At 72.8% G+C, this 57,671-nt stretch carries 49 protein-coding genes (1 of these 49 running past the window's edge); 23 read left to right on the top strand and 26 right to left on the bottom strand.

Annotation, left to right across the window (positions count from 1 at the left end; genetic code table 11):
* From ACH5A8_RS31760 to ACH5A8_RS31690, 15 genes are all read left to right on the top strand, one after another.
* Window positions 1–591, top strand: the 3' portion of a protein-coding gene (locus tag ACH5A8_RS31760) for an MlaE family ABC transporter permease (protein WP_399007453.1). It extends 216 nt beyond the left edge of the window; only the last 591 of its 807 coding nucleotides appear in the window; the start codon falls outside the window, past its left edge; the stop codon is at window positions 589–591.
* Between the two features lies 1 nt (window position 592).
* On the top strand, window positions 593–1,846 hold the full coding sequence (locus ACH5A8_RS31755) for an MCE family protein (RefSeq protein ID WP_399007452.1): 1,254 nt from the start codon (window positions 593–595) through the stop codon (window positions 1,844–1,846).
* Window positions 1,843–2,922, top strand: a complete 1,080-nt coding sequence (locus ACH5A8_RS31750) for an MCE family protein (RefSeq protein ID WP_399007451.1) — start codon at window positions 1,843–1,845, stop codon at window positions 2,920–2,922. Before ACH5A8_RS31755 ends, ACH5A8_RS31750 begins: the two co-directional genes overlap by 4 nt.
* Entirely contained in the window at window positions 2,919–4,016 is a 1,098-nt protein-coding gene (locus ACH5A8_RS31745; RefSeq protein ID WP_399007450.1) for an MCE family protein, read from the top strand. The genes ACH5A8_RS31750 and ACH5A8_RS31745 overlap by 4 nt, the downstream gene beginning before the upstream one ends.
* Entirely contained in the window at window positions 4,013–5,059 is a 1,047-nt protein-coding gene (locus tag ACH5A8_RS31740) for an MCE family protein (protein WP_399007449.1), read from the top strand. Before ACH5A8_RS31745 ends, ACH5A8_RS31740 begins: the two co-directional genes overlap by 4 nt.
* A 140-nt stretch (window positions 5,060–5,199) precedes the next feature.
* Window positions 5,200–6,444, top strand: coding sequence for an MCE family protein (locus ACH5A8_RS31735; RefSeq protein WP_399007544.1), 1,245 nt, complete (start codon window positions 5,200–5,202; stop codon window positions 6,442–6,444).
* A complete protein-coding gene (locus ACH5A8_RS31730; protein WP_399007448.1) occupies window positions 6,441–7,727 on the top strand; it encodes an MCE family protein in 1,287 nt (428 codons plus the stop codon). Before ACH5A8_RS31735 ends, ACH5A8_RS31730 begins: the two co-directional genes overlap by 4 nt.
* Window positions 7,724–8,242, top strand: a complete 519-nt coding sequence (locus ACH5A8_RS31725) for a hypothetical protein (RefSeq protein ID WP_399007447.1) — start codon at window positions 7,724–7,726, stop codon at window positions 8,240–8,242. The genes ACH5A8_RS31730 and ACH5A8_RS31725 overlap by 4 nt, the downstream gene beginning before the upstream one ends.
* 239 nt (window positions 8,243–8,481) lie before the next feature.
* On the top strand, window positions 8,482–9,183 hold the full coding sequence (locus tag ACH5A8_RS31720) for a hypothetical protein (RefSeq protein ID WP_399007543.1): 702 nt from the start codon (window positions 8,482–8,484) through the stop codon (window positions 9,181–9,183).
* Window positions 9,184–9,209: 26 nt separating this feature from the next.
* Entirely contained in the window at window positions 9,210–9,752 is a 543-nt protein-coding gene (locus tag ACH5A8_RS31715; RefSeq protein ID WP_399007446.1) for a nuclear transport factor 2 family protein, read from the top strand.
* Window positions 9,753–9,799: 47 nt separating this feature from the next.
* Complete coding sequence (locus ACH5A8_RS31710) at window positions 9,800–10,636, top strand: hypothetical protein (RefSeq protein WP_399007445.1); 837 nt, start codon at window positions 9,800–9,802, stop codon at window positions 10,634–10,636.
* Between the two features lie 76 nt (window positions 10,637–10,712).
* Window positions 10,713–11,972: a lytic murein transglycosylase gene (locus ACH5A8_RS31705; protein WP_399007444.1), complete on the top strand. Its 1,260-nt coding sequence runs from the start codon at window positions 10,713–10,715 to the stop codon at window positions 11,970–11,972.
* Between the two features lie 164 nt (window positions 11,973–12,136).
* On the top strand, window positions 12,137–12,400 hold the full coding sequence (locus ACH5A8_RS31700) for a hypothetical protein (protein ID WP_399007443.1): 264 nt from the start codon (window positions 12,137–12,139) through the stop codon (window positions 12,398–12,400).
* Window positions 12,401–12,619: 219 nt separating this feature from the next.
* Window positions 12,620–13,156: a cysteine hydrolase family protein gene (locus ACH5A8_RS31695; protein WP_399007442.1), complete on the top strand. Its 537-nt coding sequence runs from the start codon at window positions 12,620–12,622 to the stop codon at window positions 13,154–13,156.
* A 314-nt stretch (window positions 13,157–13,470) separates the two neighbouring features.
* Window positions 13,471–14,130: a phosphatase PAP2 family protein gene (locus ACH5A8_RS31690; RefSeq protein WP_399007441.1), complete on the top strand. Its 660-nt coding sequence runs from the start codon at window positions 13,471–13,473 to the stop codon at window positions 14,128–14,130.
* Window positions 14,131–14,162: 32 nt separating this feature from the next.
* Here the strand turns inward: ACH5A8_RS31690 and ACH5A8_RS31685 are convergent, their stop codons facing one another.
* The 21 genes from ACH5A8_RS31685 to ACH5A8_RS31585 all read right to left on the bottom strand — a co-directional run bounded on the left by ACH5A8_RS31685 (window position 14,163) and on the right by ACH5A8_RS31585 (window position 41,810).
* Entirely contained in the window at window positions 14,163–15,536 is a 1,374-nt protein-coding gene (locus ACH5A8_RS31685) for a glutamate-1-semialdehyde 2,1-aminomutase (RefSeq protein ID WP_399007440.1), read from the bottom strand.
* Window positions 15,537–15,542: 6 nt separating this feature from the next.
* Window positions 15,543–16,094 carry a dTDP-4-dehydrorhamnose 3,5-epimerase gene (gene rfbC / locus ACH5A8_RS31680; RefSeq protein WP_399007439.1) on the bottom strand — a complete coding sequence of 184 codons (552 nt, stop codon included), beginning with the start codon at window positions 16,092–16,094 and terminating at the stop codon, window positions 15,543–15,545.
* Window positions 16,091–17,329 (bottom strand): polysaccharide pyruvyl transferase family protein, encoded by a 1,239-nt coding sequence (locus tag ACH5A8_RS31675; RefSeq protein ID WP_399007438.1) that lies wholly within the window; start codon window positions 17,327–17,329, stop codon window positions 16,091–16,093. Before ACH5A8_RS31675 ends, rfbC begins: the two co-directional genes overlap by 4 nt.
* The gene (locus ACH5A8_RS31670) at window positions 17,326–18,273 is read right to left on the bottom strand and encodes a glycosyltransferase family 2 protein (RefSeq protein WP_399007437.1); all 948 of its coding nucleotides are present in this window, start codon (window positions 18,271–18,273) and stop codon (window positions 17,326–17,328) included. The genes ACH5A8_RS31675 and ACH5A8_RS31670 overlap by 4 nt, the downstream gene beginning before the upstream one ends.
* Window positions 18,270–19,580 carry a hypothetical protein gene (locus ACH5A8_RS31665; protein WP_399007436.1) on the bottom strand — a complete coding sequence of 437 codons (1,311 nt, stop codon included), beginning with the start codon at window positions 19,578–19,580 and terminating at the stop codon, window positions 18,270–18,272. The genes ACH5A8_RS31670 and ACH5A8_RS31665 overlap by 4 nt, the downstream gene beginning before the upstream one ends.
* Window positions 19,581–19,585: 5 nt before the next feature.
* Window positions 19,586–20,869 (bottom strand): DUF4910 domain-containing protein, encoded by a 1,284-nt coding sequence (locus ACH5A8_RS31660; RefSeq protein ID WP_399007435.1) that lies wholly within the window; start codon window positions 20,867–20,869, stop codon window positions 19,586–19,588.
* Window positions 20,857–21,921: an NAD-dependent epimerase/dehydratase family protein gene (locus ACH5A8_RS31655; RefSeq protein ID WP_399007434.1), complete on the bottom strand. Its 1,065-nt coding sequence runs from the start codon at window positions 21,919–21,921 to the stop codon at window positions 20,857–20,859. Before ACH5A8_RS31655 ends, ACH5A8_RS31660 begins: the two co-directional genes overlap by 13 nt.
* 3 nt (window positions 21,922–21,924) lie before the next feature.
* On the bottom strand, window positions 21,925–22,572 hold the full coding sequence (locus ACH5A8_RS31650) for a PIG-L deacetylase family protein (RefSeq protein ID WP_399007433.1): 648 nt from the start codon (window positions 22,570–22,572) through the stop codon (window positions 21,925–21,927).
* Complete coding sequence (locus tag ACH5A8_RS31645; protein ID WP_399007432.1) at window positions 22,569–23,378, bottom strand: glucose-1-phosphate cytidylyltransferase; 810 nt, start codon at window positions 23,376–23,378, stop codon at window positions 22,569–22,571. Before ACH5A8_RS31645 ends, ACH5A8_RS31650 begins: the two co-directional genes overlap by 4 nt.
* A 13-nt stretch (window positions 23,379–23,391) precedes the next feature.
* Window positions 23,392–24,627, bottom strand: coding sequence for a class I SAM-dependent methyltransferase (locus ACH5A8_RS31640; protein ID WP_399007431.1), 1,236 nt, complete (start codon window positions 24,625–24,627; stop codon window positions 23,392–23,394).
* A complete protein-coding gene (locus ACH5A8_RS31635; RefSeq protein WP_399007542.1) occupies window positions 24,624–25,898 on the bottom strand; it encodes a glycosyltransferase in 1,275 nt (424 codons plus the stop codon). The genes ACH5A8_RS31640 and ACH5A8_RS31635 overlap by 4 nt, the downstream gene beginning before the upstream one ends.
* Window positions 25,899–25,900: 2 nt before the next feature.
* Window positions 25,901–27,136, bottom strand: a complete 1,236-nt coding sequence (locus tag ACH5A8_RS31630) for an O-antigen ligase domain-containing protein (RefSeq protein ID WP_399007430.1) — start codon at window positions 27,134–27,136, stop codon at window positions 25,901–25,903.
* Window position 27,137: 1 nt separating this feature from the next.
* Complete coding sequence (locus tag ACH5A8_RS31625) at window positions 27,138–28,658, bottom strand: right-handed parallel beta-helix repeat-containing protein (protein ID WP_399007429.1); 1,521 nt, start codon at window positions 28,656–28,658, stop codon at window positions 27,138–27,140.
* A gap of 8 nt (window positions 28,659–28,666) precedes the next feature.
* Window positions 28,667–30,625, bottom strand: a complete 1,959-nt coding sequence (locus ACH5A8_RS31620; RefSeq protein ID WP_399007428.1) for an alginate lyase family protein — start codon at window positions 30,623–30,625, stop codon at window positions 28,667–28,669.
* A complete protein-coding gene (locus ACH5A8_RS31615) occupies window positions 30,622–32,805 on the bottom strand; it encodes a bi-domain-containing oxidoreductase (RefSeq protein WP_399007427.1) in 2,184 nt (727 codons plus the stop codon). Before ACH5A8_RS31615 ends, ACH5A8_RS31620 begins: the two co-directional genes overlap by 4 nt.
* A gap of 17 nt (window positions 32,806–32,822) precedes the next feature.
* Window positions 32,823–34,757 carry an asparagine synthase (glutamine-hydrolyzing) gene (gene asnB / locus ACH5A8_RS31610; RefSeq protein WP_399007426.1) on the bottom strand — a complete coding sequence of 645 codons (1,935 nt, stop codon included), beginning with the start codon at window positions 34,755–34,757 and terminating at the stop codon, window positions 32,823–32,825.
* Between the two features lie 3 nt (window positions 34,758–34,760).
* A complete protein-coding gene (locus tag ACH5A8_RS31605) occupies window positions 34,761–36,281 on the bottom strand; it encodes a Wzz/FepE/Etk N-terminal domain-containing protein (protein WP_399007425.1) in 1,521 nt (506 codons plus the stop codon).
* Window positions 36,278–37,678, bottom strand: a complete 1,401-nt coding sequence (locus ACH5A8_RS31600; RefSeq protein WP_399007424.1) for a Wzz/FepE/Etk N-terminal domain-containing protein — start codon at window positions 37,676–37,678, stop codon at window positions 36,278–36,280. Before ACH5A8_RS31600 ends, ACH5A8_RS31605 begins: the two co-directional genes overlap by 4 nt.
* Window positions 37,675–38,952, bottom strand: a complete 1,278-nt coding sequence (locus ACH5A8_RS31595) for a glycosyltransferase family 4 protein (RefSeq protein ID WP_399007423.1) — start codon at window positions 38,950–38,952, stop codon at window positions 37,675–37,677. The genes ACH5A8_RS31600 and ACH5A8_RS31595 overlap by 4 nt, the downstream gene beginning before the upstream one ends.
* Complete coding sequence (locus ACH5A8_RS31590) at window positions 38,942–40,258, bottom strand: nucleotide sugar dehydrogenase (protein WP_399007422.1); 1,317 nt, start codon at window positions 40,256–40,258, stop codon at window positions 38,942–38,944. Before ACH5A8_RS31590 ends, ACH5A8_RS31595 begins: the two co-directional genes overlap by 11 nt.
* A 73-nt stretch (window positions 40,259–40,331) precedes the next feature.
* Window positions 40,332–41,810, bottom strand: a complete 1,479-nt coding sequence (locus ACH5A8_RS31585; RefSeq protein ID WP_399007421.1) for a sugar transferase — start codon at window positions 41,808–41,810, stop codon at window positions 40,332–40,334.
* A gap of 589 nt (window positions 41,811–42,399) precedes the next feature.
* Between ACH5A8_RS31585 and ACH5A8_RS31580 the strand changes: the two genes are divergently transcribed.
* The 3 genes from ACH5A8_RS31580 to ACH5A8_RS31570 all read left to right on the top strand — a co-directional run bounded on the left by ACH5A8_RS31580 (window position 42,400) and on the right by ACH5A8_RS31570 (window position 46,690).
* Window positions 42,400–42,930 (top strand): GNAT family N-acetyltransferase, encoded by a 531-nt coding sequence (locus ACH5A8_RS31580; RefSeq protein WP_399007420.1) that lies wholly within the window; start codon window positions 42,400–42,402, stop codon window positions 42,928–42,930.
* A gap of 306 nt (window positions 42,931–43,236) precedes the next feature.
* The gene (locus ACH5A8_RS31575) at window positions 43,237–44,070 is read left to right on the top strand and encodes an RNA polymerase sigma factor SigF (RefSeq protein ID WP_399007419.1); all 834 of its coding nucleotides are present in this window, start codon (window positions 43,237–43,239) and stop codon (window positions 44,068–44,070) included.
* Between the two features lie 370 nt (window positions 44,071–44,440).
* Window positions 44,441–46,690, top strand: coding sequence for a SpoIIE family protein phosphatase (locus ACH5A8_RS31570; protein ID WP_399007418.1), 2,250 nt, complete (start codon window positions 44,441–44,443; stop codon window positions 46,688–46,690).
* A gap of 211 nt (window positions 46,691–46,901) precedes the next feature.
* Here ACH5A8_RS31570 and ACH5A8_RS31565 read toward each other — a convergent pair whose 3' ends face one another.
* The 4 genes from ACH5A8_RS31565 to ACH5A8_RS31550 all read right to left on the bottom strand — a co-directional run bounded on the left by ACH5A8_RS31565 (window position 46,902) and on the right by ACH5A8_RS31550 (window position 49,832).
* Complete coding sequence (locus ACH5A8_RS31565) at window positions 46,902–47,231, bottom strand: STAS domain-containing protein (protein ID WP_399007541.1); 330 nt, start codon at window positions 47,229–47,231, stop codon at window positions 46,902–46,904.
* Complete coding sequence (locus ACH5A8_RS31560; protein ID WP_399007417.1) at window positions 47,231–48,568, bottom strand: PP2C family protein-serine/threonine phosphatase; 1,338 nt, start codon at window positions 48,566–48,568, stop codon at window positions 47,231–47,233. Before ACH5A8_RS31560 ends, ACH5A8_RS31565 begins: the two co-directional genes overlap by 1 nt.
* Window positions 48,568–49,371 (bottom strand): alpha/beta fold hydrolase, encoded by an 804-nt coding sequence (locus ACH5A8_RS31555; protein ID WP_399007416.1) that lies wholly within the window; start codon window positions 49,369–49,371, stop codon window positions 48,568–48,570. Before ACH5A8_RS31555 ends, ACH5A8_RS31560 begins: the two co-directional genes overlap by 1 nt.
* A 101-nt stretch (window positions 49,372–49,472) precedes the next feature.
* Entirely contained in the window at window positions 49,473–49,832 is a 360-nt protein-coding gene (locus tag ACH5A8_RS31550) for an STAS domain-containing protein (protein WP_399007415.1), read from the bottom strand.
* A 333-nt stretch (window positions 49,833–50,165) separates the two neighbouring features.
* Here ACH5A8_RS31550 and ACH5A8_RS31545 point away from each other — a divergent pair, with 333 nt between their 5' ends.
* Both ACH5A8_RS31545 and ACH5A8_RS31540 read left to right on the top strand, forming a co-directional pair.
* Window positions 50,166–54,335 (top strand): SpoIIE family protein phosphatase, encoded by a 4,170-nt coding sequence (locus tag ACH5A8_RS31545; RefSeq protein WP_399007414.1) that lies wholly within the window; start codon window positions 50,166–50,168, stop codon window positions 54,333–54,335.
* Window positions 54,335–54,658 carry an STAS domain-containing protein gene (locus tag ACH5A8_RS31540; protein ID WP_399007413.1) on the top strand — a complete coding sequence of 108 codons (324 nt, stop codon included), beginning with the start codon at window positions 54,335–54,337 and terminating at the stop codon, window positions 54,656–54,658. The genes ACH5A8_RS31545 and ACH5A8_RS31540 overlap by 1 nt, the downstream gene beginning before the upstream one ends.
* Window positions 54,659–54,750: 92 nt before the next feature.
* Here ACH5A8_RS31540 and ACH5A8_RS31535 read toward each other — a convergent pair whose 3' ends face one another.
* Entirely contained in the window at window positions 54,751–54,924 is a 174-nt protein-coding gene (locus ACH5A8_RS31535; protein ID WP_399007412.1) for a CsbD family protein, read from the bottom strand.
* Between the two features lie 139 nt (window positions 54,925–55,063).
* Between ACH5A8_RS31535 and ACH5A8_RS31530 the strand changes: the two genes are divergently transcribed.
* The 3 genes from ACH5A8_RS31530 (at window position 55,064) to ACH5A8_RS31520 (ending at window position 57,314) form a co-directional block, all read left to right on the top strand.
* Complete coding sequence (locus ACH5A8_RS31530) at window positions 55,064–55,234, top strand: hydrophobic protein (protein WP_399007411.1); 171 nt, start codon at window positions 55,064–55,066, stop codon at window positions 55,232–55,234.
* Between the two features lie 543 nt (window positions 55,235–55,777).
* Complete coding sequence (locus ACH5A8_RS31525; protein ID WP_399007410.1) at window positions 55,778–56,257, top strand: ATP-binding protein; 480 nt, start codon at window positions 55,778–55,780, stop codon at window positions 56,255–56,257.
* A gap of 328 nt (window positions 56,258–56,585) precedes the next feature.
* Window positions 56,586–57,314, top strand: a complete 729-nt coding sequence (locus ACH5A8_RS31520) for an SDR family oxidoreductase (RefSeq protein WP_399007409.1) — start codon at window positions 56,586–56,588, stop codon at window positions 57,312–57,314.
* The last annotated feature ends 357 nt before the right edge of the window (window positions 57,315–57,671 follow it).

Genomic DNA, 57,671 nt, shown 5'->3' with positions numbered 1-57,671 from the left:
CTCCAGGGCTACGCGGCCCTGGACCAGATCGGCACCGCGGCGTTCACCGGCTTCGTCTCCGCCTACTTCAACACACGCGAGATAGCGCCCCTCGTCTCCGGCCTCGCCCTCTCCGCCACCGTCGGAGCCGGCTTCACCGCCCAGCTGGGCGCCATGCGCATCAACGAGGAGGTCGACGCCCTGGAGGCCATGGGCATCCGCTCCCTGCCCTACCTGGTCACCACCCGCATCATCGCCGGCGTCGTCGCGATCGTCCCGCTCTACGCGATCGGGCTGCTCTCCTCCTACCTGGCCTCCCGCGCCGTGACCGTCATGTTCAAGGGCCAGTCCAGCGGCACCTACGACCACTACTTCAACCTGTTCCTGTCACCCACGGACGTGCTGCTGTCGGTACTGAAGGTACTGATCTTCAGCGTGATCGTGATCATCGCCCACTGCTACCACGGCTACCACGCGCACGGCGGTCCGGCCGGCGTCGGCGTCGCCGTGGGCCGCTCGGTGCGCAACGCCATCGTGCTGATCGCCGTGACCGACTTCTTCCTGTCGCTGGCCCTGTGGGGCGCCACCACGACCGTGAAGGTGGCGGGGTGAGATGAGCAGTCCGAGAGGCGAGAAACTGCGGCGCCGACTGGCCGGAGTGGTGTTCCTGATCGTGCCCGTCCTGCTGATCTGGCTGGCGGTCGCCGTGTACGACAAGACCTTCACCGACACCACCCCGGTGACCGTGGAGACCGGCGCCGTCGGCAACGAGATGCACCTGGGCGCCGAGGTGAAGATGCGCGGCGTCGTCGTCGGCGAGGTACGCGCCATCGACCCCATCGCCGACGGCGCCCGGCTCACCCTGGCCCTGCGTCCCGGCGCCCTGGCCCGGATCCCGGCCGGCGTCAGCGCCCAGATGCTGCCGACCACCCTGTTCGGGGAACGCTTCGTGGCCCTCGTCCCGCCGGCGCACCCCTCGGGCCGGTCGCTGGCCGCGGGGGCCCTCATCCCGCAGGACCGCTCCGCGAACGCCGTCGAACTCCAGCAGGTGCTGGACAACGTGCTGCCGATGCTCACCGCCGTCCAGCCGCAGAAGCTCTCCGCCACCTTGTCGGCCGTCTCCCAGGCGCTCTCCGGACGGGGCGCCCGGCTCGGCGAGACCCTCAGCCGACTCGACGCCCACTTGCGCGAGTTCAACCCCGAGCTGCCCACCCTCAACCGCGACCTGAAAGAACTCGTGAAGGTCAGCAACGTCTACGCCGACGCCGCCCCCGACATCGTCACCGCGCTCACCGACTTCACCACCACCAGCCGGACCCTGGCCGAGAAGGACGGCGACCTGGCCGCCACCCTGGGCGCCACCACGACGACGGCTCAGGACGTCACGGCCTTCCTGCGGCAGAACAAGTCCAACATCATCCGCCTCAGCGCCGCCTCCAGGCCCACCCTCCAGCTGCTCGCCGAGTACTCCTCGTCCTTCCCCTGCACCCTGCGCACCCTCGCCGACTTCGTGCCCCGGATGGACCAGGCACTCGGCAAGGGAACGGACCAGCCCGGACTGCACGTCGACGTCACCACGGTGGCCTCGCGCGGCGCCTACGTCCCCGGCCGGGACACGCCGTCCTACGACGCCTCGGGCGGCCCGCACTGCTACCCCGTGCCTTACCTCGGCGTCCCCGCCGCACCGGCCGCACAGGTGCCGGCGACCGCCGCCCAGAGCCTCGGGCCGGCCAACTCGCCGCAGGAGAACCAGCTCGTCAACGAACTGCTCGCACCGGCCACCGGCCGGCAGCCCGACGACCTGCCGGACTGGAGCAGCCTGCTCGCCGGTCCCACACTGCGCGGCGCGGAGGTGACACTGCGATGAGGATCCGCCACCGCGCGAGCGGGCAGCGGGACGAGGCGCACCCGGGCCGCCGCCCGCTGACCGGGCCCCTGCTCAAGTCGCTGGTCTTCGTGGTGGTGACCGCGCTGGCCACCACCGTGCTCGGCCTGAGCGTCGCCAACACCGGCGTGAGCGAGGCAAGTCACTCCTACAAGGCGCTGTTCACCGACGTCACCGGCCTCGTCGACGGCGACAGCGTACGGGTGTCGGGGGTGAAGGTCGGCGAGGTCACGGACGTACGCGTCGTGGACCGGCGCACCGCCCAGGTCACCTTCACCGTGCGCGAGGGGCAGTCCCTGCCCCGCTCGACGACCGCCGCCGTGAAATACCTCAACATGGTCGGTCAGCGCTACCTCGCCCTGGACCGGGGCAGCGGCACGCTCGGCGGCACCCTCGCCTCCGGCGACACCATCCCGCTCGACCGCACCGAGCCCGCACTCGACCTGACCCTGCTCTTCAACGGGTTCAAGCCGCTGTTCGAGGGGCTCTCCCCGAAGGACGTCAACGAACTGGCCGGCTCCATCGTCCAGGTGCTCCAGGGCGAGGGCGGCACCGTCGACAGCCTGATCCAGCACATCGGCTCGCTCAGCACGACGGTCGCCGCCAAGGACCAGGTGATCGGCGAGGTGGTGTCGAACCTCGACACCGTCCTGACCACCCTCAACGACCGCGAGGCCGGATTCGACGACCTGGTCGAGACCCTGCGCCGGCTCGTCAGCGGATTCAACGACGACCGCAAGCCGCTGGGCCAGGCCGTGGCCGCGATGGGCGACCTGACCACGGTGACCGCCGGCCTCCTCCAGGACGGACGCGCACCCCTCAAGCAGGACATCCGCGAACTGGGCAGGCTTTCCGGCAACCTCGCCGACGGCGCCCCGCGGATCGAGGACTTCCTGGCGAAGAGCCCCGCCAAGATGACCGCGCTGGCCCGCCTGTCCTCCTACGGATCATGGTTCAACCTCTATCTCTGCGAGGCACGTGTGAGCGGAGTGACGACCAGCGACGGCTCCAAGGCGCCCACCGGCATCCAGGTCACCGAACCGAGGTGCGGCGCATGACCCTCCTGCAACGGCCCGAGCGCCGCACCGACGACCGCGCCCCGCGCACCCGTCGGCCGCGCCTGAAGCCCGTCAAGGAACGCGACCCGATCGCCGTCGCCCTCGTCGGACTGCTCCTGCTCGCCCTGCTCACCCTCCTCGCCTACAACGCCGACCGGCTGCCACTGATCGGCGGCGGCACCGCCTACAGCGCCGACTTCAGCGAAGCGGCCGGTCTCGACAAGGGCGACGAGGTGCGCGTCGCCGGCGTCAAGGTCGGCAAGGTCACCGGCGTGTCCCTCGACGGTGACAAGGTCAAGGTCACCTTCGAGACCAAGGGCGCCTGGATCGGCGACCGCACCACCGCGGCCATCGCCATCAAGACCCTGCTCGGCGACAAGTACCTCGCCCTGGACCCGCTCGGCACCGCCCGCCAGGACCCCGGCAGCCGCATCCCGCTGACCCGCACCACCTCGCCCTACGACGTGACGCAGGCCTTCCAGGACCTCGGCTCCACCGTCGACGCCATCGACACCCAGCAGCTCGCCAAGAGCTTCGAGACGATCTCGCAGACCTTCAAGGACTCGCCGCCCGACGTGCGCAACGCCGCCACCGGCCTGTCCGCCCTGTCGCGCACCGTCTCCGAACGCGACCAGCAACTGTCGAAACTGCTCCAGGGCAGCCGGCGGTTCACCAAGACGCTCCAGGACAAGAAGTCCAGCTTCGAGACCCTCATCGAGGACGGCGGCTCCCTGCTCGGCGAACTCCAGGACCGCCGCGACGCGATCCGCGCCCTGCTCACCGGCAGCAGGGCCCTGGCCACCCAGCTCAGCGGCCTGATCGCGGACAACGACAAGCAACTGGACCCCACCCTCAAGGCACTGGGCCGCGTCACCGACGTCCTGGACAAGAACCGCACCCAGCTGGACCGGACACTGGCCCTGGTCGGCCCGTACTACCGCCTCGTGGGCAACACGCTCGGCAGCGGACGCTGGTTCGACAGCTACCTCTGCGGAGTGGTGCCCCGCACCTACCTGCCCGCCCAGTCCCAGCCCACGACCGGATGCGTGCCGCCGAAGCAGTCGGCGCAGGCCCAGGGGAGCGGTGAACGATGACCAGACGCGGCAGACTCCTCCCGAGGACCCGGGGCGCACGACTGCTCGCCGGCGCCCTCGCCCTGGTGGTGGTCGCCGCCGGGCTGGCCGTCGCCGGGACCTTCGACTCCAGCGGCACCCGCCTGACCGCCTACTTCGACCGCGCCGTCGGCATCTACGCCGGCTCCGACCTGCGCATCCTCGGCGTGCGGGCCGGCGAGGTGACGTCGGTGCACCCGCAGGGCACCCAGGTGCGGGTCGACCTCACCCTGGACGAAGGGGTGAAGGTCCCCCAGGGAGCACACGCCGTGATCGTGGCGCCGAGCGTCGTCGCCGACCGGTTCGTGCAGCTCACCCCCGCCTACCGCGACGGGCCGGCCCTCCCCCGGGACGCCGTCCTGCCCGCCTCCCGCAACCGCACACCCGTGGAGATCGACCAGCTGTACTCCTCGGTCACCGACCTCAGCAAGGCACTGGGCCCCGACGGCGCCAACTCCGCCGGCGCCCTGTCCGACCTGCTGCGCACCGGCGCGGCCAACCTCGACGGCAACGGCGCGGCCATCGGCGATGCCGTCGAGCAGTTCGGCAAGGCCGCCAAGACCCTCAACGGCTCCAGCGACTCCCTGTTCACCACACTCGCCCAACTGCAGACGTTCACCACCATGCTGAAGAACAAGGACACCGACGTACGCACCGCCCAGGAACGCCTGGACACCGTCGTCGGTTTCTTCGCCGACAACAAGGACGACCTGGCCGGCGCCCTCGAACAACTCGGCACGGCACTCGCGCAGGTCAAGCAGTTCATCAAGGACAACCGGGGCGAGCTGAAGAAGAACGTCGACAAACTCGTGCCGATCACCCAGACCCTCGTCCAGCAGCGGGCCTCGCTCGCCGAGGCACTGGACGTGGCGCCCCTGGCCGCGAGCAACGTCGTCGGCGCCTACGACACCGACAACCGCACCCTCGACGGCCGCGCCGACCTCAACGAGATCAGCATGGGCGGACCACTGCTGCCGCTGCCGGCCACCGGCGGCGCGGCGACCTCCGGAAAGGGGGCGCGGTGAGACGCCGCACACGACGGCCCGAGGACGCCCCCGCGCCCGAGGAGCGGACCGCGGGGGAGACCGAGGCGCCGGAGCCCTCCGGGGCCGGCGGACCCGGCGCCTCCCGCCCCCGGCAGGCGGCCACAGCCGTGACGCGCGGTCTGCGCAGCGGCGCCACGGCCGTCGGCACCTCCTCGGGAGGCCTCCTCGCCCTCGCCGTCGGACTCGTCCTGGCGATCGGCGCGTTCACCCTCACGGTGCCCCGCTTCCACGGCATCGAGGACCTGCCCCTGCCGGGCGGCGCCGACCTGGGCCCCCACCCCTACACCGTCACCGCCGAACTCGACGACGTGCTCAGCCTGGTCCCGCAGGCCGCGGTCAAGGTCGACGACGTCACCGTCGGACGGGTCACCGCCATCCACCTCGACGGCTGGCACGCCCGCGTCACCATGAGGATCAACGGCAGCGTGCGGCTGCCCGCCGACGCCGGCGCCCGGCTGGAACAGTCCAGCCTGCTCGGCGAGAAATACGTCCAGCTCGTCGCACCCGCGAAGGACACCACCACCGCACGGCTCGGCGACGGCGACCTCATCCCGGTCGCCCGCACCGGCCGCAACACCGAGGTGGAGGAAGTGTTCGGCGCGCTGTCCCTGCTGCTCAACGGCGGCGGCGTCAACCAGCTCAAGACCATCACCCAGGAACTGGACGCCGCCCTCGGCGGACGCGAGAGCGAGGTCCGCTCCACCCTCGAACGGGTCAACACCCTCGTCACCGACCTCGACGACCACCGCCGCGACATCACCGACGCCCTCGACGGCGTCAACCGGCTCTCCGCCACCCTCGCCGGGCGCAAGGACGACGTGCGGACGGTCCTCACCGGACTCTCGCCCGGTCTGAAGACCCTCGACGAGCAACGCGGCTCCCTGCTCACCATGCTGCGCTCCCTCGACACGCTGTCCGGCGTGGCCGTCTCCACCGTCAACGCGAGCAAGCAGGACATGGTCGCCGACCTCAAGGCCATCGCGCCCACCCTGCGGGCCCTCGCCGACGCGGGCGCCGACCTGCCGGACTCGCTCCAGGCACTGCTCACCTACCCCTTCACCGACGAGGTGCTCAGCGGAGTGAAGGGCGACTACCTCAACGTGTACCTGAACATGACCGCCACGCCCGGAACGCAGGTCATCCCGCCGCTGATCCCGTCCACGGCCGCGCCGGGCGCCGCCGCGGCGGCCGGCGGACAGGGCGCCCCCGCCCAGGGGAGCCCGGCTAAGAAGGGCGCCGCGAAGAAGAGCCCGGCGCGGCCGACGGGAAAGGCGACGGCTCCCTCCGCCGCGACCTCGCCGACGGCCGTGCTGCCGCTGCCGTCCGTCCCCACCCCGGCCCAGGACGGAGGCGACGCCCGGTGATCACCCTCGCCGTACGCCTGAAGAACCTCGCCTTCCTGGTCATCGCCGTCCTCGTCCTCGGCTTCGTCGGCATCCGCTACGCCGACCTCGGCCGCTTCGTCGGGGTCGCCGACTACTACACCGTCGACGTCCGACTGCCCTCCACCGGGGGGCTGTTCACCCACTCCGACGTGACCTACCGCGGAGTGTCGGTCGGCAGGGTCGGCCCCATCGACCTCACCGCCGACGGAGTGGTGGCCGAACTGCGCATCAAGAAGTCCGCCCCGCACATCCCCGCCGACACCCGGGCCGTCGTGGCGGGGCTGTCGGCGGTCGGCGAGCAGTACATCGACCTGCGCCCCCAGAGCGACGACGGACCCTACCTCGCCGACGGGGCACGCATCGAACAGGCCGACACCCAGGTGCCCGCACCCGTCACCGACGTCCTCACCAGCGTGAACGACCTCACCAAGTCGGTTCCGCTGGACGACCTGCGCACCGTGGTCGACGAGCTGGGCAAGGCCTTCGAGGGCCACGGCGACGACCTCCAGGTACTGCTCGACAACGGCAGCGCCTTCGTGGAGGCCGCCGACCGCGCACTGCCGTCCACGACCCGGCTGATCGACGACGGCGAGACGGTGCTGCGCACCCAGGCCGAAGAGGGCCGGGCCGTGCGCGACTTCGCCACCGGAGCCAGGGAACTCACCCGCACCCTCAAGGACTCCGACTCCGACCTGCGCCGGCTGCTCACCGTCACCCCCGACGCGGCCACCCAGGTCAGCGGCCTCCTGCGCGACCTCGACCCGAGTCTGGGCGTGGTCCTCGCCAACCTCCTGACCACCTCCGAGATCGCCGTCACCCGCCAGCACGGCATCGAGGAACTCCTCGTGAAGTACCCGGCGGCCGTCGCCGCCGGCGCCACCGCCGTCGACGGAGGAAAATTGCACCTCGGCATGGCCGTCACCTTCTTCAAGCCCCTTCCCTGCACCGCCGGATACGGTGGCACGCGCTACCGCAACGGACTCGACCTCGGCACCGCGCCCGCCCTCAACACCGACGCGTCCTGCACCGCCTCGGCCGCGAGCGGGGTGAACGTACGGGGCTCGGCGCACGCCCCCGGCGGCGGCGCGGTCCCCACTCCGGCCAAGCCCGGATCCCTGCCCTCGGGCAGCGGCTCGCAGGCCGCGGCCACCTCCGCCGCCGGTACACCGCTGCCCGGCGCCCTCGGCCTGCCCAACGCCGCCGAAGGCGGCCCGGCCGGCCTCGCCGGGCTGCTCTCCCCGGCCGCGGAGGGCGCCCGGTGAGGCGGGCCCGCGCCGTCACCGGCGCGGTGCTCGTCCTGGCGCTGGGATTCTGCGGCACCGGCGCGTGGACGTACGCCCGCGCCCGGGGGGACGACTCCCTCTCCTACGGCCGTGAGCGCGACGAGGCGCTCGCCGACGGGCGCGCCGCCATCGCCGTGCTGACCACCCTCGACGCCTCCTCCCGGCAGCGCGCCCAGGCGGGCATCCGGTCCTGGGGCGCGGCCTCCACCGGCCCGCTGCGCGACGAACTGGCCCAGACCGCGCCGAAGGCGGGGACGTCGGCGCGTGGCACGGTCACCGAGGCCGCCGTCACCGCCCTCGACACACGCTCCGGCACGGCGAAGCTCATCGCGACCGTACGCGTGGACGTCACCCCCGCCGGGACGAAGACGCCCACCACGGACCGCAAACGCCTGGAGGCGGTCCTGGAGCGCACGGGCGGGGGCCGGTGGAAGGTCAGGGCACTGGACGCCGTACCGCTCGCGGGGGCGGCACAGGAGGACGAGGACCGATGACACCTCTGCTGCGCAGGGACAGGACGCGCGAGGCCGCCGCACCGGCGGACGAGGCCACCGGGCCCGACCCGAGCGGCACACCGGCGGAGGACGCGAGGACGGGCGCCGGGGGCACCGACTCGGAGTCCTGCGGGGAGAAGTCCGCTGCGAGGCCGACCGGTTCGCAGTCCTGTGGGGAGAAGTCCGCTGCGGGGCCGACCGGTTCTGACTCTCGTGGACGGAAGTCCGCTGCGGAGGGGATCGGTTCGCCGTCCCGTGGGCAGAAGTCCGCCACGGAGAAGGCCGGTCCGGAGTCGCATGAGGAGGAGTCCGGTGCACGGGGCGCCGGTCCGGAACCGGACGGGGACGGATCCGGCCCGGAGACCGGCGCGGACCGTGCTCGCCCGGAGGCCGACGCGGGCACGCAGGCGGAGGAGACGACCGGACGCCGCCGCTTCACGCGAGATCGGCTGCGAGGGATCGCCCTCGTCGTGCTCACCGTGGCGCTGGTCCTCGCCGGCTGCGGTTTCCTCTACCGCGCCCACGAGCTCAGATCGGCCCCGGCGGCCCGGAACCGGGCGCTGACCGACACGGAGGCCACCACCCGTGTCGCGGGCGACGTCGCCGACGACCTCGCCCGGATCTTCTCGTACACGCCGGAAGGCCTCGACGCCACCGAGCGTTCCGCGCGCTCCGTCCTCACCGGGCGGGCGGCACGCCAGTACACGCAACTGCTCGCCCGGATCCGCGCGGACGTCGCCAAGCAGCGCGTCACCCTCAGCACCCAGGCCGTGCGCACCGGAGTCGTCCGGCTCGACGGGGACGACGCACGGCTGCTGGTCTTCCTCGACCAGGTCTCGCGGCGCGGCAAGGCCGCCGGCAGCTCCGCCGCGGCCCAGCTCACGGTCACCGCGCACCGGGAGAACGGCCAGTGGCGGATCGTCGACATCACCACCCGCTGAACGTGCGCGGGAGACGGGAGACACCCATGGAACGCACGGCCCGTCCGCTCGCCGGGCCCCGGGCCCTGCCGGTCCTGGCCCTCGCCCTCGTCCTGGTCGCGGGCGGATTCGCGGCCTGGGCCGGCTGGGACTGGTACGCGGCGGCCCACGACGACTCCGCGGCGTACGCGGTCCAGCGGGACCGGGCGCTGGCCGCCGGCGAACAGGCCGTCCAGAACCTGAACACCCTCGACCACGACGACCTCGACCGCGGCCTCGATCTGTGGGAGTCCTCGACGACCGGGGACCTGCACGACCAGCTCGCCTCGGGGCGCAAGGAGTTCGCCGAGCAGGTGAGGACGGCGAAGACGGACACGACGGCCCGGGTGCTCTCGGGCGCGGTCACCGAGCTCGACGACCGCGCGGGCCGGGCCCGCGTACTCGTCGCGCTGCGGGTGACCGTGAAGGCGTCCGACGGCAAGAGCACCGACAAGGACAGCCGGATGCTCGGCGAACTGACCCGCACCGGCGGCCGGTGGAAGCTGAGCGCCCTGGGCCAGGCGCCCGTCGGCGGCACATCGGCCGGCTGAGCCCGCGGCACGCCACGTCAGCCGGCAGCACGAGAGGACCACACCCGATGTCCACGACCCGTCACCACATCAACCGTCAGCGCCGCCGACAGGCCCGCGAGGCCGGTCCCACCGCCCAGGCGGAACTGCCCGCGCGCACCACCGCGTCCACCGCCGTGTCCCCCGCCCCCGGCCGGGCCGCGGCCACCCCCGCGCAGCGGCAGGAGACCGGACTCGCCGGGAAGGCGAGGGCCCCGGAGAAGGCGGGGTCCCCGGAGAACGGGGCGGAGAAGGCGGACGCGGCGCGGGCGGAGGCGGGTCGGCGGTCGAGGGGGGTCCGTCTGCGCCGGCCGTCCCGTTCCGCGGGCCTGGTGGTGCTGTGCCTGCTGACCCTCGCCCTCGGCGGGTTCGCCGGCTGGGCGCACGCGCGCGCCCAGGACCTGCGCGCCGATCCGGCGGTACGCAACACCGCTCTGACCGACGCCGCGCGCACGAGCGAGATCAAGGGCCAGACGGAGAAGGCGGTCGCCGCGCTCTTCTCCTACGACCACGCCGACCCCGGCGCCTACGAGAAGGCCACCAAGACCCTCCTCACCGGGAAGGCGGTCGCGCAGCACAAGGCCCTGCTCGACGCCGTCCGCGCCCGTGCCGACCAGCAGAAGGCGGTCATCACCACCACCGTCACCGACAGCGCGGTCGAGCGCGTCGACGGCGACCGGGCCCGGGTCCTCGTCTACGCCGACCAGAGCAGTGTCGGCACCGCCGGGACCAAGTCCTCGGCGGGCGCCGGGGGCAAGCAGACGACGCAGGACGAAGGCACCTACGCCGGAGCGATGTTCGCCGTCGACGTACTGCGCCGTGACGGGCGCTGGCTCGTCTCCGGCATCGACACCTTCGGCCGCTGACGACGGCCGGCCGACATCGGGTGTGACCGCGCTCGGCCGCACCCGGCCCCACCGACAGGACCAGGAAGGGACAGCCATGCCCGCACGCCGTGCGCGACGTCTGCGAGCCCGGACACGACAAGGCCTGCGGGGCACCGCCATCGCCGTGGCGGCAGTGGCGGCCCTCACCGCCTCCCAGGGGCCCGGGGTGCCCGCGGCGGTGGCCGGGAGGGCTCCCGGATCCCCACCGGCCGACGGGGAGCGGCCCGCGCCGCCCGCGGAGGCTCCCCGTGTGACGACGGCCCCGCCCGGCGACGGCACGTACCACACCGAACTTCCCCCGCTGACCACCGCGGGCGCCCCCTTGACACCCCGTCAGGTCGTGCAGGTGCGGGCCGAGTCGGGCATCCCCGTCACCGTGCTGCGCGCCTACCGGGCGGCCGAGCGGTCGGTCGCCCGCACGGACCCGGGATGCCGGCTGCCCTGGCAACTGCTCGCCGCGATCGGGAAGGTGGAGTCCGGCCAGGCGCGCGGCGGCGCGGTCGACGCGCGGGGTACGACGCTGGGCCGCATCACGGGTCCCGCGCTCGACGGGCACGGCTTCGCGCTCGTCCGGGACACCGACGGCGGCCGCGACGACGGCGACACGGTGTACGACCGGGCGGTGGGGCCCATGCAGTTCCTGCCGTCGACCTGGGCCAGGTGGGGCGTCGACGGCAACGGCGACGGCCGCGCCGACCCGAACAACGTCTTCGACGCGGCCCTGGCGGCCGGGCACTACCTGTGCGCGGGCGACAGGGACCTGGGCCGGGCGGCGGACCTGGACGCGGCGATTCTCGGCTACAACGACTCGCGCCCCTACCTCGACCTGGTCCGATACTGGCTGGACTTCTACCGCCGGGGTGTGCACGGCGTGCCCGACGGCAAGGGCGTCGTTCCGGCCTCCCCGGGCGCGGGCAGCGACACCCCGGCCAAGAAGCCCACGGACGCGCAGGGCGGCACGGACGCCGAGGACGGCGGCGGGATCGTCATCGGCCCCGACCCCGGACATTCCGCTCCGGGCTCCCCGGCTCCCACCGGCCGGCCGACCAGAGGCCCGGTCCCCGAGCCGTCCGGCGGGCCGTCGGCCCCCGAACCGTCCCGGTCCCCGACCGAGTCGCCGACCGCGGACCCCAGCGGCTCGGCGAGCCCGGATCCCGGCGATTCACCGACGACCCCGGACCCCAGCGGCTCGGCGAGCCCGTCGGCCTCGCCCAGTGACTCCGCCGCGGCGAGTCCGTCCACGGATTCGTCCGGTCGGCCCACCGCCGGCTCGGCGACCTCCGACGACGGATCCGCCGCCGTGGCGGCCCCCTGACGGGCGACCGCCCTTCCGGCCCTCTCCTGCCGGTCATGTCTCTTGATCCCTAATGGGTGGACATAAGGTCGCTCATCACACTAATCACGACAGAAGTGATCTACGCTGATGCCTGTCAGTGATCAGTCCGCAGCGGACTGTAGTGACATGAAAAAGGAGAGGTAATGCGCAAGTTCCAGAAGGCCGCTGTCGTCGTGGCCATGCTCGGCAGTGTCGGATTCGTCGGTGCCGGTGCGGCCCAGGCCCACGGCGGCGACGGCGGTGCGGCGTTCGACATCAAGCAGAGCCAGACCTGCACGGGTCAGGTCGACTCCCAGCAGGGCCTCGTCAACGTCCAGGACCTGGGTGTCGCCGCGAACGTCCTCGTCGGCATCGGCAACCCGGTCGGCAAGGTCACCTCGGTGGCCTGCGGCTCCAGCATCGGCTGACGATCACTGACCCAGTGATCCAGGTGGGGCCCGGGGTGCGAACTCCTGCTTCGTACCCCAGGCCCCGGCCGCCTGCCGGTGCTCCCGGACGCGGGCGCGCGGCAGCGGGGGCCGGCCGAAGGTTTCACCCGGCCGTCCCGTCCCGCTGCCGCCGCACGGCCCGCGCGGAATCCGGAACCGCGATGTTGCGGGCCTTGCCGCAGGTGGAACGGTGGCACTATGAACAAGACCGCGCTGATCGTCATCGACATGATCAACACCTACGACCACAAGGACGCCGAGCTTCTGCTCCCCTCGGCGAAAGCGGTCGTGCCGGTTCTGACCGGGCTGCTGGAGCGTGCCCGGCGCCACGAGGTCCCGGTCGTCTATGTCAACGACAACTTCGGCGAGTGGCGCTCGCACCACGGTGAACTGCTGGACCGGGTCCTGGCGGGCCCCCACGCCGACCTCGTCGCACCGGTGCGCCCCGACGAGAACTCCCTCTTCGTGCTCAAGGCCCGCCATTCGATCTTCTACGAGACGCCGCTGACCTACCTGCTCAAGCAGCAGGGCGTCCAGGAGCTCGTCCTGTGCGGCCAGGTGACCGAGCAGTGCGTGCTCTATTCGGCCCTCGACGCTCACATCCGGCACTTCGACGTGGTCATTCCCAAGGACGCCGTGGCGCACATCCACGCCGATCTCGCCCGGGCGGCCCTGCTCATGATGGAGCGGAACATGGGGGCGCGGGTGTGCCTGAGCGAGGATCTCTGGAAGTGAGGGGTCTCCCCGACGGCGGTGTGCGCGACCGCGTTGTCGGCCAGTGCCGCGGCAGGTAGCGTTTGCCCGTCAAGGAGCGGGGCGAACGTCGCCTGTCGCGGCACCAGGGTGGCGAGCGCGGACCGATCCCGGCGCCCATGGCCGGGGAGCCCGGGGCCGCACGGGACGACGGCTCGCGCGCGGTCCGGGCCGGACACGACGGGGGGGGGGGCTGGTCGGTGCACGATGCGCGCGGCGCGGGCCCGGACCACGGGGCGGCCGGCCCTTGGCGCGGGACACCTGACCGGAGTGCGACCGGCCGCCCGGCGCCCGCGGTGCTGCCCCCTTCGCTGCGCGCGTGGCTCGGACCGGTCGCGGTCCTCGCAGCGCTGGTCGTGGCCGTACTCGGGGCCCTGTACGCCGGTGACGGCGAGCCCGGCACGGTGGACGCGCGGATCGCGGCCGCGGTGGACGGCGTGGAACCGCCCTGGCGGTACGTCGCCTCGGCCACGGACGCCCTGGGGGAGCCCGTGGGCGCGGCGGCGCTGGTCGTGGCCGCCGTGGCGGGCTGCCTGCTGCTGCGGCGGCCCCGCGCCGCGGTGCTCGTCGTCGCCGGGACCGGCCTGACGGTCGGGACGACGACGCTCCTCAAGCACCTGGTGGGACGCACCATCCACGACGGGAGCCTGTCCTACCCGAGCGGACACACCGCCTTCCTCACCGCGCTCGCCCTCGTGGGGGCGCTGCTCGCGGCCGGCGGGCTCGGCCTCGGCGGGACGGCCGGCACGTCACTCGTGCTGGGCGTGGCCCTGGCCGCCGGCGCCCTCATGGGCTGGACGCAGGTCGTCCTGGGCGCGCACTACCCCACCGACACCCTCGGCGGCTGGTGCACCGCGCTGGCGGTGACACCGGCGACCGCGTGGCTGGTCGACCGGACGGCCGACCGGCTGCAGGCCGGCCGTCCGGCCGAGACCGGCCGGCGGGAGCCTCGCTGACGCCACGCCGGCCCGCACCAGGTCGCACCTCGTCACGCCAGGCGGCGGAACACGGGCTTCACCGGTCGCCCGCCCAGCCAGGGGGTCGGGTCGGCGGCGTCCAGCGCCTTCCGGTACACCGCACACGCCTGGGCCACCACGTCGACGGTGTGATCGATGTCGGCGTCGTCGAGCGCGCTGCTCACCACGAACGACGGGGCCAGCACCCCGCCCGCGAGGAGCCGGCGCAGGAACAGGGTGCGGTACCGCTGCGAGGGCCGCCGGTTCTCGTCGAGGGTGGCGAAGACCAGGTTGCTGGCCCGGCCGCGGACGACGACGTGGTCGCCGACGCCCATGGCGGCCGCGGCGTCGCGGACACCGGCCGCCAGCCGCTCGCCGAGGGCGTGCAGCCGCGCGGTGACGCCCTCTTCGGTGTAGGTGTCGAGCACGGCCATCGCCGCAGCCAGGGAGTGCGTCTCGGCACCGTGCGTGGTGGACAGCAGGAACACCCGGTCGCCGGAGTGACGCAGCCCGCCCCGCTCCATCAGGTCGCGGCGCCCGGCCAGCGCGGAGACGGCGAATCCGTTGCCCAGCGCCTTGCCGAAGGTGGAGAGGTCGGGGACGACGCCGTACAGGCCCTGGGCGCCCGCCTCGGACCAGCGGAACCCGGTGATCATCTCGTCGAAGACCAGGACGCAGCCGTACCGGTCGGCCAGCTCGCGCAGGCCCGCGAGGTACCCGGCGGTGGGGTCCTGCCCGCTCGGACACGGCGGAGAGCCGGGGGAGGGGTCGGTGTGGGAGGCGGGTTCGAGGATGAGGCAGGCGATCTCGTCCCGGTACCGGACGAGCAGCTCCTCCGTGGCGGCCAGGTCCCCGTAGGGGAACGCCACGGTGAGCTCGTCGGTCACCGCCGGAACGCCGGCGGACATCGGCGTGGTGCCGATGAACCAGTCGTCGACGGAGAAGAACGGATGGTCGGCGCAGACGGCCACCCGCGAACGCCCGGTGGCGGCGCGGGCGAGGCGTACGGCGGCGGTGGTCGCGTCGGAGCCGTTCTTGGCGAACTTCACCATCTCGGCGGTCGGCACCGTGGCCAGGAAGCGTTCCGCGGCCTCGACCTCCACGAGGGACGGCCGGACGAAGTTGCTGCCGCGGTCGAGTTCGCGCCGCACCGCCTCGATCACGCGGGGGTGGGCGTGGCCGAGGCTGACGGAGCGCAGGCCGGAGCCGTACTCGACGTACCGGTTGCCGTCGACGTCCCACACGTGGGCGCCGCGGCCGTGGCTGATGACCGGGGCCAGGTGTTCGGGGTACTGGTCGTCGCCCTTGGCGTAGGTGTGCGCGCCTCCCGGAATCAGGGCGTGCAGCCGCTCGTTCGCTTCGCGCGACCGGGGCAGGCGGAGCTCCGGGGTGTCTTCGGTGTCCACGCGACCTCAGCTCTCCTTCTGCTTCAGGACCTCGGCGAGGCTCGGCGCCTTGCGGTCCCGCGCGGACATCGATGCGACCGGCAGCGGCCAGTCGATGGCGAGATCCGGGTCGTCGAAGGCGATCGTCACGTCCTCGGCCGGATCGTGCGGACGGTCGATCCGGTACGAGACGTCGGCGGTCGCCGTGAGGGCCTGGAAGCCGTGCGCGCATCCCGCCGGGATGTAGAGGGTGGCCTGCGTCCGGTCGGACAGCTCGAAGAACGCCCGGCCCAGGTAGGTCGGCGAGTCGGCCCGCAGGTCCACGACGACGTCGAAGATCCTGCCGTACGAGCACCGCACCAGCTTGGCCTCGCCGGCGCCGGAGCGCAGGTGCAGTCCGCGCAGCACGCCGCCCGCCGAGCGGGAGACGCTGTCCTGGACGAAGGCGTCCGGATCCAGGCCCACCGAGCGGACCACGTCGGCGTCGAAGGTGCGGCAGAAGAAGCCGCGCTCGTCGGCGTACGGCGTCGGCTCGAACAGGTACGCGCCGGCGATCGCCGGGACTTCGGTCGCTTTCATGGAGTCTCCTGCCGGGCGTGGGCGTGGTCGTGGTCGGCCGCCGGGAACAGGACCGCCGTCAGGGTGGTGAACTGCCGTTCGAGAAGCCGGGTCGCGGCCAGGTTCCGCTCGGCGAGGATCCGCCGCAGCTGTGCCGCGTGCTTCTCCAGCGCCCGGAACTGTTCGAGCAGCCGGCCGGCGTCGACCTCGCGGGCCGGGTGGCAGTACTCCTCCAGCCCCATCCGGGCCATGAGCGCGTCGCTCTTGGCGGCGTAGCTGAGCGCGAGCGTCGGCGTGCCGGCCCTCAGCGCGCAGACCAGGTTGTGGTAGCGGGTCGCCACGACGCTGTCGGCGGCGGCCGCCTCCTCCATCAGGTCGGCCAGCGAGGACGCCTCGGCGGCGGTGACGAGCGGAGAGTCCACCGCGTCGAGGATCGCGGCGACCACCGGCGCGTCGACCCCGTCGCCGGTGAGCAGCCGGACCGGTCTGCCGTCCTCGACCAGCGCGCGGACGAAACGGATCGTCCCGTCGAGGTAGCGCCGGTGGATCTCCTCGGCCCGGGCGCGGTCGTCGTCGCCGCCGTGGAAGGCCATGACGCCTACGCAGACCCGGCCGGGCGGTCCCGAAGGCGCGCTCGCCGGCGGCGCGGGCAGGGCGAACGCGAGGTCCGGGTGGACCTCGTCGCGCGCGGTGTCCACGCCCATCGCCCGTATCGCGTCACGGGACAGGTCGTCCCGGTACGACCGGTAGGAGGCCAGCCGCGCCGACCAGCGCACCAGGGTCCGGGTCGGCCGGCTGCCGATCGCGGCGGCGCCGACGCCGACCAGCGCGACCCGGGTGCCGAACAGCCGGCCGCTCGCGCAGAGCAGGAACAGCGCGTACGGGAAGCCCCACGGCCGCAGCGGCAGCGTGGCCTCCAGGACGCCCATGCCCGGCACGATCACCACGTCGTGCCGGCGCACCCAGGCGGCGGTGCGGACGGCGTCGACGAGCTTGCCCAGCCCCTTCGCCGCGATCGCGCGCGCACGCGACGCGGTCCGGTACTCCCCGCGGTACCAGTGCAGCCGCGTCGCCGGGATCCCGTACCGGGCCGCGACGACCTCCGGTCCGCCGCACAGCGCGTCCACGTCCGCCTCCGGATGCCCGGCTCGCAGATACCCGAGGACCGCCTCCAGCGACCCGTCGTTGCCGAGGTTGCCGGAGCCGAGCAGGCCGAACACCCCGACGCGCGTCCGGGGCCCGTGCCCGGACGTCATGCCCGCCTCCCCTCACGGCCGGCGACCAGGGCGTCGACGGAGACGGTGAGCCGGTCCGGGTCGACCGGGGCGCGGTCCTCGACCCGCTCGCCGGCGCCCGGCCGGGCCCGGCTGGTCATCCACGCCGCCAGGTGGCGGTAGCACGCGCGCCGGTCGGCCGGGGACAGCGGAGCCCGCCGGACCGCCGCGACGAAGCCCCAGACGTACTCGGCGAGCAGACGGGGCGTCGGGTGCAGCGGGCCCGCCCGGCGCGGGTCCAGATTGACGCACCGCGAGCGCTTGGAGGGGTTCGCCCGCTCGGCGCGGGTGGGATGGTCGCGGCGGAAGTACAGCAGCTCCGGCACCTGGTGGAAGGGCCCGTGCAGGGTGATCTCGGCGACGAACGTGCGGTCCGCGTGGTGGTAGCTGTCGTGCGGCTTCACCCGGCGCAGCACATCGGCCCGCATCACCCCGTAGAAGTCGTCTCCACCGGGCTCGAACAGCAGGCTCCGGAAGCGCTCCGGCGCGTGCGGGGAGTCGGTGGCGAGGCCGTACTCGTAGGGGACCTTCACCCGGCCGTCGCCGTCGATGACGGCCTGGCCGCTGTGCGCGAGGATCACCTCCGGCCGCTCGTCCAGCGCCTCGACACAGCGCCGCAGCAGGTCCCGGGCGTACAGGTCGTCGTGCGAGGCCCACTTGAACAGCTCGCCGCGGCACTCGGCGAACACGTGGTTGTGGTTGGGCGCGGCGCCGATGTTCCGGGGCAGCCGGAGGTAGCGGATGCGCGAGTCCCGCGCCGCGTACCGGCGGCAGATGTCCCGGGTCCCGTCGGTGGAGGCGTTGTCGGAGACGACCAGCTCGAAGTCCTCGTAGGTCTGGCCGAGCAGGGCGTCGAGCGCCTCGGCGAGGTACTCCTCGCCGTTGTACACGGGCAGGCCGATGCTCAGCCTGGGGCGGTCGGTCATGAGGTCCTCACTTCGCGGATGGAGTGGTGGGCGCGCTCGCGCAGTGCCGACCGCAGCTGCAGCCACCACACGGCCGCGCCGCAGACGGTCGCGGCGGCGACGCCCCAGGCCGAGCCGACCGTGCCCGCCACGACCGCCCCGCCGAGCCCGCCGCCGACGTAGCAGGCGGAGGCGAAGAGCTGGCAGCGCAGGCTGCGCCGGGCCGCGCCGAGCGCGCGCAACCCGGCCGCCGCGCCGCTGCCGAGGCCGGCGCCCGCGACGCCGAGCGTGGCCGGCACGATGAGCCGGGAAGCGGCGTGCCAGACGTCGCCGAGCACCAGTTCGCCGGCCCGGTCCGGCACCAGCAGCAGCGCCGCGCCCCACAGCAGCGCGCCGACCGCCTGCCCGCCGCCCAGCAGCAGGCAGAACCTGCCCAGCTTGTGCGGGGCGCGGCGCAGCATCCGGGCCGCCTCCGCGACGGTGACCAGCGTCAGCCCCATCAGCACGGCCATGAACGGGCCGAGCAGGAGCTCGGCGCCCCGGATCACCCCCACCGCGGCGACCCCGACGATCGCGCCGAGCCCGTACGCCCGCAGCTGGCTCGCGCCGCTGACGCAGGTGTTCTCGACCAGGTACCGGTAGCCGAGGTCGCGCTGCGCGCGAAGCCACTCGCGCGCTCCGGCCGGCCGGGGCCGGATGCCGGACTGCAGGCAGCCGTACCCGGCGGCCACCGCGGCGGACCCGCCCCAGGCGAGCACGAAGGCGGCCACGCTGCCGGCGTGGGCCGCCAGCACCATGGCCGGGACGAGCGCCACGCCCCACACGAGGTCGTTGACGAACGCCTTGCGGCCGGCGCCGGCGGCGAAGAACGAGTACCGCCAGGCGTCCTGCAGCAGCAGCCCCGGCAGCACGGCGCCGAGACAGGCGAACGCGGGCCCCACGCTCCCGCCGAGGGCCGGCCCGGTCACCAGGCACGCCGCGCCGACGACGGCGCCGACGCCGAGCGCGGTCCCCGACGACCGCGCCACCGCCGCGCGCCAGGACGCCTCGGGGGCGCCGCTGAAGCGCACCACGAGCGGATCGGTGGCCAGTCCGCGCGAGACGCTGAGCACCACGCCGTAGGTCACCCAGGCCAGGCTGAACACGCCGAACGCGGTCGGCCCCAGCGAGCGTGCCACGTAGATGCCCACCGCGAAGTTGCTCAGGCTGGAGGCCGCCTGGTCGGCCAGTCCCCAGGACAGCCGGCCGACGACGGCCCGCTGGGCGGCCCGCCGGCCGGTCTCGGCCCGGTCCGCCGACGCCGTCGTCCTCTCCTCCTCGGTGGTCATCGGCGTCACGCCTTGATCAGCCCGGCGCCGTGCAGGGCGTCGGCCGCGTCGGCGACGGTGTCGAACGGCAGCCCGGACCGCTCGGCGACGTCCAGCAGGCTGTGCTCGCCGTCGGAGAGGCTGAGCACCCAGAGCATGGCCATCTGGGTCCGCTTCGCGTCGCTGCGCCCGCCGAGCGAGTCGTACAGCCCGCGCCGGCCCAGCTGTGGTTCGCCGTAGGGGCTGAGGTTGACGTACCGCCGGTTGCGGTCGAGGACGGTGAACGCCTCGCGGCAGACGGCGAGCGTGTCCGCCATCGCCTCGGGGGAGACGAAGTCCAGGTCGTCCGCGGAGGTGTGGTACTCGGGGTAGCCGGCGTACGGGGTCCGGGTGAGCGAGCCGACGCCCAGATCGAACCCGGGCGAGCAGTACTGCCGCTCGTCATAGCCGTACGGGGTGAACTCCTCGACGCGGTGCGGGCGTTCGGTGGCGGTCAGCACGTGCCGCAGCACCCGGTCGATCTCCGCGTCACCGCGCCTGCTCTGCTTGTACGTCAGCGGGCCCCGGTCTCCGGCGCAGGCCAGCACCAGGCCGTGCTTGACGCGTTCGATCCGGTCCGCGTTGCGGGCCAGCCAGGTGATCGCCCCGATGGTGCCGGGGGCGAAGACGAACCGGTAGGTGTGGTACGGCGTCCGCTCCGCCAGCTCCCTGGCCAGGAACGTCGCCACCGCGATGCCGGCCAGGTTGTCGTTGGCCAGCGACGGGTGGCAGACGTGGCAGGAGACGATCACCTCGTCGGGCACCTGCCCGGGGACCACGTGCTCGGCGTAGGTGAGGTGGCCGTCGGCGAGGGTGGAGTCGACACGTACCTCGTACTCGCCGTCCGGCAGCGCGTCCAGGGTCTCCTGGGCCAGGCAGAACCCCCACTCCGGCTCGTAGTAGCTGGTGCGGTACGGCACCCAGGACGGGTGGTCCGGCAGGGTGTGCAGGTGTGGCCGGAGCTCGGCCAGCGGCATGGTCGCCGACACCGGCACGCTGTAGCCGAGCACGTGCAGGCTGGACGCGGCGAAGTCGACGACCCGGCGGCCGGCCGGGTCGGCGATGTACGCGTCGCGGATGTTCCACTCCTTCGGGACCGTCCAGTCGAGCACCTGCGTGCCGGTCGGCACCTCGTGCATCCGCAGCGGGAGGTACTCGTCGACGATCCGCAAGGTGGCGCGCACACCGTCGCCGGTGATGCTCCGGCACAGCGGGTACAGCCGCTCCACCAGCGCGTACATCTCCTCGCCGGCCGCGGTCATCGGCGCCACCGCAGGGTGTCGTCGACCGTGCCGGCGTCGAGGGCGGCGCGCAGCACGGCCAGGCGGGTGAAGCGGGCCTCGAAGTCCTCCCGGGTCAGCCCGAACTTCCGGTAGGCCTCGACGAGTTCGAGCGCCCCGCGCTTCACCGTCCACTCGCAGTCGAAGCCGGGCACCGCGGCGCGGAACCGGGAGAAGTCCACCCGGTAGGACCGCGGATCGGCGCCGGTCTCCCCGGTGACGACCACCTTCGAGCCGGGCACCGCCTCGGCGACCTGCTCGGCGATCTCGGCGACCGTGACGTTGTTGATCTCGCTGCCGATGTTGAACGCCCGGTCGTGCACCGCCTCCCGCGGCGCGGTGAGCGCCGCCGCGAAGGCCCGCGCGATGTCGGCGGCGTGCACCAGCGGGCGCCAGGGGGTGCCGTCGGAGAGCACCAGCACCTCGCCGGACAGGAGCGCGTGACCCACCAGGTTGTTCAGCACGATGTCGGCGCGCAGCCGGGGCGAGTAGCCGAAGGCGGTGGCGTTGCGCAGGTGGACCGGGCTGAAGTCGTCGTCGGCGAGTGTGTGCAGGTCGTCCTCCACCCGCACCTTGGACTCCGCGTACGGCGTCACCGGGCGCAGCGGGGCGTCCTCGGTGACCAGGTCGCCGCCGCCGGCGGCGCCGTAGACCGAGCACGTCGACGCGTACAGGAAGCGCCGCACCCCGGCGTCCCTGGCCAGCCGGGCCAGCCGCACGGAGGCGTGGTGGTTGATGTCGTAGGTGAGCTCCGGCGCCAGCGATCCCAGCGGGTCGTTGGACAGGGCGGCCAGGTGGATCACGGCGTCGACCCCGGCCACGTGATCGGCCGTGATGTCGCGCAGGTCCACCCTGCCCCGGGCTCCCGGTTCCGCCGCGGCGGGGGACACCCCGTTCCGCGGCGGGTCCGCGGGCCGCGGCCCCAGCAGGCAGTCGGCGAACAGGCCGGCGTCGAGACCGACGACCTCGTGTCCGGCGGCCGTGAGGACCGGGGCCATCACGGAGCCCAGGTAGCCCTGGTGTCCGGTCAGCAGTACGCGCAAGGTTCAACCCCCCAGGTTGAGAGTGAGTTTGGTGACGGCGAACGCCTCGGCGTAGCGGGCGTGGCACTCGATGCCGCGGATCCGCGCCAGTCCGAGGAAGGCCTCCCGGTCGTACCAGGGCCGGTGCCGCTGCGAGGGGTAGTGCTCCTGCAGCAGCCGCACCTTCCGTTCGGCGGTCGTCGGCGACAGCGGCTGGTACGCCGCCGGACGGCCGAGATCGCCGTCCCACTTGGCGATCTCGTAGCCGAGCACGAGATGGTCGCGGAACGCGGTGGACATCAGCTTCGCCAGGCAGCGGTGGTCCTGGTGCGCGTCGTCGGTGCGCGGGGCCAGCACGAGATCCGGCTCGGTGCGCCCGCGCAGCTCCTCGACCGCGGCCTTGGCCTCCTCCCAGCGCGCGGGCACCCGGCCGTCGGGCAGTTTGAGCACGGTCAGCCGCAGGTCGGCGCCCGGGCAGAAGGCGGCGAGCGCGGCCTGCTCCTCCTGCTCCCGCTCGCTGCCGGCGCCGGTGAGCACCAGCGCGTCGACGCGGATACCCGGCTGGGCGAGGCACAGTGTCAGCAGGGTGCCGCCGGCGCCGATGGCGATGTCGTCGCAGTGCGCGCCCACCGCGACGAGCCGGTCCAGGCCTCCCGCGCCGAGCCGGATCACGCGGTCCTCACCGCGGCGTGAGCCCCCGCGCCGTCCCTTTCCCACACGGCCCACGGGCGGTCGCCCCGGGCGTAGGCGTCATCGAGCGCGGCCCGCTCCTTCACGGTGTCGGTCGGTCTCCAGAAGCCGCGGTGCTGGTGCGCCACCAGCCTCCCGCACTTGGCGAGTCGGGCGCATCCGTCGGCGACCAGGTCCCCGTTCTCCGGGATGTGGTCGAAGACCTCCTGGCGGAGCACGAAATAGCCGCCGTTCTCCCACAACGGCAGTTCGCTCACCGGGGTGATGCCGCCCACCAGTCCGTCCTCGCCCAGGTCCACGCAGTGGAACGAGGACTGCGGCGGCACCACCATCATCGACGCGCCGGCGTCGCGCCGCGCGAACCGGTCGATCATCTCCGGCAGCGGGGCGTCGGTGAGCACGTCGGCGTAGTTGGCGAGGAACATCTCGTCGCCGTCCAGGTGGTGGCGCACCCGGCGCAGCCGCTCCCCGATCGGCGACTCGATGCCGGTCTGCGCGAACGTGATCGTCCAGGAGGCGATGTCGGTGGACAGCAGCTCGGTCCGCCCGCCGCGCAGCACGAAGTCGTTGGACGTCGTCTCCTCGTAGTTGAGGAAGAAGTCCTTGATGTGGTGGGCCCCGTACCCCAGGCACAGGATGAACTCCGTGTGCCCGTAGTGGGCGTAGTAGCGCATCACGTGCCAGATCAGCGGCCGGGGACCGACCATCGCCATCGGCTTGGGCACGTCGTCGGAGGCTCCGTTGCGCATGCGCAGCCCGTAACCGCCGCAGAACAGGACGACCTTCATGCTGTGACCTCTTTCAAGACGCGGCCTCGACGATGCTCAGTGCCGGTATGGGAAAGACCAGCCGGCCTCCCCAGGCGTGCACGAAGGACAGCTGCTCGACCAGCTCGGCCCGCAGGTTCCACGGCAGGACGAGGACGTAGTCGGGCCGGTCGGCGGCTATCCGCTCGGGCGGCAGGATCGGGATCCGGGTGCCCGGGGTGAACCTGCCGTGCTTGTAGGGATTGCGGTCGACCGTGTACGGGAGCAGGTCGGGCCGGATGCCGCAGTGGTTGAGCAGTGTGTTGCCCTTGCCGGGAGCGCCGTAGCCGACGACCGTCTCGCCGCGCTCGGCCGCCTCGATCAAAAACTTCAGGAGGTCCCGGCGCACCTTGGCCACCCGGGCGGAGAACTCGGTGTACCCGGACAGCTCCCGCAGCCCGGCCGCCTTCTCCCGGTCCAGGACCTCGGCCACCCGCCGGCTCGGCTCGCCGGCCACCTCGGCCGGCCGTGCCCACAACCGGATCGAGCCGCCGTGCGTGGGCAGCGTCTCCACGTCCACCAGCGTGAGTCCGCCGCTCGCCAGCGCCCGGGCCGCGGACGCGACCGTGTAGTACTGAAAGTGCTCGTGGTAGATCGTGTCGTACTGGTTCTCCTCGATCAGGGTCAGCAGATGCTGCACCTCGACGGAGACCCAGCCGTCGTCGGCGACCAGGGCGCGCAGACCCCGGGTGAAGCCGATCACGTCGGGGATGTGCGCGTACACGTTGTTGGCCACGACCAGGTCCGCCGGGCCGTGCTCGGCACGGACGCCCGCACCGGTGGCCGGGTCCAGGAACTCCGTGAGCGTGGGCACACCCGCCTCCCGGGCCGCGGCGCCGACGTTCACCGAGGGCTCGATGCCGAGGCAGCGGATCCCGCGCTCCACCAAGTGCCTCAGCAGGTACCCGTCGTTGCTCGCGACCTCGACCACGAACGCGTCGGCGCCCAGCCCCAGCCGCTCCACGGCGCCGGCGACGAACGTGCGCGCGTGCTCCACCCAGGAGGTCGAGTACGAGGAGAAGTACGCGTACTGCGTGAACGTCTCCTCCGGCGTGATCAGCGGAGGGATCTGCGCGAGCCAGCAGTCGGTGCACACCCGCAGATGCAGCGGGAACGCCGGTTCCGGCAGGTCCAGTCGGTCCGCGGCGAGGAAACTCTCGCACGGCGGGGTCGCTCCCAGGTCGACGACGCTCTCCAGCGCCGCCGAACCGCACAGTCGGCATCGTGTCATCTACTGCCCCCATCCCGCCCGCGCGAGCGCCCCCGCCGCGGGCCAGTGCTTGCGTCCCCTGGTGGCGGCGGGCCGTCCCCGCCGCCGGACCGGCCCGCGATCGCGGAGCGGTACCCCTCCACCAGGCGTTCCAGCCCGACGGCCGGGCTGAAGTCCTTCTCGTAGCGGCGCAGGGCCGCCTCGCCCGTCTCCCGGCCCAGGACCGGGTCGGCCGTGATCCGGCGCAGACAGGCCGCGAGCGACGCCGGATCGCCCGGCCGGTGCAGCAGCCCGGTCACCCCGTCCTCGACGAGTTCGACGAAGGCGCCGTGACCGGCGGCGACGGCCGGGACCCCGGCCGCCATCGCCTCCACGACCACCAGGCCGAACGCCTCCAGCCACGTGGAGGGAGCCACCACGGCGACCGAGCGCGCGACGGCCCGCCGGCACCGCTCGGTGTCGTACAGGCCGACGTAGCGCACGTCGTCCCGGCCCGCCGACCAGGCGGCCACCTCCCGCTCCAGCGGCCCGGCGCCGGCGATCACGAGCGGCACGCCCACCCCGCCGCCGGCGGCGATCTCGTCCCACGCGGCCATGAGCAGCCGCACCCCCTTGGCCTGGGCGAGCCGGCCGAGATAGAGCAGATGCTCCCCGGGGCCCGTGCGGCGCACCCCCGGATCGGGCACGAAGTTGTGCTTCACCGCCAGCCGCCCGGCCGGCATGCCGGCCCGCACCAGGACGTCGCGCTGCGCGGCGGAGATGCAGAAGAACTTCTCCACGCCGGTCCACCACCGCCGCCGGTTGACCGACATGCTGACCGCGAGCGGCACCGTCGCCAGCCGGGAGCCGCGGTAGCAGCCGTGCCGGACGGCGGGCAGCGGTGTGGACCCGACGCACTCGGCGCACGGCCTGCCGTCCCGCTGCAGCGTGCCCGGCGGGCACACCTGGGTGTAGTTGTGCAGCGTGGCCACGGCGGGCACGCCGGCGTCGGCGCAGGCCGCCAGCACCGCCGGCGACAGGAGCGGGAAGACGTTGTGGACGTGCACCACGTCCGGCCGCTCGGCGCGCAGCCGGGCGGCGAGCTCCGCGCGGACCGCCGGGTTCCACGGCACCAGCAGCGGCAGCGCGGCCTTGCCCGGCAGGGACCGGGCGGCGATGTCGTCGCTGCGCCGCTCGAACACCCCGACCCGGTGGCCGGCCCCGCGCAGCAGCGCCACCTCCTGGTCGACGACCTTGTTCTCCCCGCTCGGCTGCGCCGAGGCGTAGCGGTTGTGCACCACGAGGACGTGCATGCTCAAGGAGCCTCCGATCTCTGGGCCCATCGCGGGACGCGCCGTCGGGTGACCTCGGGCGCCGGCGGTGCGGTGGGCTCGGCGGGTGTGGCCAGCAGCGAGGCGGCCACCGCCAGATGCAGCAGGTACGGCGAGGCGTCGCCCAGCCCGGCCTCGGTGTACGACGCGATCGCGCAGTAGCTGATCAGGAAGACCGCGCAGGCCCTCGACAGCGACGGCGGCCGCAGCAGCGCGACGCCCCCCAGCACGACGACGACCGCCGCCACCAGGACGACGCCGGTCATCCCCTGCTCCTGGTAGACGGCCAGCCAGCTGTCGTCGATCGGCAGCCCGTTGAACGACTTGTCGCCCAGGCCCGCGCCGAACAGGTACTCCGAGGTCGTCCGGGGCGCCGCCAGCAGGGCCTCCCAGACCTTGGCCCGACCGGTGAGGCTGCTGAAGTTCTCCTGGCTCTGGCCGCGCAGGAACCACGCCTGCAGCGCGGAGGCGAACCCCACCGCGGCCACCGCGGCGCACAGCACCGCCCAGACGAAGAACCGGCGGGCGGCGGCGCTGGTCAGGAGCAGCGAGCCGATGGCCAGCGTCAGGCCGACGAGCAGGCCCAACGTGGCCGTGCGGGTATGGGTCAGCGCGAGCAGGACGAGCGAGGGCACGATGACCACCGCCGCGCTGGTCCGGTCGGTCCGGCGGCCCAGGAGCAGCAGCACACCGAGCCCGGTGATCACCGCGGCGTACTGTCCGATCTGCGGCGGGGTGAGCGGCCAGAGCGCGCCGACCAGCCGCCCGCCGTACAGGTCGGGCAGGGCGGCGCCCGGCGAGACGACCGCGCCGACGGCCACCGATCCGAGGACCACGAAGTACATCCGGATGTGGTGCCGGACGAACGTCAGGCCGCCGTCCCACCAGCGGCTCAGCAGCCACAGCGTGCCGACGAAGAGAGCCAGCCGGGCACAGCGGAACAGCGCGCCGAACCCGGACTCCAGGTGCACGCTGGAGATGACGCTCGGCACCAGCAGCAGGGTGAGCAGGAGCAGGTAGGCGCTGGCCCGGACGCGCAGCCGGAGGTTGAGCAGGAGCGCCAGCGCGAACGCGGCGACCAGCGCGCCCATGGTGACCATCTGGATGAGGGAGCGGGGCAGCGGGACGATGGTCCTCGCCCCGGCGGAGCCCAGCGTGTTGAGGACCAGCAGCCCCCAGACCGCCCCGACGGTCCTCGGTGTGGAGGACGAGGCGCCCATCTCAACCACCGTCCCCTGCGCGGAAGGTGCTGCCCGTGTCCTGGCGGTACGGCATGCCCTGCCACTGCCCGGAGTCGAGTATCCGGCTCGGGTCCTGGGCGACGAACTTCCACGGCCCGACGTAGACGTTGTCGTGCCAGCGGTTGTGCTGCCGCAGGGTGATCGCCTCGGCCACCCGGTCGCCCTTGTACGGTGACCAGTCGGGGTAGGTGCCGTAGTTGGCGAGCACGGCCATCCGGTCGCACTTCACCGTGCAGTCGACGACGGTCTTGTCCAGCACGAAACGGTTGTCGTGGATGTCGACCCGCTGCGTCTTCCACCGGCAGTCGCCGAAGAGCGGTGCGGTGGCGATGGCCGGCTGCGCGCAGCGGTGGGTGTCCTTCACCAGCAGCGTGCAGTCACCGGAGGAGGTGTTGGCCGGGCTGTTGCAGAACCGGTCGGCGTTCTCCCACAGGGTGATCCCGGACCAGTTGTTCTCCAGGACGTTCCCATAGACCTCGATCTTGTCGGTGCGGGCCCGGACCCGTGGCTCGCCGCCGGACTCGGACAGGTAGACGGTCGCGAACGGGAAGCTGTCGCCGCGGTCGGCGTACTTGCGGCCCTCGACCCAGTTGTTCCGCCGGATCGTGTTGTCCCGGACGACCGCGTTGTAGCTGGTCTCGTAGATCAGCGCGGCGCCGTCGTTGCCCTCGAGCACGTTGTCCTCGATGCGGAAGTCGTTGTTGTCGGTGTCCGCCCACAACCCGGCCCCCCGGTTGTCGTGCACCCAGTTGCCGCGTACGTCGGCGCCGTCGACGGCCCAGAACTTGACGCCCCCGGTGCAGCCGCAGCCCGGCCGCCGCCGCTCCCAGTCGTCCTTGTTGTTGCCCACGATCTCGTTGCCCTCGACCACCAGGCCGCGGAGGGGGCCGCTCGCCTTGTAGGCGTTCATGCCGTACTGGCCGTTGCCGCGCAGGCAGCTGGCGCGGACCCGCTGGCGGGCGCCGGCCATCACACCCGCGCCGGAGTTGTTCTGGATCGTCGCGTGCTCGATCACCCACCCGTCGGCCGAGTCGTGGTTGACCACGCCCTCGTCCTGCGGTGCGACGAAGTCCTGCACGGTCAGGTAGCGGATGGTGACGTCGCGGGCGGTGCCGCCGAACGCGTACTGGTTGGTCCTGAGACCGTCGAGGACCGCGCCCGGCGCGCCGAGGTAGGTGTCCCCCTCCTTGGGCATGACCTGGGCGTAGCGGTCCGGTGCGAGCCGGTGCTTGCCCGGCCGGAGCCAGAACGTGGTGTGCGGGGGGCTGCTCCTGGTCTTCGCGGCCAGGTCACCGGCGACCGCCGGGTCGATCGTCACCGCGCCCGCCGGCGCCTTCGCCGGTCCGGCCGCGGGCGCGGCGCACACCCGGGCCACGGGCGGGGACGGCGCGGCGGCCGGCTCGTGCCGCGCCTCCGGCGTGCTCTCACAGCCCGTCGCCGCCAGCAGGACCAGCGCCAGCGGTGCCGCCGGCAGCGCCCAGCGCCGCCACTTGTTCCCCACACGCCCCCCTAGTCGCGGAACCTGAGCACGGTGGTGAACCCCTCCGTGCCGTCGGCGAAGCCGGTGCCGATGAGCGTCGTGGTGGGCTCCTTGCGCCCGAAGCCGGCGGAGTACCAGCCCAGCGGCGGGTCGCTCTCGCCGCGGTGCGCCCGCCAGCTCAGCCGGCCGGGCAGATGGAGCGTCGCCGAGCGCTCCTCGCCGTCCCGGCTCCAGGTGAGCCGCGCCCGGCTCCCCTCCAGCTCTGCGGCGATCGCCGGGCCGAGGTGGAACACCAGCTGTACGGCCCGGCGATCGCCGCGCACCTCGTCCACCACCCGCAGTTCCCGGTCCGCGCCCCTCAGCTCCACCCGGCGGCGGTGCACGGAGGGCCGGTAGCCGTCGTGCTCGGCGCACCAGCGGGCCACCTGCCCGTCGGAGGCGTCCGCGACCAGCACGCGGCTGCGGGCCTGCCGTGTCCACAGGAACGGGCCGCCGGAGACGGACTGGTCACCGCCGTCCAGCCGCAGCGTGTTGTGGCCGAGGGTCGAGCGGAAGTACCGCCGCCACTCGGGCTGCCCGTGGTAGCAGAACGTCCCGGGATCGGCGAGCACGTCGACGCCGTCGTGCCGGACCTCCACGGACAGCGCGTCGGCGTGGGCATGCGCGGCGATGGACAGGAAGCCGTGCGGACCGCCGTCGCAGCGGCACCAGATCTCCCCCGGACCGCGCAGGATCGTCAGCCCCGCGTCGGCGAAGTGGGCGGGCCGGGCCGCCGGTCGGGACACGGCCGGCGCGGCGCCGTCCGGCGGGTACGGCCGGATGAGCGCGGCCAGCAGCGGGGTGCGCACATCGGCGCCGGTCACCGCCGGCCACCAGGGCAGAGACCCGAACACGGCCTCCCCGGTGGCCAGCAGCGACGCCCAGCGGTCGGTTCCCGCGCCGTCCACGACCAGACCGTGCCCGTCGTCCGCGTCCCCCTGGCGCGGCGGCCGCAGCCGGTCGTCCACGACGGCCGCGAGCGCGTCGGTCATCCGCAGCAGCACCAGACGGACCGAGGCGGGGACGGGCACACCGGCGGTGTCCGCCTCGGCCACCGCGGCCAGGCCGAGCTCCAGCACCAGCCCGTGGTACTCGGTGGCCAGCTCCCGGTTGAGGCCGGAGCCGAAGGTGTTGCTCCGCAGATGCCGCTCCAGCGACCGCAGCGCGTCGGCGCGCAGCCGCGCCGAGAAGGGGAACCAGCCGAACGCGCAGGACGCGGCGAACTGCCCGGCGGCCTCGGCGATGACGTGGTTGTTCGCCGAGGACCCCCGGCTGGGGAAGGCGGCCAGCCAGCGCTGGTGGTGCCAGATCTGGCGCAGCGCCACCGGGTTGTCCTCGAACAGAGCGGCCGCACCCGGCCAGCCGTCGAGCAGCCGGCGGATCCACACCCAGGACAGCAGCCGGATCCCCAGCTCGATGCCGCTGGTCCAGTGCACCCCGCGCAGCGGCGCGTTGCCCGCCCACCACGACCTCAGGGCCTCGGCCACCCGCTCGGCGTACCGCTCGTTCCCGGTGACCGCGTAGGCGGCGGCGAGCACGGTGAGGTACTGGTGCCGGGACGGCTCCCAGATCTGCTTGATGTCGCCGACCGCGTCCTCGTCGCGGTAGGGCACGTCGAAGGCGTAGCCCGACGGGGCCCGGCGCCCGGTCCTCGGGTCGTACCACCAGTCGGGGTCGGCCATGTCGTCGCGGCCCACCCCGAAGTACTCGGCGTGCCCGGCCATCAGCCGGTCCGCCTCGGCGACGAGACGTTTCGCGGCGTCCGGCGGCACCGCGGCGATCGCCCCCGCGGGCAGTACGGCGGTGAACCGGGCGCCGGTCACCCCCGGGCCCTCGGGCCGCGCCGACCGCCACCGCCGTCTGCGCACCGCGTCGCCCGCCCGGCCGGCGACCTCGCGCGGTCCCATCCGCGACAGCCGGCGCAGGTACCAGCCCGCGCTCATGGTCATCGCGCCCCCGCCAGCGTCACCGGCACGCCGGCGGCCAGACCGGCCCGCACGGCGAGGGTGGCCGCCGTGGTGGCGACCAGCGACCGGAGCGGCACCGGCATCGGCCCGCCGGTCCGCACGGCCCTGACGAACGCGGCCAGTTCGGCGGACTGGCCCTTGTCCCGGGCCTTGGGCAGCCGCGAACTCACCCACCGTTCGCGGCCGTGGACCGAGGCCCGCACGAAGTCGTCGAGCCGCAGCACCTTGCCGTCCGCGACCAGGTCCAGCGTCTCCTTGGGGAATCCCGGCGCGCCGGTGGTGACGTAACTGATCGTGGCGACGGACCCGTCCGGGTAGCGCAGCACGACCTGCAGGTCCTCGTTGCCGGACGGGGCGACCGCGTACACCGAGACCGGGTCGGCCCCGAGCAGCCAGCTCGCCGTGTCGATGAAGTGTCCGCCCTCGCCGGCGAACCGCGAGCCCTCGGTGGCCTCCCGCAGGTACCAGCTGCCGTGGTCGAGCCGGCCGGCGTTGACCAGGTAGCGCAGGCTCGCCGGGCCGGTCCTGGCGCCGAACCGCTTCCCGGCCTCCCGCAGCAGCGGCGCGAACCGGCGGTTGAAGCCCACCTGCAGCCGGTCGTTGCCGGACTCCTCCACCGCCGCGAGCACGCCGGCCAGTTCGTCCTCGGTGAGCGCCAACGGCTTCTCCACGAACACCGCCTTGCCGGCCAGCAGCGCCTGCCGGGTCAGTTCGGCGTGGGAGCTGTGCCGGGTGACCACGAACACCGCGTCGATCGACTTGTCGCCGAGCACGGCGTCGAGGTCGGTGGTCGCCTCGGCGAAGCCGAACTTCCGCTGCGCGTTGGCCGCGGACAGCGCCGTCGTGGTGACCACCGTCGACAGCTCCACGCCGTCGCGCCGCGCCAGGTGCGGCAGCAGCATCGACGACGCGTAGTTGCCCGCGCCCACGAAGGCCAGCCGCACCGGCGCACCGACACCCCGGCTCGGTACGGCCGTTGCCCCGGCAGCCCGTCTCACCGCGGGCACGGACACCACCGGGGCCTCGGCCTCGGCGGCGTGCCCGGGGTAGCGGAACAGCACCGCCACGGCCTTCAGGTCGCCCTCCTCCAGGCGCCGGTAGGTCTCGACGGCGTCGGCGAAATCGGCGACATGGGAGACCAGGGGCTCCACGTCGACGCCGCCGCGGGCGACGAGATCGAGGAAGCACGCCAGGTTGCGGCGCTCGGTCCAGCGCACATGACCGATCGGGTAGTCCCGCCCCTCGAGCTCGTACTCCGGGTCGTAGCGCCCGGGGCCGTAGCTGCGGGAGAACCGGACGTCGAGCTCCTTCTCGTAGTACGCGTTCCACGGCAGGTCCAGGCGGCACTTGCCGATGTCGACGACCCGGCCGCGGTCCCGGCTCAGCCGCGCGGCCAGCTCGACGGGCTGGTTGCTGCTCCCGCCGGCCGCCAGATACACCTGGTCCACGCCCCGGCCGTCGGTCAGCTCGGCGACGGCGGACTCCACGGCGGCGGAGGCCGGATCGCCGCAGGCCACGGCGCCCAGACGCGCGGCCAGCTCGCAGCGCGCCGGATCCGGGTCGGCCCCGACGACGCGGACCCCCGAGGCGGTCAGCAACTGCGCCACCAACTGCCCGATCAGCCCGAGACCGACGACCAGCGCCACCTCGCCGAGCCGCGACTCGCCCTGGCGGACGCCCTGCAACGCGATCGACCCGACGGTGCCGAAGGCCGCGTGCCGCGGCGCGAGACCCTCCGGCACCCGGGCGTAGAGGTTCTTCGGCACCCAGTTCAACTCGGCGTGCAACGCGTGCTCGTTGCCGGCGCAGGCCACGAGGTCGCCGACCGCCACGTCGTCGATCCCGGCGCCGACCTGCTCGACCACCCCGCACAGCGAGTAGCCCAGCGGTGTGTAGGAGTCCAGCTTGCCCATCACCTTGCGGTAGGTGGCGGGCACGCCGTTGGCGGCCACGCTCTGCACGACCTTGGCCACCTGGTCCGGCCGGGAACGGGCCTTGCCCAGCATCGACATGCCGGCCTCGGACACCTTCATGAGCTCGGTCCCGGTGGATATCAGCGAGTAGGCGCTCCGCACCAGCACACCGCCCGGCTTGCACCCCGGCGCCGGCACGTCGAGCAGCGCCAGCTCGCCGCTCCTGTAGTTCTGCACGACCTGTTTCACCCGAAGTCCTCTTGTCTCTACGCCGTCAGGGGAAGGTTCTGGCCGGACCCGGAGGTCGCGCCGCGGTACCAGTACTCGAGGGTCAGCACATGCCACAGATGCTTGGAGAAGTCCCGGTGCCCGGCGGCGTCCTCGGCGACCATGCGGGCCAGTGCGTCACGGCGCAGGAGCCCCGAACCGACGAGCACGCCGTCGTTGACCACCTCGCGCACCAGCGGCGCCAGATCCCGGCTCATCCAGGCGCGCAGCGGAGCGCTGAACAGGCCCTTGGGCCGGTACACGACCTCGCGCGGCAGGACCGAGCCGGCCGCCTCCTTGAGGACGGCCTTGCCCTGCCGCCCGACGATCTTGCGGTCACCGGGCACGGCGAACGCCGCCTTGACCACCTCGACGTCCACGTACGGCACCCGCACCTCGGTGGACGCGGCCATGCTGGAGCGGTCCGTGTAGGCGAGGTTCAGGCCCGGCAGGAACATCCGGGCGTCGCCGAGGCACATGCGGTTGACGAAGTCGTCGAGGTCGTTGTCCCCGTAGACGTCCGCGTGCTCGGTCAGCACGTCCTCGACCGACCGGGCCAGGTCCGGGTCGACCAGGGCGAGCAGCTCCTCCCGGTCGTACATGGTGTAGCTGCGCCGGAACGCGGTCTCCTCCGGCAGGCCGGCGAAGGAGAGGAACCGCTTCGCGAAGCGCACCGACCGGTACCCCCGGCGGGCGGAGGCGACCGGCAGCCGGTCCACGGCCCCGGCGAGACCCCGCCGCAGGAACCCGGGCACGCGCTGGTAGCGCAGCGCCATCACGTTGGCCAGGTGCTTGCGGTAGCCGGCGAACAACTCGTCGGCGCCCATCCCCGAGAGCATCACCTTGACCCCGGCCTCCCGGGCGGCCGAGCAGATCAGGAACGTGTTGATCGCGGCGGGATCGCCGATCGGCTCGTCCAGGTGGTACGTCATCCGCGGCAGCAGGTCGAGGACGTCCGGAGCGATCTCGATCTCGTGCAGGTCCACGCCGAACCGCTCGGCCACCCGCCGGGCGTAGCGCAGATCGTCCGGCATCGCCTCGATCCTCGCGTCCTGGGCGCGGAACCCGATCGTGTACGCGGAGATGCCGGGCCGGTCGCGGGCCGCCAGCGCGGTCAGGTAGCTGGAGTCGAGCCCGCCGGACAGGAACGCCGCCACGGGCACGTCGGAGAGCAGGTGGCGCCGGGTCGACTCCTCGACCACCGCGGCCAGATCCGGCAGCTCGCCGCCGCGGGCCCGCTCCTGTCCCTCGGCGGCGACGTCCTTCAGGTGCCAGAACCGGCCGCGGTCCACCCGGCCGTCGGGCCGGCACCTCAGCCAGCTCCCCGGCGGCAGCTTCTCCACCTCGCGGAACGCGCACCGGGAGTCGGGCACCCAGTAGTACAGCAGCGAGGCCACCAGCGCCGTGTGGTCCACCCGCAGCGACCCGTCGGTGGCGGCGGCCAGCGCCTTCAGCTCGGAGGCGAACACCAGGCCCTCGCCGCGCCGGAGCAGGAACAGCGGCTTGATGCCGAGCTGGTCGCGGGCCAGCACCAGATCACCGCTCCGCTCGTCGAAGATCCCGAACGCGAACATGCCGCGCAGCCGGGGAAGGCAGTCCGTGCCCCAGCGCCGCCAGGCCTCCAGCAGCACCTCCGTGTCCGAGGTGCCGCGGAAGCGCGCTCCCGCGGCCGCCAGCTCGGCGCGCAGTTCGGGCGCGTTGTACAGCTCGCCGTTGTACGTCAGGACGAGGCCGTCGGAGACCATCGGCTGGGCGCCCGTCCCGGACAGGTCGATGACGGCCAGCCGGCGGTGCCCGAGGTGCACCTCGCCGTCACCGGCACGATGGCTGTAGCGGCCCGTCCCGTCCGGACCGCGGTGGGCGAGGGTGCCGGTGAGCCGGTCGGTCACGGCCTTCCCGTCCGGCCACCGGTAGGCGCCTGCGATGCCACACATGTTCTACCGCTCTTCCTGGTCGCTGTCCGGGACCCGCGCCGCCCGCACCGGCAGCCGTTCCGCGCGCCGCGGCCCCGTCCCGTTCTGCCGGGCCGTCCGCTCCTCGCGGCCGTACGGCGCGGTGTGCGGCCCGCCCCACAGCGTGCCGTCGGTCCGGTCACGCGGATCGGGGTCGATCAGCACCACACCGATCACCGCGATGGACTGTTCCGCGAGCTGCCGCGCCACGGTGTGCAGCCAGGCGGCGCTGCCGTGCCCGGCGCGCACCACGAGCACGGTCCGGGTGCCGAGGCGGCGCAGGTCGGTCCACGCCGTGCCGGGCGCCACCGAGCCCACCCCGAGCCGGCGCTCCTGGTGGGGGAGGGCCGCGGCACGGTCGTCGCCGACCACGGCCGGGTCGCCGGGCCTGGGCCGGCGGCCCGCGAGCCGTGTGCCGGGCAGGGCGTCGACGACGACCACCGGCGCCTCCGCCTCCAGCGCCCGGGCGAGGTCCAGCGCGATCACGCTCGCGCCGCGCGCACAGCCCAGTTCCAGCAGCGACACCGGTTCCGCCGAACCGCGCACGGTGCGGGCCAGGAACGCGGTGAGCCGTGTCCGCGCCGCCCCGGTCCGCCGGCGCCGCCACGGCCCGGCCGGGCGCCGGGGCAGCTCCGCGACGACCGAGGCGCCGAGGTGCGCCGCGATCTCCCGGCGCAGCACGGGGCGGTCCGCCACCACCGTGCCCACCGCGGCCACCGCGAGCCCGAGGGCCAGCCCGAGGACGAGTCCGACGGCCGCGTCGGTGGCGGCGGCCCTGGGCAGGGAGTGCCGCACCGCGCGCGGGGCGTCCACGATCTGCGTGCCGGCGACGAGCTGGGGCGTGCCGATCCTCGCCTCCGCGGCGCGCTGGCCGAAATCGGTGATCTGCGAGGTGAGTTCGGCCCGGCGGGCGAAGAGCGACTCCAGGTCCGCCGACGCCTTCGGCCCGCTTCCCGGCGATCCGTCACCGATCGTCTTGTTGACCTGGGCGAGTTCGTCCTGCAGCCGGCCGCGCTGGTCGAGCAGGGCCTTGGCCTGGGCGTTCGCGGCCTGCTGGATCCGCCGCACATGGTCCGTGACGAACGCGTCGGCCAGCGCCTCGGCCCGGGCCACGGCCTGCGCGTCGTTGTCACCGGTCACGGTGATCTGCAGCAGGTTGTTGGTCAGGCCCACACCCCCGTAGTCCCGCATGAAGTCCTCCGGCTCCTGCGAGGAGTGCAGGGACCGCAGGGCCTGACCGGCGATCCGCGTGGTCTGCAGCAGCGCGACGTCGGTGCGGATCAGCGTCCCGGGGTCGTTCGGCTGGTCCTCCTGATGCGCGACCAGCACCTTGGTCACCGCGGTCGGCGGCGGAGGCAGCAGGACCGCCACCGCGACGCCGACGAGCAGCCCCAGCAGCGCCATCGAGCCCCACAGTCGGCGCCGCCTGCGCACCGCCACCACCAGCGCCTGCAGGTCCAGCAGCGGAACGGCGGCCGGCGCCCGGGAAGTCGTACTCGTCGTCACCTCGAACCTCCCTTCGCGTGGTCGCCGACCGCGAGCGCGGGCACGGCGACATCCGCGGGCCGGCCGGCGGACCGCTTCGGCGAACGGGCCCGGACCGTGTCGGCGAGGACGACGCCGACGACCTCGTGCCCCGCGTCCGCGCACGCCTCGGCGACGCCGGCGAGCTCCGCCGCGGTCCAGTCGCCCGCGCTGAGCACGACCAGGGCGCCGGACTCGTCGCCCCGGTCGGGCACCAACGGCTCGGACACCGACACCCCCACCACCCGCAGCGCGGGGCATCCCCTGCTCGAAGAGCCCGCGAAGGGATCGCCGTCGGCCTCGGCGGCGAGCTGCCCGGCGGCCCGGCGGGCGATCTCGTCGCCCTCCGGGACGACGACCAGCAGCCGCCGGGCGCCCGGCAACAGGTCCCGCAGGCGGGCGCACACCCGCCGGTAGCGGATCCGCAGGCCGGCCTCGTCGCCGGACACCCGCGGGGCCGGTACGTCCCACCTCGTGTCGATGCCCAGCAGTCGGCGCAACCGACCCCGCGGGCCACGGCCGCTCGGCCGGCGCGCCCGCCGCCCACCGGGGACGTCGACGCTGCCCAGCACCGTCGAGCCCAGCGCCGCGGCGATCTCCGGCGCGGCGCGCAGCCGACGGCTCATCCGCGCGGCGGCGAGATGTCCGACGACCGCGAGCAGGAAGAACAGCAGCGCCCCGCCGGCGATGAGCTGCACCCGCGTCGGCGGCGCCTCGCCGGCCGGCCGGGCCGCCGGCCCCATGACGACCATGTTGGCCTTGTTGGACGCCGGGCCGGCCTGGTCCAGCTTGGTCATGGCGTCCTGCAGCGAGGTCCGCAGCTTCTCCAGATCGGTACGGGTCTGCACGCTCTCCACGGTGTTCCCCGGACCGGCCGCATCGGCCAGCTCCGTGATGCGGCGGCTGCTCTGCTCCACCATCTGCTGCAGCGCCTGGAGCCGCGTCGCCGCCTCGGGGTCGGTGTTGTCGTCCACGATCCGCGCGGCGAAGGTGACGAACTGCTGGGCCACCTGGTCGGTCAGCCGCCGGGCGCGCTCCGGGGTGTCGGACGTGCCCGAGATCTTGATGATGTTCCCGTCGGTGGCCTTCGCGCTCACCTTCTCCCGCAGCTCGCCGCCGCTCACCCCGCTCCAGCCGAGCGCGGTGGCCGCGCGGTCGACCACCACCGAACTGGTCGCGATCTCCGCCTCGGTCTGCAGCTCCCGCTCCTCCCACGCCCCCGGCAGCAGCACCGACGCCGACGTCGTGTAGCGCGGCGGGAACAGCAGGGAGGCGCCGTAGCCGGCGAGCGCGCCCACCAGGACCAGGACGATCAGAAGCCGCCGGCGCCGGCGGATGATCCGCCCGATCGTGACCAGGCGTATCGTGTCATCGCTCAACGGCGTGGCCTCTTTCCCTGCCCGGTCCGGTGCGGCCGCCGCGGAGCCCGGTCGCCACAGGCGGCGGCGTAGGCGGCGAGCAGCGACTCCTGCGAGTTGCGCCAGGACAGCGGCCCGCCGATCCGCTCCTGGCCGATCTTGCCCATCCGGGCCCGTGACTCCGGATCGTCCAACAGCCGCGCGATGAGCGCGGCGAACTCGGCCTCGTCGTCGTCGGGCGCGTACACGGCGGCGTCCCCGGCGGAGACGCGCGCCTCCTTGAGGTCGAACGAGACGATCGGTCGGCCCATCACCATGTACTCCAGGACCTTGTTCATGGTCGACACGTCGTTGAGCGGATTGCACGGGTCGGGGGAGAGGCACACGTCCGCGGTGGACAGATAGCGCACCAGCTCGGCGTCCGGAACCCGCCCGGTGAACTGCACCTGCTCGGCGAGCCCGAGCCGCCGGGACAGTTCCACCATCGCGTCGAAGGTGTCGCCGCCGCCGACGAACACCGCGTGCCAGTCGCTCCGCCCGAACTCGTCGCGCAGCTTCGCGAGGGCCCGCAAGGCGTAGTCGACACCGTCCTGAGGGCCCATCACGCCCAGATAGCACAGCAGATGAGGCTTGCCGCGCTTCAACTCCGGCTCGGGCGGCACGGGGTGGAACCGGTCGGTGTCGGGCGCGCTGCGCACCACGAACACGTCCGCCGGCCGGCGGCCGCCCCGGCGCACCGCGACGTCCCGGTAGCTCTCGTTCGTGGCGAGCACGACGTCCGCGGACCGGTAGGTCAGCCGCTCCAGCGCGCACACGGCCCGGTAGAGCAGGTCCTCGCCGCGGCCGAACCGGGAGAGGTAGAGCTCGGGCACCAGGTCGTGCTGGTCGAAGACGAACCGCGCGCCGCGCCGCTTCAGCCACAGCGCCGGCAGGAACAGCAGGTCGGGCGGGTTGCAGGCATGGACCACGTCGACCGGGCCGACCTTGCGGGCCAGCCGCGCCGTGTGCCACAACGCCGATCCGTACTCCCGCAGATATCCGGCCGGCCCCCCGGTGGCCGCGCGCAGCGGATAGCGGTGGATCCGCACCCCGTCGATCTCCGCCTCCGCCTCCGTGTCCCGCTTGCTCCCCCGGGGGCAGATGACGTGCACCTCCCAGCCCGCGTCGCGCAGCGTCGTGCACTCCTGCCACACCCGCCGGTCGAACGGCACCGACAGGTTCTCCACCAGGACCAGCGCGCGCCGCTCCCGCCGGCCGCCGCCGGCCGTGTCACCGAACGTCCTGTCACCAAGCAAGGCCCACGTATCCCGGTTCGGCCCGGCGCGCCTCGGCGTCGGGAAGGCGGACGAGGTCGACGATCAACGGGCCGTCACCATGGGGCAGCGCCGACAGCACGGCCGGATCCCTGGTCCCGACCAGGCACACCTCGGCGTGTTCGAGCACCTCCTCGACGGAGTCGGCGAGCAGCTGCGCGAGATGCGGCAGCCGGGTCTCGACGTATTCGCGGTTCGCGCCCAGCAGCCGGGACAGGCTCACGTTGGCGTCGTGGATCCGCAGGTCGTACCCCTTGCCGAAGAGCCTCTCCGCGAGCTCCACCAGAGGGCTCTCGCGAAGGTCGTCGGTGCCGGGTTTGAAGGACAGCCCGAACAGCCCCACCCGGCGCTTGCCGGTCCGCTCGACCAGCTCCACCGCCCGCTGCAGATGATCGGAGTTGGAGGGCAGCACATGGGCGAGGATGGGCACCGACACATCGGCCCGCCGCGCCGCGTGGACCAGGCTGCGCAGGTCCTTGGGCAGGCAGGACCCGCCGAAGGCGAAGCCGGGCCGCAGGTATGCGGGGCTGATGTTCAGCTTGCGGTCGGCCAGGAACACGTCCATCACCTGGTGCGAGTCCACCCCCAGCGCCTGGCACACCGCGCCCAGCTCGTTCGCGAAGCCGATCTTCAGGCCGTGGAACGCGTTGTCCGCGTACTTGATCGCCTCGGCCGTCGGGACCGGCACCCGGAACACCTCGCCGGGCAGACCCTCGTACAGCGCCGTCACCGCGTCGCCGCTCGCCGTGTCGAGCTCGCCGATGACGGTCTTGGGCGGGTCGAAGAAGTCCCGCACACTCGTGCCCTCGCGCAGGAACTCCGGGTTGACCGCGACCCCGATGTCCACCCCGGCCGTGCCGCCGACGTGCTTCTCCAGGATCGGCACCAGCAGGTTCAGACAGGTGCCCGGGAGCATGGTGCTGCGGAACACGACCGTGTGCCGCCCGCCCCGCTCGGCCAGCGCGGCGCCGATCTGCTCGGTGACCCGTTCCAAGTACGTCGTGCACAGGCTGCCGTTGGGCTCCGACGGCGTGCCCACGCAGACCAGCGACACCTCACTGTCCGCGATCGCCTCGCGGACGTCGCCGGTGGCGCGCAGCGCTCCGGTCCCGACCACCTCGGCGATGAGCTCGCCGATCCGCTCCTCGACCACCGGGGCCCTGCCGTCGTTGACCAGGTCGACCTTCACCTGGCTCACGTCCACCCCGACGACCTGGTGCCCCATGCTCGCCAGGCACGCGGCCGACACGCAGCCCACGTAGCCGAGCCCGAAAACACTGACCCTCATGACCCGTTCCTCCCCCCAGGCAGGCCGCCACGGCCCGCGGTCCGCGTACCGGCCCGACGACGTCCCCCGCGCATCAGTAGGCCCCCTGCCCGTGGAGCACCGCACGCAGCGTCTTCCACAAGATCACCGTGTCCAGGGCGAGCGACCAGTCCTCCACGTACCGCAGATCCAGCCGGACCGCCTCCTCCCACGACAGGTCGCTGCGTCCGCTGATCTGCCACAGGCCGGTGAGCCCCGGCTTGACCAGCAGCCGCCGCCGGATGTCCGGGCCGTACGCGGCGGACTCCTCCGGCAGCGGAGGCCGTGGACCGACGAGCGACATCGATCCGGTGAGCACGTTCAGAAGCTGCGGGAGCTCGTCGACCGAGTAACGGCGCAGCACCGCTCCCACCCGGGTCACCCGGGGATCACGGCGCAGTTTGAACAGCAGGCCGGCGCCCTCGTTGCGGTCGGCCAGCGCGGCACGCGCCCGGTGGGCCCCGACGACCATGGTGCGGAACTTGAGAATGGTGAACTCGCGGCCGTCCTTGCCCACCCTGCGCTGGCGGTAGAAGGCCCCGCCCCGGCTGTCCGCCATCACGAGCAGCGCGACGAACACCATCAGCGGCGCGAACAGCACCAGGAGCACCGCCGCGCCCAACCGGTCGACGACCCCTTTGACCGCCCGGCGGCCGCCGGTGAAGGCCGGCATGCTCACCCGCAGCAGCGGGATCCCGAGCACGGCGTCGATGTGCAGCCGCGGCCCGGCCACCTCCATCAGCACCGGGGCCACGACCATCTCGGCGTCACTGCCCTCGAGGTTCCAGGCCAGCCGCTGCAGCCGGTCCGGTGACCAGTGCGGGTCCGGTGTGACCGCGACGACACGGTAGCCGTCGCGGCGCACGTGGCCCGCGACGTCGGCCAGTCGGCCGACGACCGGCACCCCGTCCAGCCGGCCGCCGCCGAGCCCGGGACCGTCCGTCGTGCACACCGCGTCCACCCGCCATCCCAGGTGCGGGAACTTCCGGGTCCGGGTGATCAGATCGCGCAGGGTGGCCGGACTCCCGGCGGCGAGCACCGCTCTCAGGCACCGGCCGTCCTTGCGCTGTTTGTGCAGCCACAGGCGCAGCAGATACCGCGCGGTCATGGTGACAAGAGCGATCGCGGGAATCGCGACGAAGATCCAGAGTTTGATGTTGCGCGAGGTGAGGGCGATTCCGCCCAGCGCCAGTACGACGGTCGCCGCGAACAGCGAGCGTCCGAGCCGTCGGAATTCCTCCGCGCCCTGGCCGAGCACGGCCGGAGCCCAAGAACGGCTCACCGCGAGCGACCCCAGCACCAGCAGTTCGGTGCCGAAAGCGAGAATTCCCCATTTCTCGTGCCAGTTGGCCGCGTCCCGGGCCCCGAAGAAATTGCCGATCCCCGCCACGACGACGGCGGTGGCCACGGCGTCACTGATGATCACGGTACGGCGGTACCGCTGCTCCCAGTCGATCGCGGGCCGGCTGATCGCCCCGCTCGCCAGACTTCCACGCGCCGACGGAAACGGGCTGACCACATCCCCTTGCCGCACAGAACCCCCCAGGTTCCCAGTGATTCGACGTGTTCGCCTAACACTGTTCCTCCCCCTCGGGAGGCCCCCGCCTCCCGCACCGCTCCTCCCCCGGAAAGGCCCCCGCCTCCCCGCGCACGGCACTTCGGACTTCTCCGGAGCCGCTCGAAGAACCCACCCTCGCGGCACCGGACGCGCATGTCCTGCCAGACGCCCGAGCCATGCCGGAACCCGTCGAAACCTCGGGTGCTCCCCGCACTCGAAGGCCCCTTCGGGCTCCGTCGGTCGCTCACCCCCACGTCCGGCGCCGGGGGCGCGACTGCCGGCTTTCCGTAGCGCCGGACCTATAGATCATTTGTCGTTCGTCTGGTGTCCGAACAGCTGAAGCATGGTCAATCTAGACCATCGGAACCGATATGAAGAGGGGGCGTGTGTAATTTGTGCTCAAGTTGCGTGAGTGGTTGGACGGTTGCACCTTCGACAACCAAGTCCCCGACAACCACTCACGTCTCTTCTTTCCTGGTGACAGCGATTTTCGTGATGATCAATTCAGGATGCGGCCGCCCGAAACCCGATTGCCGTCCCCCGCCCCCACGACTACGGTCACGCCATGACCAGCCCACCCTTGCGGACCGAGCGACTGCTGCTCACCCCCTACGTCCCCGAGGACGAGGAGGACTTCGTCACCCTGTTCCAGGACGAACGGGTGTCGCGGTGGATGGGCGACGGCCCCGCGTCCGAGGCGGACGACCGGGCTCTGTTCGGGCGGGTGTTCTCCAAGGTCTACGCGAACGACCTGTTCGACGTCTGGGCGGTCCGCCGTGACGGCGCCCTGATCGGGCACGCCGAGATCAAGCGGACGGACACCGTCGACGGTCACGAGATCATCTACGCCCTGGCGCCCTCGGCATGGGGTTCCGGTCTGGGCACCGAACTGGCGGAGGCGCTGATCTCCTACGGCTTCGGCCCCCTCGGCCTGACCGAGGTCCACGCCACCGTCGCCGCCCCCAACGAGGCGTCCCTCGGCGTGCTGGCCCGGCTCGGCTTCACCCACCTCAGGGACATCCCGGAGGACGACGGCGAGATCACCCGCGTGCTGGTCCGGCGGGCGGCCGAACTCCCGCAGCCCGACACCCGGTGAGCACCCGAACCCGTCCGGGACACGGACGCCCCTCGAACCGTTGACCTACTCACCCCCCGCCTGACCGACGCCGCACAGGGCCGCCCCCAACCGCGCGACGGCCGCCGTGGCCGGCTGACTCCCGCCGCGCGGTCGCCGAGGGGGCGGCGCGAACATGTTCGGTTCCCCGTCGGCCGTGGCGCCCGGCCCAGGAACCTGTGGTGAACCGAGGGATGCGTACCGGGAAGACGGGTATACGGCAGCGGCGACGGCCCATGGACAGGCAGAAGCGGGGCCGATCGACCGGGAGGGAAGATCATGACGGCGATGACCGTGCAGGGTGTCGAGCGCATGCCGGGCATGCCGCGGATCGCGGATCCGTCCAAGGTGGCGCCGAAGGACGCGAGGGAGCTGTCGAAGCTGTTCTTCGACCGGCTCGCGGTGCTGGAGGAGGGCACAGCCGAGTATCAGTACGCGCGCAACACGCTGATCGAGATGAACATGTCCCTGGTCCGCTTCGCGGCCGGACGGTTCCGCAGTCGCGGACCCGAGGAGATGGAGGACATCGTCCAGGTCGGCATGATCGGCTTGATCAAGGCCATCGACCGGTTCGAACTGTCCCGTGAGGTGGAGTTCACCTCGTTCGCCGTGCCGTACATCGTCGGGGAGATCAAGAGGTTCTTCCGTGACACGTCCTGGGCCGTCCATGTGCCCCGTCGACTGCAGGAAGCGCGTGTGCACCTGGCCCGCGCCACCGAGGAGTTGAGCAGCCGCCTGGGGCGGACCCCGACGGTCGGGGAACTGTCCCAGCTGATGAGTCTGCCGGAGGACGAGGTCGTCGAGGCCCGCCTGGCGTCCAACGGTTACCGGTCGGCTTCCCTGGACGCCGCCCTCAGCGGCGGCGAGGAGGGCGAAGCGGCCCTGGCGGACTTCATCGGCGACGACGACGCCGCCCTCGGCCTGGTCGAGGACTTCCACGCCCTCGCTCCGATGGTCGCCGAACTCGACGCACGCGACCGGCAGATCATCCACTGGAGGTTCGTCGAGGAACTCACCCAGAAGGAGATCGGCGAACGCCTGGGCATCTCACAGATGCATGTGTCCCGCCTGATCAGCCGCATGCTCGCCCGCCTGCGGGAGGGCATGCTGAGCACCGACTGAGCCCGTGGGCGGGCCGCGCCCGTCGCGGCGCGCCCTCGGCCTGCGGGACGCGCCGACGGCTCACCGTGGCGGACGAGGGAGCACTGCGTGTACGCCGACCGACCGCCCCGACGAGCCCGCGGCCGGTGTGCCGTGTGTCACGCGGATTCAGGACCGCTCTGGTTCGCCGGGTTTCCCGGACCGGGCCCCGCCATGAGAATCTGGAGCAGTAGGGGAGGAGTCCGGTGTTCCCGGTGAGGGTCGGAACTTCGGCCGCTCGGGAGGCAGTTGTGTCGCCGGTGGCCGATCGCGAGGGTGCGTCGCTTCGTGGGCGGCGCGTCACGGCCGGCCTGTGCGGAGCAGCCGGCGGCACAGCGAACGAAGGCCGGGGATGACGGGCGCACCGGAGGAGAGGACCGCCGAGTCCACGAGGCTCAGCCTCGTCGCCGACAGCGGGGCGGAGGACGATCTGCGCGCGTTGTTCGGACAGTCGACGGCCGCTTTCGCCTCACTGGCAGGGCCGGCCCACATGCTGGAGGCAGCCAACGCGGCGTTCTTCTCGGCGATCGGCGGCGACGGCAGACGCCGTCTCGGGATGCCGCTCGCGGAACTGGTGCCGGAACTGGCCGCTCAGGGCTTCATCGCGCTGCTCGACCGGGTCTATCGCACCGGTGAGGCCTACTCCGACCGGGACGCCCGCGTGCTGCTGGGCGACGGCGCCGACGCCCGGGAGGCCTATTTCGACCTCACCTATGAGCCTCGCAAGGACGCCGGCGGCAACGTGACGGGGGTGCGGGTGATCGGAGTGGAGACCACCCACGTCAAGCATGCCCAGCGGTTGATGGCCGAACACCGGGCCCTGCTGGAGCAGATCGCCCGCCAGGCGCCTCTCGAGGACGTGCTGGAGGGCATGGCGCGCACCATCGAGACCCTCGCGCCGGAGCAGATGCTGGTGTCGGTGCTCCTGGCGGACGAGGACGGACGACACCTGCGTCACGGGGCGGCACCGAGCCTGCCCGACTTCTACAACGAGGCCATCGACGGCATCGCGACCGGCGAGGGGGTGGGATCCTGCGGCACCGCCGCGCACCGGCGGGAGATGGTCGTTGTCACGGACATCGCCTCCGATCCCTTCTGGGACGACTTCCGGCACCTGGCCGAGAAGGCCGGTCTCGGCGCCTGCTGGTCGACCCCTGTCCTGGCGCGTGACGGCAGTCTCCTGGGCACCTTCGCCATGTACCACCGAACGCCGCGCGCACCGCAGGCGAGCGATCTCGCGCTCGCGCGCCTCTTCGCCGGAACCGCCGCCCTGGCCATCGAGCGGCACAGAGCGGAGCAGGGACGTCTGGCCGCGGAGGCGCGCGCCCGGGCGGCCCGTGACGACCTGGCCTTCCTCCTCGACGCCAGCACCGCCCTGGCCTCCGACCTCGACTACGACCAGACGCTCCAGCGGGTGGCCGACGCCTGTGTCCCGGCGCTGGCACCGCTGTGTGCCATAGACGTCATCGACTGCGGTCGGGTGCGGCGCGTCGCCGTCGCCGCTTCCACTCCCGACCGGCGCGAGCTGCTCTCCTCCCATGTCCCCGACTGCGGCGCGGCCGACGATGCCGTGGCCCGGGTGCTGGCGTCCGGCGCCACCGAGGTGGCCCGCCGCCCCCCGACCGGCCCGGGCCCCTGGCCCGAGCTGGAGGTCACCGGCTACCTGTGCGCGCCCCTGTCGGAGCGCGGAAGGGCGTTCGGCGCCCTCACACTGCTGAGCGCCGACGAGCGCGTGTTCGACGGCCACAGTGTCGCCCTGGCCGAGGAACTGGCCCGCCGTGCCGCCTCCGCCGCCCGCAACGCCCGCCAGTACACCCAGCGCGTCACTCTGGCCAAGGATCTGCAGGCCGGCCTGCTGCTGCCCGATCTGCCCGCCATACCCGGCGTCGACATCGCGGCCCACTACCACCCGGCGGGTGAGGGACTGGACATCGGTGGCGACTTCTACGACGTCTTCCCACTGGAGGACGGCAAGTGGGCCTTCATGCTGGGCGACGTCTGCGGGCGTGGACCCATCGCGGCCACCACCACGGCTCTGGTCCGGCACACCGCGCGCGCCATCGCGCCCCTCCTGTCCGGACCGGGCGCGGTGGTGAGGGCCGTCAACAAGGCGCTGCTCGACCGCCCTCCCAGCCACGGCACGGGATTCGTCACGCTCGTCTACGGCCACCTCACCCCGGACCGAGAGGGGCTGGAGATCGAGCTCGTGCGTGCCGGCCACACGCTTCCCCTGGTCCTCGGTCCGCAGCGGACCGTCCGCGCCGTCGAGGCGAGCGGCCTGCTGCTCGGCGTGTCCGGCGACTGCCGGGTCTCCCCCCACCGGCTGCATCTGGCTCCGCGGGAGAGTCTGCTCCTGTACACGGACGGCATCATCGAGGCACGCGACCGGGACGGCGCGGAGTTCGGCGAGGAACGCCTCGCCGACGTCCTCACCCGCGTCCGGCCCCGGCCCGCCGCGCACGAGATCGTCGACACGCTGACCAGGGCGGTGCACTCCTTCACGGCGGGCCGCGGCGTCGACGACGATCAGGCGGCCCTGGTGCTGACCGCCACCGGCCGCGGGACCGGCGCCCCCGTCACACCCCACAGCCCGGCCGGGTGAGAGCGCGAGCCGGGCGGCCGGACGCACCGCGGCCGGAGGCTGACCCGTGCGCGTCCGGGCGGGACAGGAGCACGGCGGCTCCTGGTCCCTCGCGGACCTGATCCGTCGCCTGCCCGCCCTCTCCACCCGGCGGTCCCCACCCGCGGGCGGGACGCCGGCTGAACGGTGGCCGCCGCCGACGCGGCCGACGGACAGTGTGCCGCGCCCGTGGTCAGTCGGCTCCCGTACCGGGACGGATGGTGAAGATCTGGTCGAGGCCGACGATGGTCAGGATGCGCAGGGTGTCGGGAGGAACGGCGGCCAGAGCGATGTCCGCGCCGGCGGACTGGGCGTGCTGACGGGCGGCGAGGAGGGCGGTGATGCCGGTGGAGTCGCAGTACTCCATCCCGGAAAGGTCCAGGACCAGGCACTGGGCCGGACCCAGGGACAGGCCTTCCACCCGCCGGCGCAGGGCGGAGGCCTGGTCGTAGTCGAGTTCGCCGATCACCCGCAGGACAGGACCGGCCGGAGTGTCTTCGCGGAGGATGTTCAGTGGGCTCATCATGGGTGCTTCGTGGCAGGAAGGGGGGAAGGACGGGTGGCGGGAACGCCGAGTGCGAGCAGCGCGGTGTCGTCGTCGACGCCGTCGCCGAGTTCCTCCAGGAGTCCTGCCAGCAGCGTGATGACCCGGTCGGGACCGGCGGGGGCGTGGTCGGCGGCGAACTCACGCAGGGCGTCGTCGCCGTAGAGACTGTCGCGGGTGGGGCCGGTGCGGGCCTCGGTCAGGCCGTCGGTGTACAGCAGGAGCGTGTCACCGGGGCGCAGTGTGGTCCGGGCGGTGGCGAAGGGGGCGGTGGGCAGGACGCCGACGAGCAGCCCGCCGGGGGTGGGCAGGAAGTCGGCCGTGCCGTCCGCGCGCAGGACGAGCGCCGGGGGATGACCCCCGGAGGCGAGACGCACGTCCACGCCGCCACCCGTGCCGTACTGGAGGACGCCGAAGATGACGGTGCAGTAGCGGGGGTCGCCACTGCCCGAGTACCTCTCGTGCAGGACGGCGTTCAGGGCGGTCAGAGCCGCGGCGGGGTCCGAGGCGTGCAGAGCGGCGGCGCGCAGGGTGTAGCGGGTGAGGGAGGTCAGGGCGGCGGCCTGGGGCCCCTTGCCGCACACGTCCCCGAGGAAGAACGCCCACCGGTCGCCGCCGAGGGGGAAGAGGTCGTAGAAGTCGCCGCCCAGCCGGTCGGGGGAGGCGGTGTGGTAGTAGACGGCCGTCTCCAGGCCGGGTACGTCGGGCAGGGAGTCGGGCAGCAGGGACTGCTGGAGAACGGCGAGCGCGTCCGCCAGCCGGGCCCGGTCGGCCTCGGCCTGCCGACGGGCCTCTTCCGCCTCCGCACGGGCCTCCTCGGCCTCCCGGTGAGCCTGCTCCGCGTCCTGGCGCCGGCGCAGCAGCTCCTCCTCGTACGCGCGCCGGTCCGAGGCGTCGAACACGGTGGTGCGGATCAGCAACGGGTCGCCGTCGCGGCTGTGTTTGACGACGGAGGAGACCAGCACCGGCAGCCGGCCACCGCCGGCGGTCTTCATCTCGAGGGCGATGCCGCCCAGTTCGCCTCGCATGCGCAGCAGCGGTGCGAAGTGCGTCTCGTGGTAGAGCTTGCCGCCGACGGTCAGCAGGTCGGTGAAGCGCGTCCGCCCCACCACGGCCTCGCGCTCCAGGCCCAGCCACCGGAGCAGCGTGTTGTTGATCCTGGCTATCGTGCCGTCCATCAGCGTCGACAGGTATCCGCAGGGGGCCGCGTCGTACAGCTCCTCCGCGCTGTCCTCCAGCAGTGCGGTGAACACCGCGTCCGTGCCGTCGTCACCGTCGGTCCCGGTCGGTTCCGGCGACCCGTCGGCCCGGCACATCACGGCAGTTCCTTGAGGAAGTCGAGGATCGCTCGGGACGTGGCCTCCGGGGCGCTCAGCTGTGGACAGTGACCGGTGGCGTTCAGCGTGACCAGGCGGGAGGAGGGAATGGCGGCGTGTACGTACGCGCCGACCTCGCGCGGCGCGATGACGTCCTGGGAGCACTCCAGCACCAGGGTGGGGACGGCCACCTTGCCCAGATCGTCCCTGCTGTCCGACAGGAACGTGGTGCGGGCGAAGACGCGGGCGATGTCGGGGTCGGTCGCGCAGAAGCTGTTCGTCAGCTCCGCGCCCAGCTCCGGCCGCTCCGGATTGCCCATGATCACCGGCGCCATGGCCGCCGACCAGCCCAGGTAGTTCGACTCGAGCGACGCCAGCAGCTCGTCGATGTCCTCCGCGCTGAACCCGCCCCGGTATCCGTCGCGGTCGATGTAGCACGGGGAGGGGGCGACCATCACCAGCGAGCCGATACGCTCCGGAGCCTGATCGGCGGCCAGCACACCGATCATGGCGCTCACCGAGTGCCCGACGAACGCCACGCCGGTCAGATCCAGGTCGTCGCAGATGTCGACCACGTCCTGGGCGTACCCCCGCAGATCGGAGTAGCGCTCCGGGGTCCACGCCGACAGATCCGAACGGCCCGAGCCCACGTAGTCGAAGAGGATCACCCGGTAGCGGTCGGCCAGCGCGGGCACCGTCAGACGCCACATGTTCTGATCACAGCCGAAACCGTGTGCGAGCATCACCACCGGCCCGTCCGGACGGCCCGTGACCACGACGTTGTTCCTGCGCCGAACATCCATGACGACCATCCTGCCACTGCCGGGAAAGGCGTCGCCCCCGCCGCCCCCCTCTCGGCCGTCACGGACGTGCTCGCGCCCCTCGCCGCGCTCAGGAGCGTGCCCTACTCGGACACGGAGGCGACGGCCTGCTCGGTGCTCGGATGAAGGGTGAAGAACTGGTCGAGCCCTGTGATGTCGAACACGCGCCGGAGATCGTCGCGCAGTCCGGCGATCGCGAGCACGGAGCCGGCGGCCTCCGCCCGGTGACGGGCCAGGACGAACACGGTCAGGCCGGTGGAGTCGCAGTAGAGCAGATCCGACACGTCGAGGATCAGGCCGGACTCGTCGAAGGGGAACTCGTCGATCGCCTGTCGCAGTGACGGGGCGGTGTGGTGGTCCAGCTCACCGGCGACACGCAGCACCACGAGGCCGGGGCGGCGGGGCTGTGAGGTGACGGTGAGAGTGCGTTCTGTGTCGGTCACTTGGCTCCCTGTCCCGCGGCATTCCACGAAGCGTCGGCGCGCCAGGGCGGTGGCGCACGGTGCTGGCTGTGCTGGTCCGGTCGAGCTCACTGATCAGCTGGTTTATCCTACGGAGTCGCATCGTCTCCGTGGAGAGCGGCACCAGGACTCGCGGCAGGGGAAGTTCGGATCCCTGTCCTTCATACGGCATCGTCCCGGACCCGGCACGGCGGCGCGGTGGTCGCGTGGGGGTGGTTCGAGTCCTCCCGCGAGGGAAACCGTGCGTGGACGCGGGACGGCGGCGTGAGCGGCGACCGGAGCAGGACCGGCCGGAGACGAACGAAGGAGTGTCGCGTGGCACGGCCCGAGAGCGCTGAGCAACAACCTTCGGGAACGGCGGACAACGTGTTCGCGGCCGATCCCGACGTGGGCCGTGACCTCGCCGCGGTGGACTGGGCGGCGACGCCGCCGGGTCCGCCGTCCACCTGGCCGCAGAGTCTGCGGACAGCGGTGAGCATCCTGCTGTCGTCGCGCTTTCCGATGTGGATGGCGTGGGGACCGGAGCTGACGTTCTTCTGCAACGCCGCCTACCGCCGCGACACGCTCGGCCAGAAGTACCCGTGGGCGCTGGGCCGCCCGGCCGGCGAGGTGTGGGCGGAGATCTGGGACGACATCGGGCCCCGGATCGACACCGTGCTCAGGACCGGACAGGCGACCTGGGACGAGGCGCTGCTGCTGCTCCTGGAGCGTTCCGGCTACCGGGAGGAGAGCTATCACACCTTCTCCTACAGCCCGCTGCGCGACGACGCCGGTCACGTGGTGGGCATGCTCTGCGTGGTCAGCGAGGTGACCGATAGTGTCATCGGCGAGCGTCGCATGACCACTCTGCGCGATCTCGGCTCCGATCCGAGTGTCATCCGCACCGAACAGGAGATGCTCTCGTTCGCGGGGCAGCAGCTGAGCCGCAACCGGCGCGATCTCCCCTTCACACTGACGTATCTGCTGGAGGCGGGCGGCGGGGCCCGGTTGGCGGCCACGACGGGCCTGCCCGAGGGGCATCCCGCGGCTCCGGCCACCGTGGCGTTCGACGACCCGGACGCGGTCTGGCCGGCGTCGGCGCTGTCCCGCGCCGAGACGACGCTCGTCCGCCTCGACGGCGCCCCGTTCACCGGTCTGCCGGCCGGTGACTGGGAGGAGCCGCCCACGCATGCGCTGCTGGTGCCGCTGCTGCAGCAGGGCGACACGCCGTACGGCTTCCTGGTGGCCGCTCTGAACCGGTACCGGACCCTGGACGACGGCTACCGGGGCTTCCTCGAGCTGGCCGCCGGTCACCTCGCCAACGGCATCGCCTCCGCCCGCAGTTACCAGACACAGCAGCGGCGAGCGGAGGAACTCGCCGAACTGGACAGGGCGAAGACCACCTTCTTCTCCAACATCAGCCACGAGTTCCGTACGCCCCTCACCCTGATCATGGGGCCGGTCGAGGAACTGCGCACCCGGCTGGAGCCGGCGGACCCCCACATCCGCCAAGAGCTGGACGTCATCTATCGCAACGGACTGCGCCTGGGCAAGCTGGTCAACACGCTGCTGGACTTCTCCCGCATCGAAGCAGGCCGGATGCAGGCCCGCTACGAACCGGTCGACCTGGCGACGGTCACCGGTGAGCTGGCCAGTGTCTTCCGTTCCGCGATCGACAAGGCCGGCCTGGACTTCCACGTCGTCTGCGCACGGTTGGACCAGCCGGTGCACATCGACCGCGGCATGTGGGAGAAGGTGATCCTCAACCTGCTCAGCAACGCGCTGAAGTTCACCTTCGAGGGCTCGGTCCGCGTCACCGTCGGCGAGGAGGACGGCCATGCGGTGGTCACGGTCGCCGACACCGGCATCGGCGTGCCCCGGGCCGAGCTGCCCCGGCTGTTCGAGCGGTTCCACCGCATCGAGAACGCCCGCTCCCGCTCCAACGAGGGCAGCGGTATCGGACTGGCGCTCGTGCGCGAACTGGTCGGCCTGCACGGCGGCGCCATCACCGCGGACAGCACCGAGGGCGAGGGCACGTGTTTCACTGTCCGCCTGCCCTTCGGCACCGCACACCTGCCGGCCGAGTCGGTGGCCTCGGAGGCCACCGGCGCCACCGTGAGCACCACCGCTGATCCCTACCTCCAGGAGGCGATGCGCTGGCTGCCCTCCGACACCGCCGGGGCCGTGATCGAGAACACCGTGACCGAACCGGCCGGGGACGCCGCGGCCCCTCTGCCGGTCGGTCCCGCCGCCCGCACACGGGTGCTGGTCGCCGACGACAACGCCGACATGCGTGAGTACCTCACCCGCATCCTGACCGGGGCCGGCTACGAGGTCGATGCCGTCGCCGACGGTCGGCAGGCCCTGGACCACGTCCGCCGGAGCGCGCCCGACCTGGTGGTGAGCGACGTGATGATGCCGCGCCTCGACGGCCTGCAACTGGTGGCGGCCCTGCGCGGCGATTCGCGGACCGCCTCGGTGCCGGTGCTGCTGCTGTCGGCCCGGGCCGGACAGGAGGCCTCGATCGAGGGCCTGAGGGCCGGCGCCGACGACTACCTCGTCAAGCCGTTCGCCGCGGCCGAACTCCTCGCCCGCGTGCGCGCCAACGTGGAGCTGGCCAGGCTGCGCGGTCACCACGCGCGCTGGCGCACCGCGTTGGTGGACTCACTCCAGGAGGCGTTCTTCGTCTGCGACGAGACCGGCGCGGTCATCGAGACGAACGCGGCGTTCACCGACATCCTCGGCTACGGACCCGAGGGACTGCCCTACGCACCGATCCACCCGTGGTGGCCCGACGCGGAGACCGACCCCGAGGCCCGCCGGCTGGTGGACGAGGCGTTCGACCAGCTGCTGGGCTCCGCGAAGGGGTCCTACACCATCCCCGTCAAGCACCAGGACGGGCACCGACTCTGGGTGACCGCCACCTTCGCCCAGGCCCAGGACCCCGACAGCGGCCGCGCCGTCACGGTCGGCACCTTCCGCGACGTCACCGCCGAGCACTACGTCATCCAGCGCGAGAGCGCCCTGGCCGCGCTGACCACCAGCCTGTCCCAGGCCACCAGCCTGCCGGAGGCGCTCTCCACCGCTCTGGGCGAACTCAAGGCCCTCTGGCGCGCCCGGTGCGTCCTGGCGGCCGTCTTCCGGCACGGCAGCACGCCGACGATCACCGCCACCGACACCTCCTCCTGGCAGGACCTGACGGCGGACCGGCGCCAGTCGCTCACCCGCCTGCGCGACCAGCCCCCGCTCACCCCGGTCGCCGATCACACCGGCGCCGGCATCGTGCTGGAGCACCCGCAGGGACCTCTCGCCCTGTGGATCGACCTCGGAGACAACCGCCCCTTCACCGGCGAGGACGAGCTCCTGCTGTCGTTGCTGGCCGGCCACCTGGCCCAGGGCCTGTCCCGCGCCCACCAGATCGACCAGCAGCGTGAGACCGCCCTCGCCCTGCAACGCGCCATCCTCGGCCCCTCACGGCTTCCGGACGGCTTCGCCGTCCGCTACGAGCCGGCCACCCAGCCGCTGGAGGTCGGCGGCGACTGGTACGACACGATCATCCTGCCCGACGGCCGCATCGGCATCGTCGTGGGCGACTGCGTCGGCCGCGGGCTGGAGGCGGCCACCGTCATGGGACAACTGCGCAGCGCGTGCCGGGCGTTGCTGCTGCAGGACGCCAGCCCCGCGCAGACGCTCATGGCGTTGGACCACTTCGCGGCCGGTATCCCCGGCGCTTCCTGCACCACCGTCTTCTGCGGTGTCCTCGACCCGGAGAGCGGCCGCCTGATCTACTCCAGTGCCGGACATCCGCCCGGCATCCTCACCCACGCCGACGGAGCCACCCACCTCCTGGAAGACGGGCGGTCGACCCCGCTGGCGGTGCGTCCCGGCACGACGCGCCCCGAAGCGGACCGTGTGCTCCCGGCCCGGGCGACCCTGCTGCTGTACACCGACGGACTGGTCGAGCGCCGCCGCCACTCCCTGTACGCGGGCATCGGCCAGGCCAGCGAAGCGGTCCAGGCCGGCCGGGACACCGCGGTGGACGACCTCGCCACCCAGGTCATGGACCGCCTGGCCCCGGCGGACGGCTACGACGACGACGTCGCACTGCTCCTGTACCGCCACCCGGCCCCGCTGGACATGACGTTCCCGGCCGAATCCTCCCAGCTCGCGCCCGTCCGCAAGGCGCTGCGCAGTTGGCTCGGCCAGTGCGACCTGCCGCCCGGAGCCGTGCAGAACATCCTGGTCGCCGCGGGCGAGGCATGCGCCAATGCCATCGAGCACGGACATCGCCATGCGCCCGGCGAGAGTGTGCGACTGCGGGCCGAGGCTCTCGTCGACGATGTGCGCCTGACCATCGCCGACTCCGGCCGGTGGAAGGCCCCACAACCCGAACTCAATGCCCACCGCGGTCGCGGTGTCGCCCTGATGCGTGCCCTGATGCAGCAGGTCACCATCACTCCTGGCCCGTCCGGAACCACCGTCGACATGCACATGAGGATTGCCTGATGACCACTCCGCTCACCCTCACAGCTGGTCGGCGCGCCGACGGTCGTTCTCGCCTGGCGGCCGTCGGGGAGATCGACATGAGCAACATCGGTGCCCTGGCCCAGGCACTCGACGACACGTCCGGCCCACTGGTCCTGGACCTGACCGAGGTGGAATACCTCGACAGCGCGGGGCTGAGTGTGCTGTTCTCCCATGCCGACAGACTCGAGGTGATCGCCTCCCCCCTCCTGGCGCCGGTCCTCGAGATCTCGGGCTTCACCGCTCTGGCCACTGTCCGCGGGCCGGACCGCGATGATTCGGACGACCTGCCCGCACGGGACTGAGGCGCTCGGAGGCCGGTCAACGAGAATGCCAGAAAGGGGCCACCTTGCCAGGGGGCCCCTTTTCTGAGGAAACGCGCGAAAAGGCGAGAACGTCAGTGCTTGAAGGCGTCCTTGGCCTTTTCCTTGGCCTCGCGGGCATCCCCCGCGCTCTTCTCGGCCTGACCCTGCGCGGCCATCCGGTCGTTGCCGAGAGCGCTGCCCACGGCTCCCTTGGCCTTGCCCTTGGCCTGCTCGGTCTTCGCCTTCGCCTTTTCGTCGGCACTCATGAAAGGGAGCCTCCCTGGATCATTCGTTCGCTGTCGCGGTGACCGGCTTGTGCCCCGGGCTCCCCGACACAAACGAAGCAACAGCCCAGGAATGCACGGGGTGATGCGGGGCAGACGGCAGGTCAGGAGGTCGATGACAATGGTTCCCCTTTTGCTGGTACTGCTTCTCGCGCTCATCCTTTTCGGCGCGGGTTTCGCACTCAAGATCCTGTGGTGGGTGGCGCTGGTCGTCCTGGTGGTGTGGCTGCTCGGCTTCGTCGTGCGCTCCACCGACGCGGGCGGCGGCCGCGGCCGCTGGTACCGATGGTGACCTGACACCAACCCTCTCCCGTAGGGCCCGGCCGGAATCCCGGCCGGGCCCTACGGGCGTGCTCCGGGCAGCGGAGGGACGCATCGGGCGAAGGCGTCCCAAAGCGAAAACCGGGTAGGTGCGTCGCAGTCGGGGGCGGGACGGACACGCGCGCCAGGAACCCGCGCGACCTCCAGGTCACGTCCTCGCCCCCGACCCCGGGGGGCGAGCCGGCCGCCGCGCGGGCACGGTCGGTGTCGGAGACATCAGGAACCGGCGGACCGTCCCGCCGGTGCGATGGCGGATCGATCTCCCCGCCGACGGCAGGACGTGGACGTCGTCGGGGGTGGTAGGGCCCGCCTACAGCCCGGCGTGGGCCGCTGTGCTTGCCGGGCTGGTCGCACGTCTGCCGCAGCTTCTTCCGCCGTATGGGGGATACTGGCACGTCGAGACCCTGGCTCGCGGTGTCGCCCCGCAGGGCGCGGGCAGCCGGTGGGGGGAGTCGTTCACCCCGCGAGCGGGCGTACGCGCGGGGTGGTGAACGGGGTAGTGAAGGCGGCAGCAGTGGAATCAGTGCCCGTGGGCGAGGACGACGTCGCGCCAAGGGAGCAGCACGTGCGCACCACGGTCGCGTTGGCCGGGGGCGGCGCCGACATCGCCCACGCCCGCGACCTGGCCGCCGCCTTCCTGGTCCGTGTGCAGGCGGAGCACGGTCTGCCCGTCTCCCGGCGGGCGATGGATCTGACGCAGTTGGTGGTCAGTGAGCTGGTCACCAACGCCCGTAAGTACGCCCCCGGGCCGGCTCTGATGGATCTGAGCGTCATCGGTGGCGTCGTGGAGGTCTCGGTGTGGGACTCCGATCCGGTGCTGCCGGTCGCCCGGGCCGCGGACGCCGACCGGGTCGGGCAGCACGGCCTGGAGATCGTGATGGCCGTCGCCCAGGGTTTCGAGGTCCGGCGGGAGCCGGTCGGCAAGCGCGTCATCGCCCGTCTCGCCCTGGCCGACGACCCCGGCGGCTCCCTCACCGGACGCCCGCCCCTGTAGCCCCTGCCGTCGGTCGCCTGCCGTGTCGGCAGCGCACGCGGGTTCCCGTTCCGCGCGCGCCGGCGCCGACCGGGCGACGGTGCGGCGGGTGCCGCGCAGCCGGACCGCCCGTCGCCGCCGCCCGGGTGCCGGGTCACCCGTCCGCGCCCTCCCAGGGAGCGACGTGGGGGCCGGGCCCCTATAGGTGGTGCATGAGCGCAAGCGGCGAGCGGACGTATCGCGTGGGCGAGATCGTGCGGCCCGTCGGCCGTGCCTTCCTCGCCGGCATCTGACTGTGCCGTCGGCAGGCCCTGGAAACCCCGCACATGGTCCGGACGAAAGGCATGTCATGAAGATCGCGGTGATCGGTGGCACGGGGCTGATCGGATCGCAGGTCGTCACCAAGCTGCGGGCCGCCGGACACGAGGCGGTGCCGCACTCCCAGTCGACCGGGGTCGACGTCATCAGCGGCGAGGGGCTGGACGAGGCGCTGGCGGGCGCCGAGGTCATGGTCAACCTGACGAACTCCCCGACCTTCGACGACGCTTCCCAGGCCTTCTTCCGCAACTCGATGGACAACCTGGTGAGCGCGGCCGACAGGGCGGGCGTCGGCCACGTCGTCATCCTGTCCATCGTCGGCGTGGACCAGGTGCCGGAGCTGGACTACTACCGGGCCAAGGTCCTCCAGGAGCAGATCCTGCGGGCCGGTCCGATCCCGTACTCGATCGTGCGCGCGACGCAGTTCATGGAGTTCATGGACGCCGTCATCTCCTGGACGGCCGATGGCGACACGGTTCGGCTGCCCGCCACGCCGGTCCAGCCGATCGCCGCAGCGGACGTCGCCGAGGCGGTGGCCGAGGTCGCCGCGGGCGCCCCGCTGAACGGCGTCCGCGCGATCGGCGGCCCCCAGGTCTTCGCGCTGGACGAGCTGGGCAGGATCACCCTCTCCCACAGGGGCGATCCGCGCACTGTCGTCACCGACCCCACCGCCGGCATGTTCGCCGTGGTCAAAGGCGACGTCCTGACCGACCGGAGCGCCCACCTCGCCCCCACCCGCTACGCCGACTGGCTCTCCTGACGCGTCGACAGCGCTGCGGCGCGACCTCGGGGCCCGCCGACCTCGCCGTCGGCCGTTTCTCGAAACAGTGGTGCCGGGGCGGCCGTCATGGGCGCTCGTCGGCGAACGTCTGCCCGTCTCAGGCACCGGGGCCGGAGCAGGTCGCCTCTGAGCCAGGGGGCCGGGGCATGTCCAAGAGTGGCGTCACTGTCCTCTTGCCTGACCGTTCGGCAGCCGGTTGACACGCGCCGCCGCGATCCGTAACATCCTTCGAGTTGTCCGGCGTGAGAGCCGACTCCGGTCGGTCCCCGGGCAGCCACTCCGCAAGTCACCACCTCTACTCGACGACAGTCGTGCAATGTCTGCCGTTGTTTCATT

Source organism: Streptomyces sp. NPDC018610, assembly GCF_044391765.1.
Lineage (GTDB): Bacteria > Actinomycetota > Actinomycetes > Streptomycetales > Streptomycetaceae > Streptomyces.
Note: the sequence above shows the minus strand (reverse complement) of the source record. Positions and strands in the feature narration are given on the sequence as shown.

What these genes read in the sequence shown, in the direction of transcription:
- ACH5A8_RS31755 (WP_399007452.1), top strand. Translation starts at nt 593, where the DNA reads ATGAGCAGTCCGAGAGGCGAGAAACTGCGGCGCCGACTGGCCGGAGTG.
- ACH5A8_RS31750 (WP_399007451.1), top strand. Translation starts at nt 1,843, where the DNA reads ATGAGGATCCGCCACCGCGCGAGCGGGCAGCGGGACGAGGCGCACCCG.
- ACH5A8_RS31745 (WP_399007450.1), top strand. Translation starts at nt 2,919, where the DNA reads ATGACCCTCCTGCAACGGCCCGAGCGCCGCACCGACGACCGCGCCCCG.
- ACH5A8_RS31740 (WP_399007449.1), top strand. Translation starts at nt 4,013, where the DNA reads ATGACCAGACGCGGCAGACTCCTCCCGAGGACCCGGGGCGCACGACTG.
- ACH5A8_RS31715 (WP_399007446.1), top strand. Translation starts at nt 9,210, where the DNA reads ATGGAACGCACGGCCCGTCCGCTCGCCGGGCCCCGGGCCCTGCCGGTC.
- ACH5A8_RS31710 (WP_399007445.1), top strand. Translation starts at nt 9,800, where the DNA reads ATGTCCACGACCCGTCACCACATCAACCGTCAGCGCCGCCGACAGGCC.
- ACH5A8_RS31705 (WP_399007444.1), top strand. Translation starts at nt 10,713, where the DNA reads ATGCCCGCACGCCGTGCGCGACGTCTGCGAGCCCGGACACGACAAGGC.
- ACH5A8_RS31700 (WP_399007443.1), top strand. Translation starts at nt 12,137, where the DNA reads ATGCGCAAGTTCCAGAAGGCCGCTGTCGTCGTGGCCATGCTCGGCAGT.
- ACH5A8_RS31695 (WP_399007442.1), top strand. Translation starts at nt 12,620, where the DNA reads ATGAACAAGACCGCGCTGATCGTCATCGACATGATCAACACCTACGAC.
- rfbC (WP_399007439.1), bottom strand. Translation starts at nt 16,094, where the DNA reads ATGAAAGCGACCGAAGTCCCGGCGATCGCCGGCGCGTACCTGTTCGAG.
- ACH5A8_RS31675 (WP_399007438.1), bottom strand. Translation starts at nt 17,329, where the DNA reads ATGACGTCCGGGCACGGGCCCCGGACGCGCGTCGGGGTGTTCGGCCTG.
- ACH5A8_RS31670 (WP_399007437.1), bottom strand. Translation starts at nt 18,273, where the DNA reads ATGACCGACCGCCCCAGGCTGAGCATCGGCCTGCCCGTGTACAACGGC.
- ACH5A8_RS31665 (WP_399007436.1), bottom strand. Translation starts at nt 19,580, where the DNA reads ATGACCACCGAGGAGGAGAGGACGACGGCGTCGGCGGACCGGGCCGAG.
- ACH5A8_RS31645 (WP_399007432.1), bottom strand. Translation starts at nt 23,378, where the DNA reads ATGAAGGTCGTCCTGTTCTGCGGCGGTTACGGGCTGCGCATGCGCAAC.
- ACH5A8_RS31640 (WP_399007431.1), bottom strand. Translation starts at nt 24,627, where the DNA reads ATGACACGATGCCGACTGTGCGGTTCGGCGGCGCTGGAGAGCGTCGTC.
- ACH5A8_RS31635 (WP_399007542.1), bottom strand. Translation starts at nt 25,898, where the DNA reads ATGCACGTCCTCGTGGTGCACAACCGCTACGCCTCGGCGCAGCCGAGC.
- ACH5A8_RS31630 (WP_399007430.1), bottom strand. Translation starts at nt 27,136, where the DNA reads ATGGGCGCCTCGTCCTCCACACCGAGGACCGTCGGGGCGGTCTGGGGG.
- ACH5A8_RS31620 (WP_399007428.1), bottom strand. Translation starts at nt 30,625, where the DNA reads ATGACCATGAGCGCGGGCTGGTACCTGCGCCGGCTGTCGCGGATGGGA.
- asnB (WP_399007426.1), bottom strand. Translation starts at nt 34,757, where the DNA reads ATGTGTGGCATCGCAGGCGCCTACCGGTGGCCGGACGGGAAGGCCGTG.
- ACH5A8_RS31590 (WP_399007422.1), bottom strand. Translation starts at nt 40,258, where the DNA reads ATGAGGGTCAGTGTTTTCGGGCTCGGCTACGTGGGCTGCGTGTCGGCC.
- ACH5A8_RS31580 (WP_399007420.1), top strand. Translation starts at nt 42,400, where the DNA reads ATGACCAGCCCACCCTTGCGGACCGAGCGACTGCTGCTCACCCCCTAC.
- ACH5A8_RS31575 (WP_399007419.1), top strand. Translation starts at nt 43,237, where the DNA reads ATGACCGTGCAGGGTGTCGAGCGCATGCCGGGCATGCCGCGGATCGCG.
- ACH5A8_RS31570 (WP_399007418.1), top strand. Translation starts at nt 44,441, where the DNA reads ATGACGGGCGCACCGGAGGAGAGGACCGCCGAGTCCACGAGGCTCAGC.
- ACH5A8_RS31565 (WP_399007541.1), bottom strand. Translation starts at nt 47,231, where the DNA reads ATGAGCCCACTGAACATCCTCCGCGAAGACACTCCGGCCGGTCCTGTC.
- ACH5A8_RS31560 (WP_399007417.1), bottom strand. Translation starts at nt 48,568, where the DNA reads ATGTGCCGGGCCGACGGGTCGCCGGAACCGACCGGGACCGACGGTGAC.
- ACH5A8_RS31555 (WP_399007416.1), bottom strand. Translation starts at nt 49,371, where the DNA reads ATGGATGTTCGGCGCAGGAACAACGTCGTGGTCACGGGCCGTCCGGAC.
- ACH5A8_RS31540 (WP_399007413.1), top strand. Translation starts at nt 54,335, where the DNA reads ATGACCACTCCGCTCACCCTCACAGCTGGTCGGCGCGCCGACGGTCGT.
- ACH5A8_RS31535 (WP_399007412.1), bottom strand. Translation starts at nt 54,924, where the DNA reads ATGAGTGCCGACGAAAAGGCGAAGGCGAAGACCGAGCAGGCCAAGGGC.
- ACH5A8_RS31530 (WP_399007411.1), top strand. Translation starts at nt 55,064, where the DNA reads ATGGTTCCCCTTTTGCTGGTACTGCTTCTCGCGCTCATCCTTTTCGGC.
- ACH5A8_RS31520 (WP_399007409.1), top strand. Translation starts at nt 56,586, where the DNA reads ATGAAGATCGCGGTGATCGGTGGCACGGGGCTGATCGGATCGCAGGTC.